The organism is Paenisporosarcina quisquiliarum (genome assembly GCF_027563315.1).
Classification (GTDB): Bacteria; Bacillota; Bacilli; order Bacillales_A; family Planococcaceae; genus Paenisporosarcina; species Paenisporosarcina quisquiliarum.
Genome location: NZ_JAMKBJ010000003.1, coordinates 230,686 through 288,356 on the forward strand (window position 1 = coordinate 230,686; position 57,671 = coordinate 288,356).

Here is a 57,671-nt window from a genome sequence, read left to right on the forward strand (position 1 = left end):
CGGCACTGGCAGATGCAAAAGTCATCCAGCTATTTCTGCCTAGACTTTTAAAACTTTCTCGGAAATGACGTCCTAATGTTCTAGCTTTCATAACCGTAGTCACCTCCGACTTCATCACGTACGACGAGTCCGCCTTCGACTGCAATTACTCTGTGCTTAATGGTATTAACAATTTCTTTATTGTGCGTGGCCATAATAATGGTTGTCCCACGTCTATTTATTTCTTCAAATAAATTCATGATGTCCCATGACGTTTCGGGATCTAAGTTTCCGGTAGGCTCGTCCGCAATCATCACTTTCGGGATGTTGACAATCGAACGGGCAATAGATACTCGTTGTTGTTCTCCACCAGATAATTCTGTTGGGAACATGCGGGCTTTGTGTTTCAGTCCCACCAAATCCAGTACTTCCATCACACGCTTGCGAATCACTTTAGGCGATTCTTCAATTACTTCTAAAGCAAACGCAACATTCTCAAAAACATTCAATCTCGGCAGTAATTTAAAATCTTGAAAGACTACGCCGATTTGTCTTCTTAAATAAGGCACTTTTTTTGACTTCAATTTCGCCAAATTAATGCCATTAACTACTATATCTCCACTCGTTGGACGCTCTTCTCGATACATCATTTTAATAAATGTTGATTTACCAGCCCCACTTGGACCGACAACATATACAAATTCACCTTGTTTGATTTCTACATTAATTCCGTTTGCAGCAACTATGCCGTTTGGATATTTCTTGTAGACGTTTTTCATTGAAATCATATGTTTGTAACCACCTATGCTTTTTCCTAGCTGTCTGAAATATTTTTTCCGACATGCTCATTATAACAAGTATGTCGACAAATTTTTATTACAGTACTATTACAAAAATTTTGAAAGAAGCCTTAAGAAACCTTATCATTAGTTCTTTTTCCCTAAAATCCAACAAGTTGTATGTACCTATTCATGTATAAAATTCGTTATTGAGTTCCCGAAATCCTTCTTTTCCTTCGACACTTTTTTGACAAAAATAAAAGACCAATGACAAAAACAGTCATTGGTCTACTTTATTACATCTTATTTTTTGTTCGCCAACCATTCGGCTACAACTTCCGCTTCTGCACCTTCAATAATGTTAGCAGGCATTTGACCTTGGCCGTTTTGAATGACTTGTAAGATTTCATCTTTAGAAAGACGTGATCCCACATCCTTGAGGCTTGGGAAGTTACCTTGTCCTTCTAAATTACCGCCGTGACAACTTGTACAATTTCCTTGTACAATTTTTTCAGCATCTTGAGTCTCAGTGACTTCTCCACCTTTTTCTTCGTTCGTTTCAGTTGCTTCTTCATCTCCACCGCCACCGCAAGCCGCAAGCATCAGTGCAGATCCAAAAATAGCTGCAAGAAGTTTTTTGTTCATTTTGTTCCCTCCCGGAAATCAAATTATACATTCTTTACAAGTATACCTACATTATGGTCGTTTAAAACCCTCACCGAGTACTTCGTAGGCGTCTGAAACTATGACAAATGCTGATGGGTCAACCGTTTTAACGACTTGCTTCAATTTTGTAAATTCCGTCTGATAAACAACTACAAGTAAAATTGGTCGTTCTTGTTCGGTATACCCACCAACTGCCGGAAGCTTGGTCACACCACGATTAACCTCGGTATATATAGCATCCCGTATTTCTTCTTGTTTATTCGTAATAATGTAAACCATTTTCGATTGGCTGAAACCAAGTTGAATAATATCAATGGTCTTCGTTGTCACAAATAAACCAATCAGTGCATACAAGCCTTTTTCAATATCGAAAACTAGTGCTGCTGAAAGAACAATTAGTCCATCAATCAGCATTACGCTCGTTCCTAATGTAAGACCTGTGTACTTCGCTATAATTTGAGCGGCTAAATCTGTTCCGCCTGTAGATGCTCGACCTCGAAAGACAATACCCAAACCAACACCTACAGAGATTCCACCAAATAGTGCGCCAAGCAATGGATTCAATGTAGCTGGCTCCCAGTCTGCCGTTAATAAAACAAACATAGGCAACGTTAGTGTTCCGACAAGTGAACGGGCGCCAAACTGTTTGCCAAGGAAGATTACGCCTGCAATAAATAAAGGAATATTAAATGCATATTGGACAAAGCCGGGATTCCAGTGAAACAATCCTTTTAATATGGTACTGATCCCACTGACACCGCCCGATGCTACTTCGTTCGGTAATAAGAAAACGTTAAATCCGACAGCGATAATCGCAGCACCAATGATGATATACATATATTCCAAAACGGAAGCCAAAATAGGATGTGGCTCTTCCCGTGTTTTTCGATTCATAAAATTTCCTTCTTTCTATTATGTCCATTTTTCCCTAATGAAGTATAGCAGACGCAATAAAGAGTGTGAACTTCATCATGATGAAGTGATCCGCTGTGATAATTTTCTTTCGGTGTCACAATTTTATCCTGAATTTGGGCTCTGGCCATGTCCACGCAACACACTTGCGGCATTATAGACGTTAAGTGTAATCACTTTAGATCTAATTTCGAGTTTGGGAGTAACTTTTCGAAAATGGGAGCAACTTTCACTGGTTTTGGAGCAACTTTTCAAAATTGGGAGCAACTTTCGTCATTTAGGGGCAACTAACCATTTCCTCCTAAATGCCGCCTTACATGCTATCCTGCATGAATGTAGCAAAACAACAAAAAAAACGAACATCTTTGTAGGATGTCCGTTTTTTCTTAATTCATTTTTGAACGCAAGTAGGAATTGATGAACAAATCGATATCTCCGTCCATGACACCTTGCACGTTGCCACTTTCTGCACTTGTGCGGTGATCTTTTACCATTGAATAAGGATGGAAAACATATGAACGAATTTGAGAACCCCAACCAATTTCTTTTTGCTCTCCACGAATCTCGAGCATTTGAGCTTCTTGTTCCTCAATTTTTAATTGATACAATTTCGCTTTTAACATGGTCATCGCTTTTTCACGGTTTTTGATTTGAGAGCGTTCTTGTTGACACGTCACGACAGCACCTGTCGGCAAGTGAGTAATACGGACAGCGGAATCGGTGGTATTAATATGCTGACCACCTGCACCACTGGCACGATACGTATCAATTTTCAAATCTTCCGTCCGGATTTCGATTTCGATTTCATCATTGAATTCAGGCATAACCTCACACGACACGAAAGAAGTATGGCGACGGCCAGAAGAATCGAAAGGTGAAATTCGCACCAAACGGTGAACTCCTTTTTCAGCTTTCAAATAGCCGTAAGCATTATGACCTTTAAATCCAAGTGTAACCGATTTGATTCCGGCTTCGTCCCCAGGTAAATAATCGAGTGTTTCCACTTTGAAGCCACGCTTTTCACCCCAACGTGTATACATACGAAGGAGCATGGAACCCCAATCCTGAGACTCCGTTCCACCCGCTCCAGGATGAAGTTCCAAAATGGCATTGTTTTTGTCATAAGGTTCGCTCAGTAGCAATTGGAGTTCAAAATCACCCAGTTTGGCAGTGAATTCTTTCATTTCGCTACTGAGTTCTTCCTGCAATTCCTCGTCTGGTTCTTCGCGTAACAATTCCAAAGTCATTTCGAGATTTTCCTGTGTATCAAGCAGTTCATTATATTCATTTACAATTTCTTTCAAAGCATTCGCTTCACTGATTACCACTTGAGCTGCTTGTTGATCATTCCAAAAGTCGGGCATCGACATATTTTCATCCAACTCAGCAATTCGTGCCTCTTTGTTTTCTAAGTCAAAGAGACCCCCTAAAGTCGGATAATTTTGAAGCTGTTCTGTCTAGTTCATTGCGTACATCTGATAATTCCATCATGTATAAATTCCTCCGTTATCTTTCAACAGCGCCATGGCAATTCTTGAATTTCTTGCCACTGCCGCATGGGCACATTTCGTTTCTACCTACTGAAGATTGCGCTCGAACTGGCTTTTTCTTCACAGCTCCGCCTTCTTCTTTCGGGTTTACAGCTTGACCCTTCGCTACTTCTTCACGTTGCAAGTTATTGCGTATTTCTGCTTTCATGGCATATTTCGCAACATCTTCCTGAACAGATTCAACCATTGCTTCAAACATCGCAAATCCTTCATTTTGATACTCGCGAAGTGGATCGATTTGTCCATAAGCACGCAAATGAATTCCTTGACGCAACTGATCCATAGCATCAATATGATCAATCCATTTCGAATCAATTGAACGCAACAGGACAACTTTTTCAAATTCACGCATACGTTCAGGAGTCATTTCCTCTTCTTTTTCATCGTAGCGTTTGTAAACTTCCTGTTTAATAAATTCAACGATTTCGTCAGCTGATTTTCCTTCCAACTGAGTTCTTGTTACTGCACCTTCAGTTAATAAATTCGCTTGAATTGTATCTGCAAGACCTTTATAGTTCCACTCGGCTTGCTTATCTGAAGCAGTATGAACGGCAACTGTGCGTTCAATTACTTCGTCAATCATTGTTTCAACCAAGCCACGCATATTGTCGGTTTCCAACACTTCCAAACGTTCTTTATAAATAATTTCACGTTGTTGACGTAAAACATCATCATATTGAAGCAAACGTTTACGAGCATCGAAGTTATTACCTTCAACACGTTTCTGAGCTGATTCTACGGCACGTGTAACCATTTTAGACTGGATTGGTTGTGAATCATCCATACCCAGACGAGACATCATCGCACGCATATTGTCAGAACCGAAACGACGCATTAAATCATCTTCCATTGATAAATAGAATTGTGTCACACCAGGATCGCCTTGACGTCCTGAACGTCCACGTAGCTGATTGTCAATACGACGGGATTCATGTCTTTCTGTACCGATAACAGCTAATCCTCCAACTTCGATGACTCCGTCACCAAGTTTGATGTCTGTTCCACGACCAGCCATGTTTGTTGCGATTGTTACTGCCCCTTTATGACCTGCAGTGGAAATAATCTCGGCTTCACGTTCATGGTTTTTCGCATTCAGGACATTATGGCGGATTCCATGTTTAGTCAACAAGTTAGAAATGATTTCGGAAGTTTCGATTGCTACAGTCCCGACAAGCACTGGCTGACCAGCTTTATGTCTTTCGGCAATATCTTCCGCTACGGCTTTATATTTACCTTCCATGGAAGCATAAATCAAGTCCGCTCGGTCATCACGTGCTATTACACGGTTTGTCGGAATCACAATGACGTTCATATTGTAAATGTTGCGGAACTCTTCCTCTTCCGTTTTGGCAGTTCCCGTCATGCCTGAAAGTTTTTCATACATACGGAAATAGTTCTGGAATGTAATAGTTGCCATGGTCATCGATTCATTTTGAATCTCCAAACCTTCTTTAGCTTCAATCGCTTGATGAAGTCCATCCGAATAACGGCGGCCTTTCATCAGACGACCTGTAAAGGAGTCTACGATAACAACGTTTCCATCTTGAACAACATAATCAACATCATTGTGCATACTTGCATGTGCTTTCAATGACTGGTTAATTGCATGATTTAAACGTACATGTGTCAAATCGAATAAGTTGTCAATTCCAAACGCTTTTTCAACCTTTTCAATCCCTGCCTCAGTTAATACGACACCTTTAGTTGACTCGTCATATGAGTAGTCTTCTTCTTTGCGTAGTGCACGAACAAGAGCATTCGATTGTTGGTAAAGCTGAGCGGATTTAGCTGCTTGTCCTGAAATAATCAGTGGCGTACGTGCTTCATCAATCAAAATGGAATCGACTTCATCAATTACAGCGTAATAGAGCGGTCGCTGAACATGTTCTTCTTTGTACAACACCATATTGTCACGTAAGTAGTCGAATCCAAGTTCATTGTTTGTCGAATACGTGATATCCGCTGCGTATGCTTCACGTTTCTCATCCTTACTTAAACTGTTTAAATTTAATCCAACAGTTAAACCTAAGAAATTATACAATTGACCCATTTCGGCCGCATCACGGCTTGCCAAATATTCATTGACCGTAACAACATGCACACCTTTTCCAGTGATGGCATTCAAATAAACAGGCATGGTAGACGTCAACGTCTTCCCTTCACCAGTTTTCATTTCTGAAATATTGCCTTCATGAAGTGCAGCGGCACCCATAATTTGTACGCGGAAAGGGTACATGCCAAGAACACGCTTGGCTGCTTCACGAACTACTGCGAATGCCTCCGCTTGAATGTCAGACAGATCGGCACCACTTGCCAAACGTCCTTTAAACTCATCTGTTTTAGCACGTAACTGGTCATCAGTTAGTGCGTCCATGTCATTTGCAAATGCCTCTACTTGATCGGCAACTTTTTCTAATCGTTTTAAATCGCGCTTATTTAAGTCAAATACTTTATTTAATACTCCAAGCATTTAAATTCACTTCCCATATAGTCTCAAGGTTTATTTTACCACTGCTACTATAGGGGTGCAAATGACGGCTCCATCTCTACAATGTTTGGGGCTCTTTTAAAAACTCATGCAATTGCGTCCAGTTTAATGGTTTACTTCCATAAAACCCTTGAATAACATCCGCATTCATAGACTTTAATAATAACAGCTGCTTTTGTGTTTCCACGCCTTCCGCGACAATGTTGAACCCTAAATTATGGGACAAATCTATGACGGACTTGATAATCGCCTGTACCCTTGTATCATTCTCCATTTTTTGAACAAATGATCGATCAATTTTCACTCGGTTAATCGGTAATATTCGAAGATAATTCAATGAAGAGTATCCTGTTCCAAAATCATCGAGCGCAATGCTAATGCCCATACCGCGAATTTCTTTAAGCGTTTCGAGAACTTCTTCCCCACCCTCGATAAAAATCGACTCAGTTATCTCAATTTCAATTAAACCTGGATTTACTTGATATTTCTTTAACAGTGTTTTCAGGCGATGAACGAAATAGGCTTCACGTAGTTGCAGGGCACTGACATTGATTGCTACAGCTGATATATGGACATATTCCTGATGAATACTTTTTATTTCGCGAATAGCGGTTTCAAGTACCCAATCCCCAATCTCCTTAATGTAGCCTGATTCTTCTGCCACTGGAATAAACTCAGCTGGAGAAATCATTCCCCATTCTGGATGCCTCCAACGAAGAAGTGCTTCCAAACTTTCAGTCCTTCCAGTTTTCAAGTTGAACTGTGGTTGATAGACTAGGTTAAAATGATTGTGCTTAATGGCTTCACGTAAGCCTTGCTCCATCATATGTTGTTTTTCGAATGCTTCTTTCATTTCATAATTGAAGAAGAGAATTCTGTTTCTGCCCGCTGCCTTTGCTTTATAAAGTGCCGTATCCGCATTGATTAACAATTGCTCACACGACTTTGCATCCGTCGGATAAAGTGAAACCCCGATCGAAGGAGTCACAAAAAACGGATGATCGTTTAAATAAAACACTTTCGAGAAGCACTCATGCAAAGCAGTAAGGGTTGCTCGGACCGCCGGGAATTTTTCTCTTTTAGCACGTATGAGAACAATGAATTCATCTCCTCCAAAGCGACCGAAGCTACTGTTTTCCGGCAACAACTCTTTAATTCTTTGCGTAACCTGTACTAAAAGTTCATCTCCGTATGCATGCCCTTTTGAGTCGTTAATCTGTTTAAAGTGATCGAGGTCAATGAATGCGACGGTTATCATTTGATTGGACTCTTTTGATTCCTCAATCCAACTCGAAAGTTCGCGTTCAATCGAGAAACGGTTTGGTAAGTTTGTCAGTGAATCAAACCTTGCCTGATAATCAATTTCCTTTACTTGTGCATTCAGTAATTCTCCCATTTGTTCAATTGATTGAGCAATTTCACCAATTTCATCCTGTCTTTTAATCCCCATTTTAGTCACCAAGTTACCTTGTTCCATCTGACGAACATGCTTTACGATGTTCGGTATATCTTTTAACATGTAACGAAGCAACCAGGATAAAGAAATTAAGATCATGATTGCGGCGATAATCCATGACAAACCAATCGACTTACCAAAGTCTGCAAAGGGTTGGGTAACGGTTTTTTCTGGTGCATAACTGAACATTCGCAAACCGGTATTATCAAGTTCTCGCATTTCAACATAGTAATTCCCTTCAGTTGTCTTCACTAACTCCATTTCATCTAGAGTAAGATCAAAGTTTTCAAAGTCATTCCATAGGCTGTCAGCGTCATATAATATTTGCCCGGACTCTGTTAAAAGAATATATTTGTTGTACTTTGTTTCATAAGGACCAATCAGTGCAGGTATAGAATCCAAATGTAAATCTAAACCAAAATACCCCAACCGCTTGTCTTCCGATTCGACTGGATAAATGACACTTACAGTTAATTTCTTCGTAGAGTAATCGATATAAAGGTCTGAATATGATAAGCCTTCTGCTGCATTCGCTTTTGCAGTCCACGGCCTTTTTGGAATGTCATATGCTTCATCAGTTACGTACCCATGATCTGCAATTAAAAAATTCTCTTCAAGAAACGCCATCCAAACTAAACCTACATCTTCATTATCTTCCTGCACTCTTGTCATGAACTGATTTACTTGTTGATATATTGGCGATTTCTTAACTGTTTCACGTTCAACTGACGATTCCAAAAGTTCCCTGACATCTTCAAGTTCGCCAAGTTGTTTCGTAATTTCACTTTTGCTATTTAAAAACGTGTAGATTTCTTGAACAACCAATTCGTTTTCAAGTGATAATTCTTCTTCCATTTTTAATTCATATAAATTTTTTGAATAATTGTATGAATAGGAGGCCATCACAAAAAGGATTGGTATCACGATTGCGCTCATGGCAAATACAACTTTCCCACGAAAACCAAGTCTGTTCCATAATCGACTTTTCGTCATCCGATCCCCTCCCCTATTGAAAAACTGCCCTTAAACTTGATAAAGGTACTATTCGCTTTGTTCGAGTAAATTCCTTCTCAATCGACAAATTTATCAACTTTACAATTGGTAATAATACGGTTTCTTAGATTTAAATTTGCACAATCCACTTGTTCCGCATGAGCCATATGTATGTATAATGTACTCAATCTTCATGCATTTGAGGAATGCAGTCGCAAATGTCTTTTTGTCATCAAGTTCTTACAAAAAAAGAAAGCCCCACTTGCTCGGGCTTCCTCATGGATTGAATTTAATTTAGTTTGTTTCGATTAAACCGTATTTACCGTCTTTACGTTTGTAAACAATATTTGTTCCATTTGATTCTGCATCAGTGAAGACGTAGAAGTTATGTCCCAGCATATCCATTTGTAAAACCGCTTCTTCTTGATCCATCGGTTTTAATTCAAATTGCTTCGTACGGACGATTGGTAATTCTTCTTCACTCTCGTCTTGATATGCCGCTTGTTCAGGAGATACCACGTTAGCAAAGTATGCACCAACACCTTCACGTTCACGGAACTTACGATTTACTTTTGTTTTATGTTTACGGATTTGACGCTCAAGTTTATCGACGATTAAATCGACTGCTGCATACATATCATTATGACGCTCTTCAGCTCGGAGCGTTAAATTCTTCATTGGAATGGTTACTTCCACTTTCGTTTGACTGTCATTATAAACCTTTAAATTGACATTTGCGTTCGCTTGGAAGTCTTCGTTGAAATAGCGTTCTACCTTATTGATTTTGCTTTCAACGTGCTCACGAATCGCAGGAGTTACCTCAACGTTTTCACCACGGATATTAAAATTTAACATGTAAACTCCTCCTTTAATTAAGGCTATGTAAACCTTATTCTACTTATCCCCTATTAACTCCTGCTACAAACCAAAAAGTTTTTGGAATTTTGTCGAAAGTAGACATTTTCTTTATTTTTCATACTCGAATCAAAGTGATTGCACGAACTGTCTGAGCACCTGCTTTTTTCAACGCGAATGCAGCGTGATGCAGAGTGGTGCCAGTTGTATACAAATCGTCGATCAATACAATATGTTGCTCTTGAACATTTTCTTGAACGGAAAAAAGTAATTCGGTGGACATTCGATCTTTTCTTGTTTTTCCAACTTGCGATCGATTCTCTGTTTTTGACAGCACATTCTTGAATGGAACATTTGCATCAATGAGGAATTGATCAACTTGTGAAAAAGTTCTTTCATGTAACATTTCAGGATGCAGAGGAATAGGGACAATCAATTCTTGAACTTGGCGTAATGGTCTGAAGTCTTCCACAAAAATTTTTGCCAGTTCGACATCCAATTGAAATTTATACTGCTGAAAAACATGTTTCATCCAATCGTTGTAAGTGTAAAAGGATTTGACCGAGTCCAGTGCACCTTCATATATTGTCCCCGACCATTCATTTTCACTCTTTGTTTTCAATATTTTTTCAAATTTTGATCTGCATTGATTGCAGATTACATCCGCTGGTTTTATGAGAAACAGTTTTTGCCAAGAAGCACTTTCGATAAATGAGGTAGAACATATTAAACAATTCATTATTTGAATCCGCTGTCCTTATTGTGCGCTTCAATTGTCTCTTTTGCCTTGTCCATGGCATACGAAATTCCATGATGAAAAAACACAAGATCACCATTAGGATATTCGATTGACCGTCCGACCCTTCCACCAATTTGAATTAATGCACTGCTCGTGAAAATCAGTTCATCGGCACCCACTACCGCTACTTGTACATCAGGAATAGTAATTCCGCGCTCGAGGATAGTTGTTGTGAGCAGGCCAATTACTTTCCTTTCCCGTAACTTCAAAACCTTTTCTTTTCGATTTGGATCTTCAGCATGAACGGACAAAATTTCGGAATGCAATATCAGAAATAATGGCAAAGCTTGTTCCATAAGCTCTATCGTTGGGAAAAATATGAGAAACGGTTGATTTTGGTGCAGACAATGCATTGTCCATTTTTTAAGCTTTTGGGGAATTGCGCCTATACGGATGTGCTTTTTATAATTCCATAACCCGACAAAACGAGGTACCGGTAATGGAAAACCGTGAAACCTTCCTGATATGACAGATTTATTAACCGTTTGTCTTAAAAGTTCATCAGAAGGAGTTGCAGTGATAGTATGGACAGCGGCTGCTTTCTTTTTCGCTTTGTTCACTGCATTTTGCAGTGTCACATCTAGTGTGTAAGGAAAAGCATCAGCTTCGTCGACAAATATGACATCAAAAGCTTCTTCAAATCTATACAATTGATGTGTTGTTGCGATGATAAGCTGTGCATAATTCGTATATTCTGGAGAACCACCATATAAAGAATGAATGACGGTTTGCGGAAAAACTTGCTGAAAACGTGGGGCTAGTTCCAGTACAACATCTGTCCTTGGGGTAGCCACACAAACCCTTTTTCCCCGCTCGAGCAAGTCAAATACTGCGGGAAATAGAAGTTCGGTTTTTCCCGCTCCGCAGACGGCATGTATTAAATGGCTTTGATTTTGTCGAACGCTTTGCAGAAGTTCTTTTGAAGCAAGATCTTGTTTGGGAGTTAATTTCCCTTCCCATGAAAACAGATGTGACGGTACTTGTTTTATTCCGGGACCGCTCCACGTAATGAGAACGGTACAACTACTCACTCTGCCCATGCGAATGCAATGGCGGCAGTATAGACAAGGGCCTTTACATTTTGCACATTGAAAGGAACTTAATTGCTCAAATCCACATCGACGACAATGGTGCTGTTTAGATTTTAGTATGCGGGAAAGTTGTTTTGACTGAATGCCTTTATGAGGGATAATAAATCCTTTTTGAATATAATCTTCAATGGTGGGTAAAGGAAATGGGGTCTTTTCCTTCAACCAAATTCGACCACTTAAAAATGTTTGTATTTCTTCCATGAGCATTCCTCCAATACGGATTACTCATTCCTACATTTTCATCATAATACCAAATTGTGGAGACCCGCAAATTTAAGACTGACGATAGATTTGTTAACAAAGACCAAAGAATAAAAACCCCGCAAATTCGCGAGGTTTTCAATCATCTTATTCTGCTGCATCTCCAATGAAATATACACTGCTGACACGCCAGTTTCCTTCTTCTTTGGCAAACACGGTAACTTGTCTACCTGTCCGATCAAGTTTTGCACCTGTTGATACCTGTTCAAGGGAAATTGCAAGCGATGCAAAGACCTGTGCTTGGTTTTCATCATATTTGATGACCGTTACATCTTCAGCTGTTCTTTTTACATCGTATTCTTTAAACGTTTTTACAACGGTCGCTTCTTCTTCTTTGTAATCAAACCCTTCAGGTTCCGTAGCAATGATTGACATATATTTTGCAATGTCTTCGTCATTGAATGAAGTCATGTACGTATCGAAAGATGCCAAAATTGCCTTTTTCTCGTCTGCAGGCACATTTTGGGCCTCTTCGATTTCGGAACCCGCCATCTCAAATCCCACATCAGACTGAGCTTGATCTTGTTTCTGATCTTTCACACCATGTTCCAATGCGCTATTTTCGCTTGAAGATTCACCGTCAGAAACTGAACCTGCTCCTTCTCGATTCTCTTCACTTGCACAAGCTGATAGTAATATTGAAAGAAGTGTCAATATCATCATATATTTAAAATTCATTAAAATCGTCCTCCCACTCGGCTATTTTGCCCTGTATTGATTGCCTTTATTATATTATAGCCACATTCTGAATAGAGACGACACGATTCATGTGAAAGTTTCGTGTAGAAATGTGCTGTTATGTGAGTGGAGCTTCATTTTGTGCAACCTGGATGGCCATTCTGTCTACCTGGAAGGGAAAACTGTCTACCTGGAATTTCAAACTGTCTATCTGGAAGGCCAAACTGTCAACCTGGGACGGCGCTGTCTGCCTGGCTTTCTTTTCAAGTAATTCAGTTGCAAGTAGATGGATAAAAATGCTATTTTTACAATATCCGAAACTTTAAAGGGAGTGATATTTTATTATCGAGAATCGTCAAACGCCAAAAACGTTAAAAGTTTACCTTCGCTTACTTAATAGAGTGCCGAATGAACACCCGCTTTATAAGGAAATCGAGTCGAGAATCAATCGAATCCGTGCTGGATACAGCGGTGAGACATATGTTGACAATTTTATAAAGAATATTGAATTTCCATGTTCATTTGCCGTTTTTAAAGACATTAATATTCAAACTTCTGCAAATACAAAAGCCCAATTTGACACTTTGATTATTACACCAAAGTTTGTTTGTATATTGGAAGTAAAAGCATTAAAAGGTCGAATCTCATTCCAAAAGACTCCTGCTCAATTAATCAGAGAAGTCGACGGAGTAAAAACATCTTTGAAATGTCCAGAGGAACAACTGAAACGTCATGAACGAAGATTAGTAAAATGGTTGAATTCGATTCAAATTAACCTCCCCATAAAAAGTGCAATTGTATTCGCCTTTTCTAGCACCATTGTGGACTTGCCTCCAAAGTATTCAAACATAATGATGGGCTGTGATGTCGGGTCATATATAGAAGACCTATTCGAACTCCCTCCCACACTTACAGAAAAAGATTTCAAATCGTTAATCGACTCCCTGGAACAAGCTAAAACGAATTATTCCCCTACCCCACTAGTAAGTACTTTCCCAATTCATGATTCAAAAATTGTTAAAGGATTGCTTTGTCCACAATGCTCCATCAATATTGGCACTCTTTATAAATGTCCTACTTGTAAAATTTCCCGGAAAGTAATCATTGCGAATGCACTCGAGGATTGGTTTTATTTGATGAAAAGCACTATTACTACTAGAGAATGCCTAGATTTTTTGCAACTAAAAGATAAAACATCCGCATCGCATATTTTAAATAGAGCTAATTTAATTCCTAAAAACAATGGTCGTTATAGATTTTATAAATTATTCGATGATGTCAATGAGGATTCCTTTTAAAGACACAATGAAGTGCTTGAAAAGAAATAGGAGTTTGTGCAACCTGGATTACCATTCTGTCTACCTGGCAAGTGAAACTGTCTACCTGGATGCGAATTCTGTCTACCTGAATCTAAACTCCTTCTACTAGACATGCGCCACTTTTCATTTTGTGCAACCTGGAAGGCCGTTCTGTCTACCTGGATTCCAAAACTGTCTACCTCCCAAGCTATTCTGTCTACCGGGATGCTAGTTCTGTCTACCTAGAACCTCATTATCATCTCACCAAAACAAAACCCCCTCACAAATGTGAGGGGGTCATATAAATCAATTAACGTACTTCTACCCAGCCGTTCTTGATTGCTGTAACTACGGCTTGTGTGCGGTCATTTACATTCATTTTTTGAAGAATGCTTGATACGTGATTTTTTACTGTTTTTTCAGAGATGAACAAAGTTTCACCAATCATGCGGTTACTTTGTCCGTCCGTTAACAATTGAAGAACTTCACATTCACGTTTCGTCAGCAAATGGAAAGGACGACGAATTTCGGATTGATGGAATGTTCCTTTGTTTTCACGTTCACTTAAGCGACGGAATTCTGCCACTAAGTTACGTGTAACTTTTGGATGTAAGTAAGATCCTCCTGCAGCCACCACTTTAATGGCTTGTACTATTGCATCTGCATCCATTTCTTTTAACATGTATCCAAGAGCTCCTGTTTTAAGAGCGTGCGTAACGTAAGATTCATCATCGTGAATAGACAACATAATCACTTTCGCTTCCGGATATTTCGCCATCAGCTCGCCAGTTGCCTCTACCCCATTTTTGCGGGGCATGTTGATATCCATTAAAATAACTTCCGGTGCATATTGCTCGAAAAGATTTAAAGCATCGCTTCCGTCATCGCCTTCAGCAACAACATCGAATGAATCTTCAAAATCTAAAATTCGTTTTACACCTTCACGGAATAATTGGTGATCGTCTATAATTACAATTTTCGTCATCATCATTTCCTCCTAAATATAAGCAGAGCTTATCTCTCTTTTTCCTCAATTAAAGGAATTCGAAACATCATTGTTGTTCCTTTACCTGGCGAGGATTTCACAATCATTTCACCTTTTAATAAGTCTACCCGCTCTCGCATCCCCAATAATCCAAATGAACTATCGCGGACAAGGCGCTGGTCAAATCCAATACCGTTATCCTTCACGGTAACTGTCACTTTGTTTTTGAACCATTCAACTTCCACCCATATGGTTTGGCAGTTCCCGTGTTTTGTAGCATTCGTCACGGATTCCTGAATCAAACGAAAGATGGCTACTTCATAATTAGGTAAAAGTCGACGTTGTTCGCCATGGGAATTGAAGTGTATTTTGCACCCCATATTATATTCTTCGATAGTCATTAAGTATTTTTTGAGGGTAGGAACTAAACCTAAATCGTCCAATGCCATTGGTCGCAGGTCGTAAATAATTCGTCTTACTTCCGACAGTGCATTTCGAACCATCAATTTCAGACTAGATATCTCGACTAATGCCTGATCGACACCTTTCTCACGATAAGTTCGTTCGATTAAATCGGAACGGACCAAAACATTTGCCATCATTTGGGCAGGACCATCATGTATTTCACGTGATAGCCTTTTTCTTTCTTCTTCTTGTGCTTCAATAATTTTAAGACTGAAATCTTGCTTTAACTTTGCCGTTTCCAAAGCTTGTCCAACATTTTTCAAATCAGATGTTAAGTAGTTGGTTACTACGTTGGCTTGAGTAACAAGCTGATCGGCATGCAAAATGGCATCGTTTAATTCAGTTAAACGACGTTCCAAATCATCTCTACGTTCCCGTAATTGGCGATCTTCCGTTCGGTTAATTGAAAGTTTAATTTGTAAATCATTTGCTTGTTCGTAAGCCTCGCGCACTTGCTCTTCCGTAAACGTGTTAAAATGCTTGGAGACGTCACCGAGACGTTTTCGTGATAGACGGGTCTCTTCTTCAAGCAAGTCACCTTCTATTAATACATCCGCTAATTTTGAATGGACAATTTCTAATTCTTTTTGCATTTGTAATAAGCTTTGTCGATTTTGTTCGCTTATAATAAAAATATCGTTTTTGGAGCGGTCCATCGTTTCAACCATTTGGCTGAAAATATGATCTAAAGAATTGATATCGACCTTTTTCCCTGACATCGGGTATTCTCCTTTTTCGAGCAACTGTCTAATGAATGTTTCATCATTCATTTCTCTATCTATATAATACGTCATACATGCCTTTATTCCTGCTATGACTGCATTTATTATATCACTATATACACAAAAACATATTAAAATTACATGACAACTAGATGTCAATGAGGAGTGGAAAGATTTGAGAAAAGATTATGTCACTGTCAAAGGATTTGGAGAAACAGAAATAATTATTCAAAAATCCAGATTTCTCACATATGTAAATCGCGCTGAAACAGAACAAGAAGCTCAAGCATTTATAGAGGAGATTAAATCAAAACATAAATCAGCGAATCACAATTGCTCCGCTTACATGATTGGTGAACATGACTCCATCCAAAAAGCAAATGATGACGGAGAACCCAGTGGCACGGCAGGCGTTCCTATGCTGGAAGTGTTAAAAAAACAAGGATTAAAAGATACTGTGGTTGTCGTAACACGGTACTTTGGTGGCATAAAATTAGGTGGTGGCGGATTAATACGCGCTTACGGAAAAGCGACTACCGAAGGAATTCAGGCAGCTTGTATCGTTGAGCGCAGACTTCATCATTTAATGAAAGTATCCGTAGATTACACTTGGTTGGGTAAAGTTGAGAATGAAGTGCGTGGTTCCGCCTATCCTCTTGAACGAATCGAATATGCAGATAATGTGGAAATATTTCTCTATGTGCCTGTATCAACCGAAGAGAAATTTGTTGAATGGATAACAGAAATGACGAATGGGCAAGCTATTATCAAGCGAGAATTAGCAGAATTTATTGAATTTGATATCTAATTCGGTTCATTTATGCTTAAATATAAGAAGAAATATTTAACAGATGTAATGAATTTAAAGAAAATGTAAAAAACTTTTCCTTTTACGGTTTAGTTAAAGCATTGTATAATGAGGAGTACTGTAGCTAGAGATGAAACAATGCGCTAACTTCAGACGTCTTATTGATTAGTAGGGCAATCCCCTACCTAGAGGAGATTAAAAATGAATCGAAAACAATATAAAACGACAAGAAGCGGTGCCTCCAAAAAGTCATTAATCCTAAAAGTCTCAGCTATGCTTATTGCTTCCGTCCTAATCAGCTTAACGGCTTATGGAATTTATCTAGCCAAAAAAGCAGAATCAGCTGCAGATAAATCCTATGAAGCAGTGCAAGACCGAGCAGGTTCGGAATTACGCGAAGAAGCTGTAAAGCCTCTTGAAGATAATGTATCCATTCTTTTCATTGGCGTAGACGATAGTGAAGCACGCAGTCAAGGCGAGGGTAACAGTCGTTCAGATGCATTGATGCTTGCTACACTTAATAATAAAGATAAAACGGTCAAATTAGTCAGTATTCCACGTGACTCCCTGGTATACATTCCAGAAGCGGGATATAAAGATAAAATAACTCATGCTCTTTCTTACGGCGGAACAAAAGCTTCTATTGAAACTGTCGAAGAGTTACTGGAAGTTCCTGTTGATTATTATGTACGAATGAACTTCAATGCATTCATCGATGTTGTGGACGCACTGGATGGAATTTATGCAAATGTACCTTACGACCATTTAGAAAAAGATGAAAATGATATCTACTCCATTCAACTGGAAGAAGGCTATCAGAAACTTGACGGTCGAACTGCACTTGCATTAGCCCGTACCCGTAAACTAGATAATGATATTGAACGTGGTAAACGCCAACAGGAAATTTTGGCATCGATTATGGATCGAGCATCTTCAGCAGCTTCCTTTACTAAGTATGGGGATGTAATTGATGCAGTCGGTGACAACATGAAAACTGATATGACATTCGATGAAATGAAGTCGTTCTTTGCTTATATTAAAAATGGCGCTCCGGATGTTGACACATTAACTCTTGAAGGCGCAGATGACATGTCCACTGGTGTTTATTACTGGTTATTGAATGAAGAATCATTGTCTGAGACTAAAGATGTTCTTCAAAGCCATTTAGGTTTAAACCCAGATGCATCTAGTTATTCTGATGGCGGTACTGAAACAGATACTAATGAATTAGCAAAGGATAACGATTACGATAATGAATAATTCTTCACTCCCAACACTGTTACATTGTGTTGGGTTTTTTATTGCTAAAAAGTATGTAAGACTTTCATTTCTTCTTTTTCTGAATAGGAATTGAAGTACCTCCACTCAAAGCAAAGAGTTAATTCATTTAAGCCATAATTCCCCTCCTATTCCCTAACCACTCAAAAAAAAACCTCATGCGATTTATCGCATGAGGTTTACATCATTTACCGATCATTCGGACAAAGTTGATTAATGGTTTATAGTTCTTGCCAGCTAGGCCGACTGCTTCGACGAACAATTCAATGGCTACTAACATAACGGCGATCAAAAGGATTGCCCCCCACAGAGTCGCCTGTGAGAAAATCAATGCTGCAAGTCCGAACATTGAAGCCAGTGCATAAATAATTAGTACAGTTTGACGATGAGTAAATCCTACATTCAATAAACAGTGATGTAAATGGGATTTATCAGGTGCCGAGAGCGGCTGTTTTAATCGCACGCGTCGCACAATGGCGAAAAATGTATCAGAAATCGGAACGCCCAACATAATAATTGGGATAATTAACGAGATCACGGTAATATTTTTGAAACCAAGTAATGCGAGTACACCAATCATATATCCAAGGAACAATGCACCGGTATCACCCATGAAAATTTTTGCCGGGTGGAAGTTGTAGAACAAGAATCCAGCTGAACTTGCTGCAAGCAATGCAGCCATTGCAAACACGAACATATCGCCCATCATGAATGCCATTCCTGCAAGAGTGATTAAAGCAATTGTAGATACTCCCGCAGCCAATCCATCAAGACCATCGATCAAGTTGATTGCGTTGGTAATACCGACAATCCATAAAATCGTCAATGGAATACTGAAATAACCAAAATCCAGTTCCCCACCAAAAGGCAAGTTGATGAATTCAATTTCCAGACCGCCATAAATGACAATTCCTGCTGCAATAAACTGACCAAGTAACTTAGCTTTTGCTGTAATTTCAAACATATCATCAAGTACGCCTGTGATGATGATCATAAAAGCACCTAAAATAATATAAAGTGCAGTTGAATCTTCAGGGCGTAATACAAAGTATCCAATTAAAAATGAACCAAATATGGCTAATCCACCTAAACGTGGCATAATTCGTGCGTGAACTTTTCTATAATTAGGTCGGTCGACGGCGCCCACCTTAAATGCGATTGCCTTCACCACTGGTGTTAGTAGTATCGAAGCGACAAATGCCAGAACCAAAGATAGGTATAGCATGTCTTTCCTCCTCAAGTCATTACATATTCGTTTGTACATATAAATCCATAGATATTATAGCATGAAACCGATGAGGGTAAACACTATTCCTGAAAATGAATGTTTCTTCCTATGAATATAACCTTTTTTTTGACAAATAAAACTCTTTCATCCTATAAGACGTTATAAAGTCCTTATATGTTTCATAGTCTTTCACGCAATTTTTTGTTAAAATAAGCAAGTGTATAGAAATAAAAGGAGCGTAAAACTTATGATTTCCCTTTTCAAACGGTCAACAGAAACTAGCGAACGCCAATTAAAGAAGTATCGTAAATTAGTAGATCAAATAAATAACCTGGAAAACACGTATTCTCAAAAATCAGATGACGAATTAAGAGAAGCTACACAAGCTTTTAAAAAACGCATTGAAAATGGCGAAAAAATACAAGCTATTATTCCAGATGCCTTTGCTGTTGTTCGTGAAGCTTCGAAACGCGTCCTACAAATGCGTCACTTTGATGTGCAGTTAATTGGAGGACTAGTATTGACTGAAGGCAATATTGCCGAAATGCCAACTGGAGAAGGAAAAACACTTGTTGCATCCCTTCCTTCTTACGTACGGGCACTTGAAGGGAAAGGCGTTCACGTCATTACAGTAAATGAATATTTAGCGAATCGTGACTATGATCAAATTGGAAAGATTCATCGCTTTTTAGGATTGACAGTAGGCATCAATCTGCCACTAATGCCTCCTGCAATGAAACAGGAAGCGTACAATGCGGACATTACGTACGGAGTGGGAACTGAGTTTGGTTTTGACTATTTACGTGATAATATGGCTCCTGACCTTTCCCAAAAAGTCCAACGCCCATACCATTTTGCCATCATAGATGAAGTGGATAGTGTATTGGTTGACGAAGCCAAGACACCGTTAATCGTTGCTGGTAAGATGTCAGCTGATGCCGATTTACATATGATCGCAGCTCGCTTGGCGAAACGGTTTGTTATGGACCGCGATTATGATTTTGATGATGAGACGAAAGCTACATCATTGACTGAAACAGGAATCGAAAAAGTCGAAGCAGCTTTTGGCATTGATAATCTTTATGATTTGGAGCATCAGACTTTATTCCATTATGTTATTCAAGCAGTTCGTGCTCATGTGATGTTCGAACGTGATGTTGATTATATCGTCAAAGAAGACAAAATCTTCTTAGTCGATATGTTTACAGGACGCATCATGGAAGGCCGCACATTGTCCGATGGTTTACATCAAGCAATTGAGGCTAAGGAAGGCGTAACGATTACTGAAGAAAATAAGGCACAAGCCCAAATCACCATTCAAAACTATTTCCGCATGTATCCTCTTCTTTGTGGAATGACGGGTACGGCTAAAACACAGGAAAAAGAATTCCGTGAAGTATATGGTATGGAAGTCTTGCAAATTCCTACAAACCGACCTCGAATTCGCAAAGATCAACCGGATAACGTCTATGAAACGATTGAACAAAAATATTCAGCAGTTGCGAAGGAAGTAAAAGCACGACATACTACTGGACAACCTGTTCTAGTTGGAACTACTTCTATTTTACAATCAGAAGAAGTAGCGAAATATTTAAAACGAGAAGAATTGGAATTCCAGTTGTTGAATGCAAAAAGTGTTGAACAAGAAGTTTTCTTAATTTCACAAGCCGGCCAGTTGAATCAAATTACCGTAGCTACAAACATGGCGGGACGAGGCACTGATATCGAACTTGGTGATGGTGTGGCAGATGTTGGCGGACTATTCGTGCTAGGAACGGAAAAACATGAAAATCGTCGAATTGATAATCAATTACGCGGTCGTTCGGGACGACAAGGTGATCCAGGCGAGTCTCAGTTCTTTATTTCTTTAGAGGACGATATGTTCAAAAGATTTGCAAAAGATGATTTAGAGAAATTCAATAAAAAAGTCAAAACTGATGACTTAGGTCTTGTGCTTGGTAAAGACGTTCACGAATTGACGGAACGTACGCAACGTATTGTCGAAGGCTCTCATTTCTCGATGCGTGAGTACAACCTTAAATTAGATGATGTCATCAATGAACAGCGAAAAGTCATTTATACATTGCGTGATAAAGTACTTGGTCGAAATGACCTAATTGGTCAATTACACAAAATGTTGGATGAAACAGTCGAATTTGTCGTTGGGGAAAGTTGCTCAGAAGATGAACTTTCTGAACACTGGGATTTCGATCAGATTGAACAAACGATGAATCAACTACTTTTAGAACCAATTTCGTTAAATCGCTCTGTTACAAAAGTGAAGGACATTATTAAACAACTTCAGCCTGCAGTGAGTGATTTGAAAGATTACATGTCCACTTTCTCAGATCAACCCGAAGTGATGCATACGATTCCGCAAGTTATGCTAGCCTACTTGGATTCAACATGGGTACGTCACTTAGAGGCAATGACTCGCTTAAAAGAAGGAATCGGATTACGTGCTTATCAACAAGAAGACCCAATGCGCATTTATCAAAACGAAGGTCTAGAGCTTTTTGAAATGCATTACCAGGAGCTACGTCGTTCAATCGCAACGGAGATTATTAACTTCATGAAAATTATTTCAACTAGAGAGGAGACAATTTAATGGGAATATTTTCGATTTTCAAAAAGACCGATAAAACAGGTGCTGATAGTACGGTTGAATCTAATGCTCTACTAAATGTTGATGAAACCAGCGACCAGTCCGAGGAAGTATCCACGGCATTGTCCCTTCATCCCGCTTGGGACGTTCCAAAAGAACAACAATATGTTTTCAGCTTCCTATCAAATGAGCTTGAACCATTAAAACCTAATCAAATTTCCTTATCGGGCATTGATATTGAACGAGATGACCATACACAAGCATGGTTAGTTAAAGCTTTTTTAAGAACATCATTGGCAACTCCGATTACTTTGAATACAGCTGAACTCGTGCTAATTGATCAAAACGAAAAAGTGGTGGCAGTTAAAGAATTCAATCTTGCTGAACTTGGCGAATTACCTGCAACCAGTGCTCGACCGTGGGTATTTGTATTTGAACAGCCTACGTTAAAAGGAGATCTTCCTGAAGAAGGTTGGCGCTTGGCTTTTAATGTTCAATCCTTAGTACCACACAAGATAGAATTGGATCCAGCATGGGAAGAAGCTTTAAGTAACGAACAAAAAGATGGCTTAAAGAAAATCGTCGAATCTCTTCCAAAACTGCATGATCGTGAAGTAAACTTCAGTGGATTCCAGGCAAAAGTTCAGCCGGATGGCACACTCGCTGTCTCTCTATTTATTAGAAATGGTCACTCTCAGCAAATCACATTAGAGCAACTTCCACTTGAAGTTCTCGATGCAAATGGCAAAATTGTTGCACAAGGCGCATTTACAATTGATCAACTAAAGGTAAATGCTAATACATCAAAACCTTGGACTTTCCTGTTCCCTAAAGAAATGGTAATTAACAAAGATCCCGATATGTCTAAATGGACAGTCAGAGTTCCTCAGAGCGCATAAATTTATAAGTAATGAAGAGTTGCTAATAAACAGAAAAAGCATGTGAGCGTCCGCTCACATGCTTTTTACTTTATTACTCAACTTTTGCATGAAGTGAGAAGTCCTCTAAAATTTGGAAGGTATTGGTGCAGGCGTGGTTTTGTCGAGAAGAAGTACATGCTAAAAGATGCTTTTACAACGTGAATCTCGATTTTCCCTACGTGGAGCTCAATTTTTCCTACGTCAACGCCATTTTTTCCTACGTGAACACCAATCTCTCCTACGTGAACTTCATTTTTTTGATTTCCCGGGGCGACGGACGAAATTTCACCGCAGGATTGCCCTAGAGAAAGACCCTGGCGAAGTGACAACCTCACTTCGTCAGGGTCTTTGCTTTCAGGTCGCAGTAAATCAGTAAATTAAATTCCAAAGCTCACCGAAACTACTTGTGGGAGTGTATTTCAATGCTGCAAAGTTGAATTTATTATTGTACTTTAAATTCTGTAATAGAATCTTTAACCATTCGTACACCTTTGCCATTAGGCACAAAATGTGTAACGACCAAGCGATAAGACTTCCCTTTTACATATCCACCTGTAGGAGCACTTACGACAACTTTCGTCGAATCAATACCCATGCGTACAGCTACATTTTGGCGAGTACCGAATTCATCCTCGACATAAACGTGCTTCGTGTTGAAATAGTTGGAATTCATTTGTTGATTGAACGTTACCGTAAATTGTTTATTTATATCAACGACTCTCGCTGTAGAAGAAGGGATAAAGGATTTTGCAAGATCTGGTTGATTGGAATAAACAGCTTGAACCTGATCAATCCAAATTGCGCCTTTGCCTTTCTTCGATGCAGATGTTTCCGCAATATAAATTTTGTTTAATTTGACAGGACTTTGGACATTAGATGGAATTGTTGCTTCGACATATTTCCAACCAACCCAATTCAGTCCTCCTTCTGGTGTTAAATCCATCGTTGTTTCACGACCATTTACATCTGTGATGGCAGCACGTAACCAATGGTTAGCACCGTCACCATACACCCATGCGCCAATTTTCTTTGGAGCGGCAGGAATGGATAATCCGTTTGTCCAAGTCATATACGAAGCGGAAGTGCCGTCGACATAACTTGAAAAGTCATAAGACAATTTAATGGATCCAGATCCTTCTTTAGACTGCAATGTTTTTTCCAAACCAATAGTTGCTGATGAACGAATCGTCTCCGATTTTAATCCTGTGAGTGATTCTAATCCACTGACTTGTAATGGTTTATTAGAAACTGTAACAGGAATTGACACACGTGCAGCACCGAATGTGCCCGTAATTGAACCTGTTGCTTCCGTATTTCCAGAATTGAACGTCGTACCATTAAGCGTTCCTACGCCTCCTGTTGTCGTCCATGAAACAGCAGCAGGATTGAAAATTACTTTTTGATTTTTACTGATGCCATTCACTTGAAAACTAGCTGATTCTCCAAGTCCGACACGAACTTCTGAAGGAGATGCGACTAATTGATCGATAGTATCTGTAACTGTGATTGGGATTGAAACAGTTGCCGTATCATATTTTGCAATGATCGTTCCAGTTCCTGCTTTCAATCCGACGAAACGATTGTTTTCAATTTTTCCGATTCCATCTGAAACTTCCTGAAGTTCCAGTTTAGTAGAATCTACTATTAAAGGATTATAGAATTGATCTAACACATAATTTACTTTAAAACCTAGAGAAGCACCGACAGCAACAATTCCCTCTTGATCTTGAGAAACGTTGACATGAGTAGCTTGTCCATATGGAGCTGTACTAATTGCTTCCAATATCGCTGAAACTGATCGTTCAGAGCCGTCTGAAGGGCGATTAATCAGAGATGGGTACACATTTCCGTAACGACGTGTAACCATCGCTGTGGAACCCCCACCATCCAAATTGAGAGCATTATAAGCACCGATTGAAACAAGGTACTTTGAAAATTCAAGTAGTGTCATCCCTTGGCTGTAACCAGACTGACGACCATCAACCGTAACAAAATAGGCACGACTGCCGGTTGCATCGGTCGCTACAGCTGTTCGTGAAGTTCTTTCAGTTGCACGACTGGCAGCGACATCAATTGTCAAAGCCGACTTGCCTTCTTGAACCAGTAAAGGTCCTGATGCCAACATGAATTGAGAACCTTTCCAAGCAGCATCTACATCTATAGTTAATGAAACATCATCTCCTATTTTCATAGAAGAAATTTTAGAAGTCTCTGTTCCTTGAGCTGAAAGAACGAATCCATCTTTCGGGATTGTTGAAGAAGTATACTGACCATATGGACGTATGGCAGAAACTTTACCTGTTACTTTTTCTCCAAATGTAAGCTCTGAATCTACTTTTTTAGGTACTCCGGTTACAACCACTTCAATTCCGTATTGGTTTTGGCGAGTTTTGTCTTCACGAAAACCTTCCGTGTATAAAATGAGTTCGTTATTTGCTCTTTCCCGGTTCATATCTGTCGTCGTAAATGACAACCCATTATGTTCAATCGTACGTTCTAACGAATAACGTCCTACTTTCGCTTTGTTTTCAGCCGTTACACCAAATGCAGCTGGCACATACATATAATCGTTAAAATTAGTTGAAACTCTTCCTAAATTGACGATTTGATCATTTTTTGCCAGTAAATAAGCAGGATAACGATTTGCGTAGGTGAAAAAAGATGCGTTAATTGCACCAACTACATTATGGCTCGGATATGTATGTTCTTTTGATAAATTTGTTACTGTCTTAAGTGTATTGATTGGATTGGAAACCCCGTATTCGATTTTTGTATACGGATTAGTGACATCGATGGAGAGTTTGTTTACTTTTTGTGGGTAACCTCCCACAGTTGTCGAGATTGTTTCGTGGTGTATACCAGGAGATAACGTGGCGGCAGAAACAGGTAAACTAGAGAATACGAGAATGAAGGCTAATAGAATAGCAGGCATTCTTTTAAATTTTAAGTACATGATGCAGCTCCTTTTATGTTAGATTCTACTAATTATTATACGGAAATTCAGTAAAATAGGAATAGTCTATATGTAATTGTTTTCCATAAACGAAAAAGAATCCACAGGAGACCAGTCCCGTGGATTCTTTTTCGCGCATCAACCAAGTTTTTAACTTTATTAAATACAAAACAGGAATTATAATACGTTTTTATTGTATCATAATTCAGAATTAGTACAAGATGGTAATTTTCCATTTTACAATTTAATCAACTGAAATTACTTCTGGGGGTGTTAGTGACCCAGCCGTTTCTGCTCGGTAGATGAATAAGGCAAATTCACCTCGAGTAATATTAGCTTTTGAACCAAATTCAGTAGCTGTCTTCCCTTGCGTAATATTGTTTTCAAGCAAAGCAGCTACATAAGGTTTCACTGTCGAAAGAACATCAGTGAACGGAATATCCATGGAAGTTGCCGTTAAATCATATGTAAGTGCAATAACCTTCGCCATTTGTTCACGTGACATTGATTGATAACTACCGAAAGTCTTGGTAGATAATCCATTCATAATGCCATTCGCTGCAAGAGCGTTGACGGCCCATTGACGATTTTCAGGAACATCCGTAAAACCTGCTTGTGGATAATTGCCTTCAGGAGTAAATCCATTGACATGGGCAATCATTACAGCAGCATCAATACGTTTAATTTCGTTTGAAATACCAAACTGTGTTTCGCTTATCCCTTGTGCATACCCTTTACTGACAATGTGATCGACAGCTGGTTTATATGTATCATTTACATCCGAGAAGGCCGCAAACACCGAGTTTATTGGTAGCAAGGCGACAATCGCCAATGACAGAAGCAACAAAGATTTTTTTAACATTTTACTGCTCACCTCTTTTTGAGTCTCTCCTAAGTGTAACAAGACATGGAAATGAATACCACCATGTAAATAGTGCCAGGTGTAATCATCTAACTCGGGACAATAGATATTCTCGAGGATACGACCTGACACTAGTAAGAAATGAATTATGGCACTAGCTTATTAATGTATGGCACTTTTTGTAGAATCCAAACAATAATAAATGACGCAAAGAATATTGAAATCCAAACGAGCGGCACTGCAATTACTGGATGAACCCAATATTCATCAAATCCTATACGACGTCCATATAACTGGATAATTGGATGTAGCAAATAGATTCCCATACTAGCAGCACTGATTTTTTGGATAAAAGAATTCGGCTTGAAGATATTCGGAAACTGCTGAAATAGTACAAATAGGAAAACAGCAATCGCCACGGTGTTTGGCGCTATATACATATAGAAGAAACCATCCAGGCGGCCGTCATTTTGCAGGGTTAACACATAGGTACCATAAGCAGTAACTGCATATCCGATAGCCGCTAACAGACCGAGTAATGGCAGCCATTTGCGTTTGATAGGATATAGGATTAAATAAGCACCTAAAATAAAGTAACCAATGTATGTACCAAATAGCCCTGCCGATAATGCCAATCCAAAATCCAGGAATTTTGGAACGAATGGAAACAGGCTTGAAATGACGAACCATGTTCCTATAAAGTACTGAAGCATTTGTTTAGAAGATGAACTTACAATTTGTCTTAAAAACGGGGTCATTAAATATAAACCCAAAATAACGTATAAGAACCATAAATGGAAAAATACCGAGTCAGTTAACACCATTTTAATCATCTGTTTCCACGTATGTTCTTCAAACCACATGAATTTGCGATAGACTATAAAAATAATACTCCACGCTAGTAACGGAATCGCAACTTTACTAACCCGCTTCTTAAAGAAAGGGATTAGCGGTTCTTGTTGTTTGCGGGTTAACAATAGTGCACCACTAATCATGAAAAATATAGGGACACTGTTTCGTAATGCAGAATCCACTAGATTAGCAAACCACCAAATCTGGTGACCAATCTCCATACTTGAAACCAACTGTGCCACTACATGTATTCCTACGACTGAAAAGATAGCGAAAACTCTCATCCAGTCCATATAATCATAACGCTCTGCTGACATACTCTCATATCCTTTCTACATCAAAACATACTGAATATCCTTCATTTATAAACTACTTTGTTCAGTCGATTCTATTTTGAAGTCTCACATCATATTATTCCATATAAAAACGCCTTATCGCAAATTGAATTTGCGACAAAGCGTATGAGAATGTAGTTTATTATTTAGATGAAGCTACTTGGGATACTTTTGCAACACGCTTAGCGCCTATGTACTTCGAACCCCAGTAATATGGATCGTTGATTTTTGCGACAGAAACACCTTTGCTTGATGAAGAATGAACGAACTTACCATTTCCAATATAGATGCCGGCATGTGAAACACCTTTACCTGAAGTATTGAAAAATACCAAGTCACCAGCTTTAAGATTCTTTTTTGAAACTGTAGTACCAGATGCATACATTCCTGCAGATGTTCTAGGTAGTGATACCCCAACTTGTTTGTAAACATAACCGATGAAACCTGAGCAATCAAATCCTTTTGAAGTCGTGCCGCCATAAACATATTTTGTTCCCATTACGCTACTTGCTACTGATACAACTTTTGTAGAACTAATTCCACTAGAAGCATCTGCAGAATCTGCAAAAGGTGCAACTACTAAGAATAAAGCAATAGTACTCATCAAAATAACTTTAAGCAACTGAGACTGAAATTTCATTGATTAGAATCCCCCGGTTTTAGCTCATGGCTAAAATTTTCTGAAAATTTATCTAAAGTCATCTTACCATGATTTAAACCTATTTTATTTTACAGTTGTGTAACAAAGTCGTTACATTATGAGTCGATTTTCATATAATCTTGTAATAATAGAATATTTAGACTACTTAACATGGAAAAAAGCAGTGATCTTAAAGATCACTGCTTTTTTACATATTATTTTAGTAGGTACTTCCCAAAACCATCAGTTCCTTCTCCTAAATAGCTAATATTACCGCCTGTAGGAATTACTTCAACTGCTTTTTTAGAAGATTCAAACGTTACTTTAGCTGAAGTAGGCAATGTAGTAAACTTCCAGTTGCCGTCTGCTGAAGGATCGATTGTTTTCTTTTCGAGAATGTAGTCGATGACCGCTTGGCGGTTTTCAACTGTATACATTTCTACTTCTTTAGCATTTCGTACGCCTGGGAATGTTCCGTTTGCACGATAGTTGTTTGTAGCAACAATGAATTCTTGCTTTGGATCAATTGCTTTTCCATCGTACTGCAAGTTCTTGATACGTGAAGCATTGGCATTGATTTCTTTGCCATCAGCATCGTATTTCGCAGGTTGTGTTACATCGATTTCATAAGTAACTCCGTCAATCACATCAAAATTATACGAACGGAAATTAGTATTGATTAGAGATTGTTCGTCTGTTTTTGTTGCGTCGATTTGATTAAATTGACCTGCAGACATTTCAAGCCATTCTTTTACGTCAGCACCTGTTAGTTTCAAAGTAGAGACAGTGTTGTCGTATAGATATAAATCTGCAACGTTTTTGATTGCCAATTCACCTTTTGGAACATATGTGTAATACTCAGGGTCGCTACGTGTACCGGCTTTAAATGGTGCTCCAGCAGAGAGGATTGGCAGGTTTGCATCAGCTGTTCCTGCTAATTCTTTTTCAACAAACCATTTTTGAGCATTTGTAACGATTTGGATAGATGGATCGTCTTGTACTTGTGAGAAGAAACTATGGATGATAGCCGTTGTAGTCCCAACAGCTTTGCGTACATATTTGATTGTTCCTTCATGTGCTGCTTTAACAGCCTCTACAACTGAAGCATCTACATCACTATCATCTTTTGCAATGGCACGTACTTCAGCCTTAGAAGAAGAAACAGTCCATTCTTTGCCTTTCTTAGCTAGCGTCAAATCAATTACACCCAAGTGACTACCGAACTTACCGGACATAACAACAGGTTTCCCATTAATCGTCCCTTGTTGCACATCCACGCCTGTTAAGGAAGGATCTACTTTACCTGGGAAGACTTGATGAGCATGACCTGTAATGATTGCATCGACACCTTCGACCTTAGTCATCAAATAGGATACATCTTCTTCGCCTTTTTCATGAACCATGTCACCCATACCAGAGTGGGAAAGAACGACAATTACATCGGCACCGTCTTTTTCCATTTTAGGAATAAGTGCTTCCACAGCATCCACCGAATCCTCTACAGTGACTTTACCTTCTAAATGAGACTTGTCCCATTTCAGAATTGCTGGAGGAACAATGCCCGTTACCCCTACTTTAATTGTCGTTTCTTTTCCTTTTGAATCTTTCACTTTCTTGTCTACAATCACGTAAGGCGTGTACATGTTCTTCCCTGTCTTCGCATCTTTCACGTTTGCATTTACATATGGGAAGCCAGCATCGTCCATTACTTCATTCAAATAAGGAAGTCCGTAGTTAAACTCATGGTTTCCAAGAGTGGCAACGTCATAATCCAGTAAATTAAGAGCTGCGATTGAAGGATGAACTTCCCCATCTTTTAATGGTTCTACTGATGCTTTGAATGAGCCTAGTGGCGTTCCTTGAATCAAATCTCCATTGTCGAATAATAGAGTATTGCCGTTTTCTTTACGTGCATTTTTAATTAAAGTAGCAGTCTTTGCAAGACCTAAGTTATTTGATGGTGTATCTTTATAATAATCATAGTTCACAAGATTCGTGTGTATATCTGAAGTTCCAAGTATTCGAAGTGCTACAGTCGTATTCGCTTTAGAAGCTTTGTATTCTTTAAGGAAACGTTGTACGATAGCACGCATTTCGCCTTTACTCATATGGTGACCAGGTTTTACAGTTTTGTCGGCATATCCAAGTAAGAAGCCCATTCCCACTCCTTTTGAAAGATCCGCACGTAAGCTGCCACTGATTTTGTTGCCATCCTTAAATTCTTTTAAGTTACTGATAGGAAAACTTTTTTCCGATCCAATCCCACGAACAGCAATAACAAATGCTTGTTCACGGTTTAGTTTTCCGTTTGGATCAAATTTAGTTGCAGATTTCCCATTGATTAATTTTAACTCCACTGCTTTTTCAATATAAGGTTTCAATTCTTCAGGAACATCGTCGAATTTAATCGTTTTCCCCGTACCGAGTTCGACGCCCATTGCCGTTATTAGGGCCTTCACATATTCTCCTCGTGTAGCTTCTTTTTCTGCAGCAGATGTTTCATGACCTAACCCCAAGCCACTCACTGCTAAAGACATTGCTAATGCTGAAGCAGATAATTTTTTCCACATTGTCATGCATTTCTCTCCCTTAATTCGAAATAGTGAAACAAATTCATCATATCAAATTTAGTCTGTCGAAATATTAAGTCTATGTAACTATTTTCTTAAGATTTAGTAATATTTTCATATTTATAAAGCTGAGTATGTATCCTTCAAAATCTAACCTCATTAGAAAAGAACCTATCTTTGACACAGATAGGTTCTTTCATTTACTAATTCTATTTAGTTAACTGGATAGTAATCAGTCAGTTCACCGGTATTGACATTAAAGATATACTGATCTTTCCCATTTACTAAAAACAAATCCAATCCAAATCTCGGTTCTTTACCTGTATGTTGTATTGAATTGACTTCATTCTGATAGTAAAGCGGAATAGCAAAACTTAAGTAGTCAATAGCTTGCTCAATAGTCAGTTTTAGTGGATTTTCTTTAAATGAACGTACTATATATGATTTAATTTTCCAAGAGTCCCCGCTTCGTACTATTTCGATTGTTGCACGGTGACCTGAATTAATACCATTTGAAGGAACAGTTGCATCCACTTTTAGTATAGAGTCTGTTTTCGCAACGACTTTGTACGGTAAGCCAAATTGGAAGTCTGGCACTACATTTGCGCTATCGCAGTTATAACAAGATGTTTCATATCCCTTTAAAGCTTGTGATAAGTATGGCTCCATCACTAGCTCTGACAAATCTCCCTTAATATCCACAGCTTTTTGATTTGGAAAATATTTTTCAAGACCTTGAATCATCAAAATCCGCGTTTTACGAGTCGCTTCATTGACTGAATTCATTACTTCGAAGTCATTGTAAGTGGATCCATTAACTTTTTTATACGCTCTGTGCATGAAAGCGGACATTTCACCCCGCGTCAACTTTTTGTCAGGTGCAAATGAGGTTGCGGTTACACCTTTCGTTACTCCGTTGCGGTAGACCGCATCCACGTAAGGTGCCCATCGTTCATTGACATCGGTAAAAGGGACTGTAACATTCGTGTTAACTGAATAATTGAAAGCTCCTGATAAGATTCTTGTCATTTGCGATCGAGTCAATTCAACTTCAGGTCTAAATGTACCGTCTTCAAAGCCATTGACATAACCAAGTGAAGCAATAGTAGACACTGCTTCATAGTAAGGACTGTCTGGTTTCACATCAGGAAAGCTCTTGTTTGTATCCGGCTCCATGCCAAGTAACATATACAACATGAATGCTGCTTCCCCACGTGTGACGATGCCAGCAGAGTCAATTAACACTTTTCCCTCATTCGTGTATTCAGCTTCTAATACTTCTTTCATATTCATGGAATAGACAGCTTCATAAAAAGTATTGTTCATGGATAAGTCACTATAGATAGATTGTTTAACGCTGGCATCGGCTTCCATAACAATCGAACTTGCGAGCACTACACCTATTACCAAAGATGCGAATACTTTTTTCATCATATCCCTCTTTCCATTAAGGATTATTTTCGTTTCCATGCTTCATTGGCAGCATGTAACCCAACTTTATGATTCTGTTTCCAAATGCGATCCCAATAAGAAATCGGAACAGGTGCTTCTCCAGCATATGGTGCAATTTCTACGGTCACGCCTGGCATTTTCGTCACTTTAATAAACCAGTCAGCGGAAGAACCTGTTCCTTTTCGATAATATGGAGGAACAATTGAATAACCTGTAATTGATTTAAGTTGATTTACGTATTGAACATCCCTGCTCAGTTGTGCACCAGCTTGGAAATTAAACCAATACAATACTTGACCTGATGAGTGATAGGATACATTTGACATAAAATTATGTTTCTCAACAAAATGCTTCAAAGCCACTGCTTCTGGTTCAGAAAACGCACGTGGTCCCCGGTACCCCATCCAGTTAGGCTTCGTAATATTATTGTTAATGTAACTCCATCCCGCATCAAAGTTTTTGTTTAAGTCGACTCCACGTACATTCGCTTTCCAACGCGCGAAATTACTTGAACCGTTAATTTTTCGAGCAAGAGCACCATTTTTGACTGCGCCCTGCCCTCCTTGAACAAGCGTAACCCCATCAGGATTCATCATCGGAACAAACCAAATGCTCGTTTGATCCAAAACAGTTTTAACATTATATCCAGCAAAGCTTGTTTTATTATTGTAATGAATCGAGTAATTATCAATCATTTCGAGTAGAACGTTTGTAGTCATGTGTTCACGAGCATGCATGGAGGCATCGAATAAAATCTCTTTTTTTCCATTACCTACTCTTAATGCGTAAATTGCACGGCCTTCCACACTTTTACCAATCAGTTCAAGCTTAGTAAACTCCGGGTACATACCAGCAACTACTTGCATCCAATATGACATCTCACGGTGTGAAATATTTTTCTTTGGTTGAACAAGGTTTGAATGCGTTACATTTTTTAAAGGAAGATATGCAATTGAACCTAGAAATTCAATTACGCCTTTATCTTTACTGAAGTTATGTAATGTCAGCATATTACCGCGACTCAAATAGCCGATGGTTTGTCCTGTACTATTCGTTACTGCAGTTTCTTGCTCCACTCGAACAGAGGCAGGAAACATCGGTTTTGCTGCAGGTTTGATGATTGCACTGGTACTAGAAGGCCAAGTGCCTTTTAAGGGAATTTGATATGTCTTTCCTTTTGCGACAAATTGATGGTATCCAGTTACCTCTTTTTCACGATTAAAAATGTAACCTGAAGCAACAGCACCTACTTGTACTCGATTTCCATTGCGAATTTCATATAATGGCACCTTCGTGTCTATTACTTGAATCGACATAGCTGGCTTTGAGAACGATATGTTGTCATCATTCCCCGGGAAATATCCAATTTTCCCTGCGACTAATACCTTGAAAAATCCGTTTTCATAGCCAATTGTAGTGAAAGATAATGCGGAATTCCCACGAACTAACACATTACTTGTCGAGGATTTTTGCCCGAAAATAGTAAAACTACTTTTTGAAGTAATTTGTCTTTCGGTGCCAGATTCAACATCAGGTAAAACTTTGTTTGCCGGTGCCAAAAATCGACTTTCGATGAAAAAGATTTTTCCGCCGATAGACACTTGCACGATGGATGAATTTTGTGTCAATTGATATTGAACTGTGTTACTTGCGCCTTCCAAATTTCCGACAGCATTTGTCATCTCTATGGTTGAATATAGTGGCACTTGGTCACTTGTTAACTGGCCATGTAGAATCGGATCATTTGCCGAACTTTGCTGTGGAATTGACAAGCTTATCCCAATAAGGAATAAGAAGAGTAATAATGATTTTTTCATCTGTTTGATCCTCCAGTAAGTAATATATAAAGTATATTTCATATTGTTATGGATTTGTGAGATTTATCCTTAAATGAATATAATTACTTAAAATAATTTCATTATTTAATTTCAATAATCTAGTACCTAAACTTAAAGTTACAAAAACTACAAAAAAACCTTCCAATCTCTCGATTGGAAGGTTTTAAATTAATATTATTTTGTTAAAGTAAGTGCAGACTTTTGAACATTACCATTAACATCTTTGATATCAGCAGCTGTAGGATCAACTTTAACTGTTGTTAACTTAGTAACTGCAGTAGCATCTGCAACTGTAAGCACTAATTTGCCATTAGTTACTTCAGAACCTGTAATAGCAATATAAGCACCTTTGCTGTCGAATAATTGGATTTCGTCAGTAATAGAGCTATTACCTGCTACAAGTGCTACAGCTTCTGAGTAAGTAACTGTTAATTTAGTTAAATCAGTAGCAACAAATGATTTTGCTTCAGGAGAAGCATTGTCCTTAACAGCTACTAAAGCTGTATAAGGGTTGTTAACTTTATTATCTAAAGTTTGAACACCAGTTACACGGAAGATAGCTTTATCATCATTGTTAACTACAAAGCCTTCTGGCAATGTGATGTTAACAATTGTTTGATATGATGCATCACCAACGTTACCTGCAAACTTAACTTCTGCATTTGTCGGTAAAGATGTACCATTTAATTGGTAAGAAGCTGGATTTAAAGCAGAACCTGTACCAGTAGCTTTAACTTTAGCACCAAAATCAACTGTTATAACATTTGAATTTGCAACTGTAGTTGTTCCAGCAATCGTAAATGCAGTTTCAACTGGAGCAGTTGTACTAGATTTATCAACTGTGAATGAATATACAGTGTTTTTGTTTTGAGCTAAAGAAAGATCTTTAACAAAACCTTCAGCAAATTCAAAGCTATATTTATCAGCTTTTAGGTTAGCATCAAATGTGAAATCAACTTTAGTCGCATCTTCAGCGTTAATTGCTGCAGAAGCTACAGAAGGATAAGAAAGAATCTCACCTTTTGAATTTACAACTTTAACTTTAGAAGCATCAAGAGTTTGAACTTTTTCACTAAATGTAACAGTAAATCCTGTTACTTTACCATCTTTAGTAGTAGATGTTACTTTTGATACAGATGGTGCAACTGCATCTTTAGTAAGTACCACTGATTTAGTGATTTCTGAAGTGTTTTTGTTTCCTAAAGAATCTTCTAATGCTTCTTTAGCTACTGTCAATGTTACTGCATCTGTATTACCATTTTTAAATAGGTAAGCAGCGTTAAAAGTAACAAAGTATTCTTTATTGTTTTTCGGGTTAACGACTGCACTTGTAACAATATTTGTAGCGAATGCTCCAACTTTACCTGTTACAACAAGATTGTTATTTTTCAAAGCTTTATCAACTGTTACTGTCGCTGTGTTTTCTCCAGTTGCTACTACACTTGTAACTGAAGGAGCAATATTATCAACAGTCAAAGCAAGTTTAACAACTTGAACATCTTTAATGTTATTAACTACGTCAGTAGCATTTACAACTGTAACATCATAAGATTTAGTAGCATCTAAATCAACGTCAACTGTTGCTGTGTTACCAGAATAAGTTGCTGGGTAGTTGAGGCCACCAATTTTAACTGTATCGATTGATTCGATATTTTCATCGAATGTTAGTGTGATTTTTTTGATGTTATTTTTAGTATCTGCTACTGTAGCTGTTGCAGATTCTAAAACTGGAGCTGACTTATCATCAACAGTAATTTTTTGATTTACAGGCGAAACAAATTTACCATTTACATCTTTAATTAGTTCATAAGGAACTTTTACTGTGTAATCTCCTTTAAAGAACGTTGTAGCATCTAATGTAAGAGTTTTACCATCAGCACTTAGTGATTGAGTGATTGTACCTGGATTAGCTGCTTTATCTCCGCTAACAACTGTGATTAAATCAACTTTGTTTGAGTTTTGTAATGTCTTTGCATCAATAGCATTGTTGAAAGTCACAGTAATTGTTTTAGCATTTTCAGCTTTAACATCAACTACAGACGTTACAGTTGGAGTGTTTTTCGTTTCAGCACGGTATACGAACAATGCAAATTGTCCACGTGTTACTAGATCACCAGTACCGAATTGAGTTGTACCAGCATAACCTTGTGCTACGCCAGCTTCGTTTAAAGCGTCAACATATTGTTTAAAAGTTTCAGATACATCAGTGAATGGGAATGCATTTGAAGCATCAGCTACGAATTTGTATGCGTTAGCGATGATTTTAGCCATTTCCCCACGAGTTGTGAAATCGTTAGCGCCGAATTGTCCAGCAGCTTTACCAGAAACGATGTTCTTTTCAACTAGGAAGTTAACAGCCCATTGACGATCAGCAGGTACGTCAGTGAAACCAGCATTTGCATAAGTTCCAGTTGGTGAACCACCTAGAGCTTTAGCAATCATTACTGCTGCGTCTTGACGTTTGATGTTATCATCAGTACCGAATTTACCGTTAGGGTAACCTTGAGAGATTCCTTTGTCAGCAAGGTATGTTACTGCCTCTTGGTAGCGCTCTGCTACGTCCGAGAATGCAGCAGAAGCTGCTGGTGCGATTGCAGATGCAACAAGTGTTGCTGTCGCTGCTGTTGCAACGAACTTTTTGTACGACTTTGGTTGATAAGCCATGTTAAGTATTCCTCCTGTTTTGTGTATAGTCTGTGTTTTAATAACGGACAAGCCGTTACAAAATATTTCACAGTTTAAATTGTACCAACATTTGCAATTTTACGCCAGTTTTTTCTATTTACCTAGTAAAATCTTCCGCGCAAGAAGAAAAGGCTTATAGATATGGAAGTAAAAGGACAAAGTTTTACAATTAAACTCCTATTTATTCTAACAGATTACATTTACATTTCAACTATTTTATAAAGATTACGTCTAATTAACTGGTGTTTTTAGGAAATTTCTGATTCTTCTAGTCTTATAGCCTATTTTTATAGGTCTATTAGCTTCTCTCTGACATTTAACATCGCTAAAATAGCAGCAATATAGATAGAAACTGCTGGTGCAGTCAGTACATGTCCTGCTGTATATGCAATTCCCACTGCCAATAAGAAGGCGACCCCGTATAAAATGTACAGATACGTAAAGTGTGTTTTAATATTTCGTACAAAATGTAGTAAGAACTTCCCTGTATACCAGAAGAATGGGGCCATTAAGTAAAAGAATCCGATCCATCCGAATGAATAGAATAAATCATGGAAGTCCATTTCGATCATTTTCAAGTCTTTTCCTAGTTCCGGTTCTTCATAGTTTCCTGCGAAGCCCATACCGAACAACTTTTGTGTGATTGGAGATGAATTGAAATCTGCATTGAATTCTTTCTCATACTTTTCGCGTGAGCTGAAAATCAAGTTTTGAATTTGTTCATCTGTTATTTCGGGTTCTTCTTCAATAATTTCTTCCCCGTTTTCATCAAATTGGGGTTCTTCATTCTCAGAATCTCCAAAAGGACTAATATTCAATATGTCAAAATGAGCGTACATATTGCCGAATACAGGTGTAAATGGTGTTGCAGCTGCAAGTAGTACAATCAGTCCAAATGAAATGATTAAACTCGATTTTACTTGTTGTGTTTTTAGCTTCATGAACACATACATGATGATGCTTCCAATTAGGACTGATAAAAGGACAACTAGTATTCCGCCGTACCCAACTTTTGTTCCTAAAGCCAGCATGCCCAGTGAAAGCATGACAAATGGAATCCAGAACCATGGTTTTTTAGCATTCGTTGTGCGTTTGATTGCATACAAGGCTAGAATCGGTAGGATGATTGCCATAATTGCACCGATTTCATTCCCTGCATAGAACCAACCGGAATACCCTACTTTAGAATGAGCATAGTTTGATAAACTTGTACCTGTGACTTGAGCAACGATAAATACTGCACCAATGATAAAACCGGCTAGCCACATATATTTCGTCGTATGTTTTTCAATATCCCAATCACGTGCTTGTAATTGTTTATATACAATCATGAACCCAAGGAACACGATATGGAAATAAACAACTTTATTGAAGAACTTCAATTCTTGGAACAGATAATAAGGGTCTTTAATTCCCATATTCAAGAAGATGTTAATACCAATGATTACACCTAAGCCAACTAGGTATAATATGTAGCCGCGTGCCAATTTATTCGAACGCGCCATCCATAATAAAAATAAACCCATTGTTCCCATATAAGCAAAACGGAGCATAACTCCGATTGTAATATTTGAGCCCAATAAAAGCTTTGAGCCAGCTGTTAATACATCAATGACAGGTTGGAGTACGAGAAAAGCAATAAAATATATCAAAAATTTTGTTTGATTCATAGCAAGTTAAAATCCTCTTTCATTAATTTTTTAGATTCAATTCATTGAATATAGTGGAAAGCTTCGATTGAATCGCTGTTTGTTCATATTGTAAGGCGGTTTCATAAGCCGCTTGTGAAATCTTTTCATATTCTTCATCTGACAGATCATCAAATTTGACCAATAAATCTTTTAATTGAACAGCATCGCCCGGGGTAAATAACCATCCATTGCGACCATCTTGCACATAATCCAGAATTCCACCAATCGCACTCGCAATAATAGGAGTTTGGCATGCCATCGCTTCAAGACCGACTAGCCCCAGGCTCTCCCCTTTTCGAGTTGTCGGAAATATGAATGCTTCAATCACGGTGTAAATATTCGCTAAATCAGACTGTTTCATCAGTGGATAGTGAACAATAACATCTTCAATATCCAATGATTTCGCTAACTGTTTAAATGCTTCATCTTCTTTCCCAGAGCCTACGGCGATAAAACGAGTTCGACTTCTTTCCTCTGGCTTTTCGTTGACATAAAAAGAAATGGCTCGTAAATAATGATCCCACCCTTTTCCAACATCCAGTCGGCCGACATAGCCGATATAACGGAAAGCTGGATCAAGTTTTAATTTAGATAAAATCTCCAGACGTTTATTTTTTTTCGGATGGAATACTTCCGCATTGACCCCACCTGATGGAAATACACGAATAGCTGTTTTGATGCCATATTTTTGTTGCACTAATTTTTCGTAGTAATGAGAAGGTGTAATAATGAGTGATGATTGTTGAAGCAGCTTTTTAACTGCCGGTTGGTATTTTTCCTGCGAAGCTACTTCAGGTACCACGTCGCTACCATGAACATTGGTCACGATGCGAACAGAAGGCTTCAGCTTTTTCAACCATAATAGAGGCATAGCATTATGAGAAGCATAGTGCACATAAATAGCATCGTAATTTCCAGTCAAACCTTTTGTCAGGATTTTGCTGTAATAAATCGCGTATCCTAACATTTTAGAAATTTTTGATGTTTTCTTTTGCAAAACAGCTTTATCAACTTGAAAACCTTCATTTTGCAAAATCTTTTCGGTGTTTTGTACGAAGACACCGTAACTTGGGAAGTTTGAGGATGGGTACATATTGGCTACCAATAAAATTTTCATCACTCATCCCCCTTTCCAATTAGTTCTAGACGCAAGTACATCGCGATTGCTCGCGATGTCTTATTCGTATTGTTCAATTTTCTTTTTCATGTAGGCAATCAAATCATCTTTTAAATCTGGACGCTGAAGAGCAAATTCCAATGTCGTTTCAACAAATCCAAGTTTTTCGCCTACATCATAACGATTTCCTTCAAAAGCAAAGCCATATACGCCTTGTTCCCCGTTCAACTTTTCAATGGCATCCGTTAACTGGATTTCTCCACCTGCTCCTACTTCCATCTCATCTAAATATTTAAAGATTTCAGGAGTAAACACATAACGGCCAATAATCGCCATATTGGAAGGAGCCGTACCTTGCTTCGGCTTTTCTACGAATTTACGAACTTTGTAACGTGAACCTATTTGTTCGGAAGGATCAATGACGCCATAACGGTGAGTTTCTGATTCAGGTACTTCCATAACTCCAATGACCGAAGAGGCCGTCTCCTCATAATTCTCAATTAATTGTTTCAAACAAGGTGTTTCGGCTTGGACAATATCATCACCCAATAAAACTGCAAAAGGCTCATCGCCAATGAACTTACGGGCAGTCCAAACAGCATGTCCCAATCCAAGGGGGGCTTTCTGGCGGATATAATGAATTTCAACTTTTCCGGATTGTTGAACTTCTTCCAATAAGTCGAATTTTTCTTTTGCATATAATGTATTTTCAAGAAGAGGCGCAGAATCGAAATGATCTTCAATCGCCCGCTTGTCTTTCCCTGTAACGATGATAATGTCTTCAATACCAGAAGCAATGGCTTCCTCGACGATATATTGAATGGTTGGTTTATCAACAATTGGAAGCATTTCTTTTGGCATTGCTTTCGTAGCAGGTAAAAAACGTGTACCTAAACCTGCAGCTGGAATAATTGCTTTACGAACTTTTTTCATCAACAATGCCTCCCTTAATTCTTGGAATCACCTAGAAGATATACATCAAATCCAGCAGCTTCCCATTTCGCACGGTCAATACAGTTTTTCGTATCGATAATGATGTGGTTCGTCATATGGTTTTTGATTTCTTCAGGGTTCAAGTCTCTAAAAGCTTGGTGATCAGTTAATACCAAAATGGCTGAAGCATGTTGAAGTGCTACAAACTGATCTTGCGTTTGTTCAGGCAAATTGTTGTGCTTAATATGTGGGTCGTATGCTGACAAACTCATTTGACGTTCGCGAAGCTGTTCTACTACATCTACTGATGGACTTTCACGCATATCGTCAATGTTGCCTTTAAACGCTAATCCCAGTACGGCGATCTTTGGATCTTTAACGCCTTTTGCATTTAAAATATCTGCTGTTAATTGAGCAGTATAAGATGGCATGCCATCATTTGTTTGTCGTGCTAAGTGAATAATTTTTGCCTGTTGCGGATCAAGCTCCACCAAGAACCAAGGATCAACAGCGATACAGTGTCCACCCACACCAGGACCCGGCATATGGATATTCACTCGAGGATGGAAGTTGGCAAGTTTGATTGCTTCCCAAATATTTACGCCGATATTTTGTGCAATTTTCGCCAGTTCATTTGCGAAAGCGATATTAACATCGCGATATGTGTTTTCCATGACCTTTACAAGTTCAGCTGTCGTTGCATCCGTTTCATGCATCGTACCTTTTACGAACGATTGGTAAAGTGCTGTCGTTTGCTTAGCAGACTCTTCGTTCACACCACCGATAATACGGTCGTTAGAAACGAGTTCTTCAAACACACGGCCAGGAATCACGCGTTCTGGTGAATGGGAAACTAACAATTCTAATCCGATTTCCAAATTCGCCTTAATCAATTCAGGCATCATGACATCTTCCACTGTACGTGGAGGTACTGTTGATTCCAAAATGACCAAGTTTCCTTTTTCAAGGAAAGGTACAGTGGAGGCAGTAGCCATTCTTACATACTCCAAATCAGCCGTTTTATCCGCCTTGATTGGAGATGGAACAGCGATAATAAAGACATCAGCTTTAATTGGTTCTGTAGAGACAGTCAATGAACCAGAATCAATTGCTTTATCTAAACGTTCCTGTAGACCGTTTTCTTCGATATGTAATTGTTTCCTTTGAATCATTTTCACAGTTTCTTCGTTAACGTCTACACCGTGAACTTGGTGTCCGTGATTTGCAAACATAACTGCAGTTGGTAATCCGATATAACCCAGTCCAACTACGCAAATTGTTTTTTTCATTAGTATTCTCCTTCTGATGGAACTAAAATTAGTTTCTTCTATTAATAGTGTGTGTTTTTAAATTGAACTTTCAAGTACCGCTATTATAGGAATAGAAATACTCCGATATCAATGTTATTTCTTGCCTATTAATACGCGCCATAAAAAGATCGGCAAGTTCATTTGGCGTTTAATGCGTGATGGATTACTAGCCAAACGGTATAACCATTCTAACCCAAACTTACGGAAAAATGCGGGCGCTCTTTTGACCATTCCTGAAAACACATCAAAACTCCCACCAACTCCTTGAAAAACAAGAACGTTTGGCAGGTTAGCTAAGTTCCTTTTTATCCATAATTCCTGTTTTGGACTGCCTAGTGCAACGAACAGCATTTTCGCACCACTCTCATGAATGCGTTGAACTAAAGCCGATTCGTCTTTTTCATAGCCATTTGTATAACCTGCTACTTTTAATTGTGGTCGATCTTTTTGAATTTCCGAAATCGCTTTTGTTACGACTTCTTCTTTTGCTCCGTAAAAATAAACAGGATGGCCTTCTAATGCGGCAAAGTCCAAAAGTTTCCCCATCATGTCTACCCCGGTTACCCGGGAAGTAATCCTGCCACCTTTTAATTTTGATGCCAATAACACACCAACACCATCAGGGATCTGGAAAGTCGATTCGTTGATTAGTGATTTCACCTGCGAATCCCGATTTGCCGTAATGACTTTTTCCGGGTTTACAGCGATAATTGTTGACTGCTCATTGCGAGCCATTTTCTGTTGTAATTCACTGATAATTCCTTCATATGTTAATGGCGATACATCCACGCCTAAGTAGGTCTCTTTCACTATTTACAGCCTCATTTCGTTCACATTCAATTGATATAGTATAGCAGATTCTTTGTTTAGTTGCATAGCATCCGTGACAAGTGATAAAATTTGGACATAAGACGCTTTCACTTCGTTGTGAAAGCTTTTGTTATGGAAATTAAACGATCAATTTCTGTTATTATTATGTCTAGCTACAAGCGCCAGTGGAACTTAAAGTGGCGCTTTCCGCTTTTCGTTAGAGGAGGACTTCATTTGAAAATTGTATTATCCGGCTTCTATGGTCTTGGTAACACAGGGGACGAAGCAATATTAAAAGCGATCGTAGATAATCTGCGTTCTGAGTTAAACAATCCTGACATCACGGTGTTTTCCCTATCACCTGAATTAACCGCTAAGGAACACGGTGTGAAATCCGTTTATCGTGGATGGAGACATCAAAATAAGGAAAAAGTTAAAGCTTTGCGTGATGCAGACTTACTGATTTCTGGTGGTGGCGGCTTGCTTCAAGACACGTACCCAACGAAGTTTTTATTCGGTCCGCTTCCTTATTATTTACTAATTGTGTTCCTGGCTAAACTTTGCGGAGCAAAAGTCATGTTCTTTTCACAAGGAATCGGACCCGTAACATCAACATGGGGTAAGATTTTAATGAAAACCTTTGCTAATCTAGCTGATTTTGTTACCGTACGTGACCAATACTCTAAAGATTATCTGCATTCTCTAGGTGTTAAACGCCCTGAAACAGTTGTTACAGCTGACATTGTTTTTGCATTCCGCGCAGATGAAGAAAACTCGGCATATAATTCACTTCCTTTAAAAGGAGATGAAAAAATCGTTGCCGTGACTGTACGTCCATGGTTCGAACATCCAGACTACATCGAAAAGATGGCTCATTTATTAGATGAATTGATTGAACAACGTGGAGTTACACCGGTCTTTGTTCCAATGGAAGGAAAATATGATGTACCAGCTTCAAATGATGTTTTGTCACATATGAAACATGCAGACAAAACGTTCATGCTTGGATCAGACTTTTCGCCAAATCAATTCTTAAACTTTATCCGCCACGCGGACTTAACTGTCGGCTTACGTTTACACGCCTTAATTTTCTCAGCACTTAGCAATGTCCCTCATTTAGGATTCAGTTACGACAAAAAAGTGGAAAGTTTCTTAAAACGTTCTGGTATGTGGGATTACTCATTCCGTTTGGGTGAAATTGATCAAACGAAACTTCTTGAGAATGCACTATATTTGCTCGATAACAAAGAAGCTGCACAAAAAACGATGGAACCTAATGTGGATCAGCTTCGTCGAGAAGCAATGCGCAACTTAGATTTATTAAAAGAAAAATTCGGAAACTAAAGGAGATTGTCATTCATGAAAATTTTATTAGTCACGTCGTATGACTATCCTCATTTAGGTGGCCTTTCGACACATATGACAACTTTACAATCTGGGCTCGAAGCTCGTGGACATCAAGTGGATACTTTATCTTTCTCTGACGTCCCAAAATGGAAACGCGATTTTATCGCTCGTGGTCCATCATTCATCTTAAATAAGATTTCTTTAGGTGCTGGTTATGTATGGACGTTAGAGCGTCGACAAGCCTTTCTTGAAAAAATGTTACGTGAAGAAAAATATAAAGCGTATGATGTCGTAAATGCACAGGACGTATTTGCCACTCGCGCATCTCTTGCTGCTGGGCTTCCCACCGTTACAACTGTACATGGCTATTTGACTTACGAAGGTATTTCCAAAGGCTCGGTTGCAGAAGGATCAAAACATGCGGACAAGCTGATGGCGGTTGAACGTGTAGGATATACGGCCACTCGTGAAGTCATCACGGTTGATACGCGCATTAAAGATTATGTGAAACGTGAAACTGGCGTTGATGGAACGATGATTAAAAATTTCATTGATGTGGATTCATTTAAACCAGAAATTGAGCGTCGTCGTGAATTTCGTGAAAAATACGGCTTAAATCAAGATGAACTAATCTTCTTTGTTCCACGTCGTTTAACTCGTAAAAATGGCGTTATTTATCCAGTCTTGTCATTCCCTCCTGTCTTGGAGAAATTCCCGAACGCTCGTGTACTTTTTGCAGGGACAGGTGAAATGTTCGATGAAATTAAAGCAAAAGCTGTAGAACTAGGTGTTGCTGATAACGTAACATTACTTGGCGCCGTAGCTCATAAAGACATGATTGAGTACTTTGCTTTAAGTGATGTTGTATTAGTTCCTTCTATATATAGTGCTGGTGTAGAAGAGGCGACCTCCATTTCCGCTCTTGAAGCGATGGGTTCAGGTGTTCCTTTAATAGCTTGCGCTGTAGGTGGCTTAAAAGAAATTGTAGACCATGAAAAAGATGGTTTACTTGTGGAAGAACGCAACATTGAAGATCTTTCAAATGCAATGATCCACCTTCTTGAAAATCGCGAAGAAGGATCACAGCTGGCTGATGCTGCACGCAAAAAAATTGTGGATGAGTATTCACATTACGCTGCTGCCGAAAAATATGAAAGCATCTATAAACGTGCAATCTCTAAATAATTTAAGGCTCCTTGCTCCTATAGCAAGGAGTTTTTCTAAATAGGTAGGTGTAAGATGAGTAATTTAAAAAAAGCAGCCTTATGGACAACAGGCCTGGCACTTTTATTAAAGTTATCAGGGTTTATACGTGAAGCGATTGTGGCGAAGGAATTCGGGGCATCGAACGAAACTGATGGATACTTCTTGGCTTTTAGCTTTATTACTTTAGTGGTTGCTATGATCTCTACAGGTTTTAATAATGTCTTTCTCCCAATGTATATTAAACGTAAAAAATCAGGATTAGATACTGGGGAACAAAATGCAAACGCCTTATTGAATTGGACGATGGTTATCTTTGGTTTGATTAGTATCCTGGGCTGGTTTACTGCCAAGCAGTTCGTTCCAATCATTTACCCAAACATGAAAGAAGGCATTGAACCATATGCCGTAGAAATGACGCAGATTTTTTTCGCGTTTATGATGTTAATCGCTCTGACTGGTCTACTAGATTCCTACCTTCAGTCACGTCGAATATTTGTACCTTCACAATTAGCTAAACTCTTGGCCACACTGATGGCGGCCATTTTCGCCATTTTCTTCAGCGATATTTGGGGCATATATTCTCTTGTTTACGGGTTTGTTTTTGGTACAATCCTAGGCGTGGTTATTCAACTATACTTCCTTGGACGGTCTGATTATAAATGGCGAATGGATTTTGCCATGGAGCCGGATTTCAAAAAAGCATTTATTATTTTGATTATCCCTTCACTACTAAACTCAGTCGTTGGTCAGATTAATCTTTTCGTCAACAAAGCATTTGCCTCTGGTGAAGGGGTTGCGAACGGTGCTGTTACTTATTTAAATAACTCATCGTTGCTTGTCAGCATTCCAAATGCCATTTACGCGACTACTTTAGCGGCTATCATTTTCACATTAATGAGTGAGCAAACGGAAGATTTGAAGAAATTCAAAGATACCTTTTTCCGTGGAATGGAAATTTCTCTTGTTACCTTGTTACCAATAGCCATTGGTTTATTGGTTGTTGGAGACGCGGCCGTATCATTCATCTATGAGCGTGGGAAGTTTTCTGCTGACGATACCGATAAAACGTATATTGCCTTGTTATGGTATCTCCCAATCATTGTTTTCCAAGGTATGCAATTGATTTTGTCTAAATCGATGTATGCCCGTGGAAAAACAGCTGTTGTATTCCGTATCAGCGTTACGACCATTTTGTTAAACTTCTTGTTGAACTGGTGGTTAGTTGATGATTACGGATACCCTGCTCTGGCTTTCGCAGCGTCAGTCGTTAGTATCTACTACTTTGCCATTTCTATGATTGTCGTTTACAGAGATTTAGGAATGTCTGAGTTTGCTCGTTTTGCTCGTATGAGTGTAAGAGTAGTCATACCAGCTGTCCTAATGGGGCTTGTGGTTTGGGGAGCCAAACTGCTATTAGGAACTGAGGATTGGTACTCACTGATTCAACTAGCAGTTCTCGTACCAATCGGCATTATTGTTTACGCTCTTTCTCTTAAAGTCACGTACCCTACTGGATTTAATCGCATGTTAAGTATGGCGAAGAGATCTAAATAATATGTAGTAACAAAAAGCCGCCTCGTATAAATACGAGACGGCTTTTTCTATACCCTATTTAATCTTTCTAACCAGCGTAAAGTTTGCATCTTTTTCACGAATCCAACCGAAGTCAGCTGGTGGATTTTGATCTGACAGTACTTTAAACCACGTATAGCCATCCGTACCTATCGTTTCTTCTAAAATGACCAATGGATAACCAAAACTAATATTGACACCTAAATCTTTCGCTTTGTAAGTAAATAATAGATTATCTGATCTAACTTCAGGTGTAGATCTTACATTGATGACACCATTATGAGCAGTCATTGCTAATTGTTTCGCATTGACTCCACTATCCTTGTAACCCAGTAAAGCATCCCCGCGCCACATATATTGTGCGATTTTTGCCCCCCAGTTTGGATCAGATGCATAATGAACATTCATACCAGATGTTTTATTACCCGGTGCCAAACCTTTCGCATAAAGTCCTGTAGGTGGACCATAGTTTAAATTCACATAACGTGTAACAAATGCCACAACACTATCCTCTGGTTTGGTATACGTTTCTCCATCTTGTGGTGTCGAATCAAATACTTTTATACCAAATAGATTGTTTTTTGTTTGTGCATTCACACTCATTCCGGAATCACTTTCATGCATTGCCGCACTCAAGATAAACAGTGCGTTTACATTATAAATACTTTCAACTTCTTTCAAGAAAGCACCCAGCCCAATCAGTTTCGAAGTGGTTAAGGCAGTTGGGTATTTCGTTGATACAGTTTGTAAACGGTCAGAAATATATAGATCCAATTCCTCTGCAGTATAGTTCGTTTTTGTTCTTGCAGATAAATATTGGAAATATGGATAATGCTGCCCTGCAAATGTACCATTTTCATGATAGAAATTGACGCCATCCTGAGAGAAATATTTTTGCAGGTTCATCATAAATGTTGGTGCAGGTCCAATTTGGTATCCACCAAAACCAAATGATTTATTGGCGTGGTTATAAGTGAAATGGATTAACACACCTGTAGATGACGGCATATAGTAATCTTTATTTGTAATAAGTTCTTGTGGGATATACTCAATCTCACTTTGCTTAGCAAAACCGATTGTCCCACCAGCTTGAACTTTTACATATCGATCATTGGACTCCAGTAACTTTAATTCTCTGCCATATTGAATATATGAAACTTGTCTTGAGAATGTACTATCCGAATAGATCACTGTAGCTGAACCTGGTGTGTAATGTTTAGCGTAAGCAAGTCCTTCTTTAATTTGAATCATTTCATTACCTTTGTAGATTGCTTTTGCAGAAGGATTGTTTCTGAAGGCTGAATTGGCAGCAACATATGTTGTATATTCAGATAACCCCTTTACTAGTTGACCATCCTTTAAGGTTGCATTGTAATATTTTGTAGTGTCAATTGGTGGTTCTGGCTCAGGAATAGGTGTTGGTATTGGCGTTGGTTCAGGAACCGGAACTGGATTGACCACAGGGGGTACATAGTTCTCTTTCGCTGTCAGGAAGCGAATGATAAATGCCGCAGCTTGTGCTCTAGTAGCATTTGATTTTGGTTCAAATCGCATAGTGCCATTGTCATTAGGCATACCATTTACAATGCCATAATTAATTGCATGAAAAATGGCTAGTTTTGTACCTGATGTCATTAAACCAGCGTCTGAAAAAAGAATTTCTTTTTTAACTAACTCCATTTTGCTGTAAACTAATGCATTTTCAATGGTCATAGCAACTTGCTCTCGGGTAATGAGGGCATCTGGATTAAAAAACTCTGTAGATACGCCTTGCATGATACCAGCGCCTGCTACAGCATTTACAGAAGCAGCTAAAGTCATATTAGGTGTAACATCTTTAAAATTAGATTGAGCTTCAGGTAAACTTAAAGCCCTTTGTATAAAGGCAGCAAATTGAGCGCGTGTAACATGCTCTTCCTGACCATATTTCCCATCACCATAGCCCAGTAGTATTCCGCGTTTTACCGCTTCTCTCATTTCAGTTTCAAGTGTACCAGTTATATCGTCATGGTTATCGGCTTGAGCTGTTTGGGTCTTCAATAACATCGTAAATGCCAAAGTGAACACGACCACAAGAAGAGAACCCTTCTTTATATGTTTCATTCTCATTTCCTCCAATTATTGTGACTATTTCCATTTTAATAGAATAATTGGTTTAATTAAAGTTTTTTTGGGTAATAGTAGAATAGATAAAGATTTTTACCTATATATTGAAACAAAATCAAATTCTATTCGTCTAATCTAGTACTAAGGACTTTTTTAAAATTAATAGGTTTAAAAAGAGAATTTCTGGGAATATTACTAATAAAGAAAAGCCATTTGTCTAAAAGACAAATGACTTAAATTTAACTATTATTTTGATTCTACTGCGCTGTACACCGCTGCTGAGAATTCAGCCCGAGATGCTTCAGCATTCACTTGGTAGTACGATGTTTGGAAAACTGTTGTTTGATCAATTGCTTTTAAAGCAACAATTGGATCATGAGCCCAATACGTTTTTGGAACATCATTATAAATAGAGGCCGTGCGCACTTGATTTTCTGTTGCAGCAGAGATTTTGAATGCACGGTCTAAAATTACGGCTAATTGTGATTTTGTTAAAGAATCATTTAGTCCGAATCTTCCTGAAGTATAACCACTTAAAATACCAGCCTCGTTCATTGCAGCTATGTCTTTCGCAAAGGTATGGTTAGTTGGAACATCTGAAAAACGTGATTGATTTTTTGGTGTTAATTTTAAAACTCTATTTACCATTGCTGCAGCTTGTCCACGAGTGACTTCTGCATTAGGACGGAATTGTTGGTTTTCAAAACCATTAATCACGCCATCAATATTTAATTCTTTAATTGCTACATATGCTGGATGCGAAGAACTGACATCCGTGAACTTACCATCTGTTACTGTTTTTGTTGTCGCAGATGCAACAGATGCACTAGCAACTCGTTTGGCACCCATGTAATATTTGCCCCAGTAATAAGGATCGTTAATACTTGCAATTTTTATTCCTTTAGAAGTTGTTGCAGAGATAAACTGGCTATTGCCAATATAAATTCCTACGTGTGAAGTATATCCTAAGTTATCAAAGAAGACTAAGTCTCCCGGTTGAAGATTTGCTTTTGATACGGATGTACCTTGTGTGAATTGTGTAGCAGCTGTTCGGTTTAAAGAAACACCTGCAACGTTATTGTAAACATAAGATGTATAACCAGAGCAATCAAAACCTGATGGAGTGCTTCCACCATATTGATACGGTACGCCCTGGAATGTTTTAGCGTAGTTCACGATTTCATTTCCTGTTGCAGCACTGGTTTGAGTCGTCATAAATGGCGCCACTGAGATCAGTAACACAGCGATAATCATCTGAGTAATACGTTTCTTCATTTTCCACCTCATGTAATTTTTGGAACCTAGATATAATATCTGGTTCATTTCTATAGTTTTTACAACTTGTTTTAAATAATATCAGATATTTCGTGATAGTTAGTTTACGATTAGGTTACAATTGTGTAACAATCGACAGAAAATTAAAAAACTCGAAGCGATTTTCGCTTCGAGTTTTTTGTTATTTAAATATTTTCGGATTTTGTGCTCTAGCCAAAAATACACTATAAGCAGATCTTGTCATCTTAGCATGAGGTTGGAATTGTGTTGTCGAAACGCCACGTGCGATCCCTTGTTGCACTAGAGCTTGAATAGCTTCATAACTCGCCATCCCAGTATTCATATCAGTAAATGATAATAGTTTATTCGGATCACTAGGGAACAAAAACGCATTTTGTATAAGAATAGCCATCTCCGCACGAGTTACTGCCTGACTTGGTTTAAATGAACCATCTGGAAAACCTGAAAGGATCCCTGTTTCGTAAGCTGATTGAATATAGCCGGAAGCAAAATTGCCGGACCCAACATCTTTGAAAGAAGTTACTCGTTCTTCCCCGTTTAAATTCATTGCCCGCCCTAGTAGAGCGACTGCTTCAGCACGAGTAATTTCATTGGAAGGTTTAAATGACCCATCTTTATATCCGTTCATTTGTTCTTTAAAGTATAAATAACTGACATGACTAGAAAACCATTGTGACTTATTCAAATCAGTGAATGCTGGATTTTTTAAAGTTACATTTACCTTTTCTGTCATGGCATCCCCATTTTTCATTACATACGTGAAATTAAATGAATAAGTACCTGCCGGACGATACAGCTCCCATTTGGCACTTGCCACTTCTTTAAGCGGTTCACCGTTTTCAGTTAGCTTCCAACTGCTTACAGCATCTTTGTTTTGCAATGTGAGCATGATTTGGCCATTTGATACAGTTGAGTCCAGAAACGGTATTTCTGTAATAGTCGGCTCATAAGTAGCCACTCCGTAACCAAAAACTTCATCTCTCCCAATTGCACCTAAATCAGTCGCAGTTACTTGAAGCAATTGACGCAACTTCACATTTGACATATTCGGGAAACGTTCTTTGTATAAAGCCAATACTCCCGTGACATGTGGCGCTGCCATAGATGTTCCTGATTGAGAAAAATACCCGTTCTGTGTGCCATCTTCCAAATCTAAGTTACGAGGATACGTACTTAGAATGGCTACGCCTGGTGCTGAAACTTCTACTGAAGGTCCTCTAGTCGATCGATTCCATCCCGTATTTGAAGAGGTGATGGCAGAAACACCAATCACGCTGTCATATTTTGCAGGATAACGGACAGTATCTGTTAATTTAGAATCCCCATCATTTCCAGAAGCCGCAACAATAACCATCCCACTTGCATAGGCTTTGTCTAGTACTTCCTTAAAGAATCGATCATCAAAATCAGTCTCGACACTTAGATTTAGAATGTCAATGTCATTTGCCATTGCCCATTCTACACCTTTAATTAATTCAAAGGTTTCGCCTGCTCCATTTTGATGTAATGATTTAATCGCATACAATTCAACATTAGGTGCAATACCTTGAATTCCTGAATTATTTTTCAGAGCTGCAATTGTTCCAGCGACATGTGTGCCATGTCCATTATCATCATCGTAGGCTACTCCTGATCCACAGTTTGAAGACAGACTGCAAAATCCTCCACGAACATGTAAATCCGAATGCTCTGTATCAATACCAGTATCCAGAATTCCCACCTTCACCCCTTTGCCTGTATATGGTGTAACTTGTGAAGGTAAGGCTTTCAGTTGTTTATATGAAGGAGATATTGTATCTGATGAAATTTCATACGTATATTCAGGTAAGATCTCGAATATGGATGATTCCGATTGTAATTCCCTTAACTGTGAAGTTGACACTTCAATTTCTGCAACAGGAATGGTATCGAATGAATGTAAAATTTTATATTTCTTTAGTAATTCTTTATTTTTCTGATCAATTTTCACAACAACATGATGCGTTGATTCAGCCATAACTTCGTATGTATTCAAACTACTAAGTAGCAGAACAGACGAAATTGCAATGCTTACTATATATTTCATGGTACACCACCCTTTCCCCTATAACTTATTATACTTTTAAATTTCTCATATGAAAAACGCTGACCTAAAATTTCTTTAGATCAGCGTTTTTTCTTAATGAAGTTTAGGAGAAGGTTTACCATTTACAGTGTTATATAGCGGTAAAACATCTTTTCTGCCTTCATAGTGATAATAATAATCAAGTGTTGCCATGAAAATAGCTTTGGCCATTTGATCTCGACGAGTCGATGATGCAATATACGCATTATCAGTCTTATTATCAATAAATCCAATCTCTGCTAAAGCTGCAGGCATTGTATTTTCACGTAAGACATAATAGTTTCCTGCTTTTGCACGACGGTCTGTCAAATCCCATGCTTCGAGCATACGATTTTGAATATACTTAGCTAACGCTTTAGATTCGTTTACATGAGGATTGGTTGCAGCCGTTTGATAATAGAACGTCTCTGTTCCATTTGCTGAACCATTCAATGCATTGGCATGCATACTAATGAAAATATCACCATTATTTTGGGATGCAAATTTCGTACGAGCACCTAATTCTAGAAATACATCTGTAGTTCTTGTTAATTTTGCTTGAATTGGTGTTTTATCAAAATATGTTTTAATAGATTTCGAAATATTTAATACTACGTTCTTTTCTTGATAGCCGTACCCTTGTGCACCTGGATCGTGTGCACCATGACCTGGATCGATGATCACAACTATGTCACTTAACGTATTAGTCGGTGGTGGCGTTACAACCGGGGGCGGAGGTGTTGGGTTATTTGGATCTGGAACATCTATTTGGATATATGCACTATGTACAAATCCTTCTTTTCCATTTACACGTATGAAAGACCAATCTCCAACTGTATATCCATATTCAATTACTTGCCCAGTGTTTACTTTTACTAAAGACGGGTATTGTGTATTAGGACCAGTTCGGACATTTAAACTATCAACATTAACATACATCAGGCGATTAAACGTTTGTTCATCAGAAGTACGGAATTGTGCATGAATCCCACGTGCTAAGAATACAGAGAAGTCTGCTCGAATAATTGTATCAGTGGCACCAAAAGAACCGTCAACATAACCTTGTGCAATACCTTTTTCCATTAAACGAGAAGAAGCTATTGATACGGTATTTGCACCGTAACCAAATGAACGGCTAATTAAAATGGCCATTTCTCCACGCGTCAATGTCTGGTTAGGTTTGAACTGACCATTTGGATATCCTGAGATGATACCCTTATTTACCATTTGTTGAATATAACCAGATGCAAAATAGTTTGAAGAGACATCAGAAAACGAAGTTGCCTTTTTCTCTCCATTTAAACCAAGTGCACGCCCTAGCATAGCAGCAGCTTGTCCACGCGTTACTTGTTGGTTCGGCGAGAAGGATGTCGAAGAAATTCCGTTCGCAATTCCTCCCTCTACTAAATAATAGATTTCCTCTTGAGCTCGGTGAGATGATCCTACATCACTAAATAATGTATTTGCCGAAGTTTGTGACGTGGGAAATCCTAATCCAATGAATAATGCAGCAAAGACAGCATACAACCATAATTTTTTCAAATCGCAAAATTCTCCTTTTTCTTGTTGTATCGGAATCGTAACATAAAATTTGCCAGTTGCCTATGTTTCTATTGGTCTATATTTTTGCAATATTCGACTTTTCCACACTAGCTTGGCAAATTTTAATAGGAGAATGTAAATAGAAAAAAGACCTCACAATGTGAGGTCTTTTTTAATTTAGTTAATGAATTTGACAGATTGTAAGAAGTTATAAAGAATTTTTGCCATTTGGCCACGTTCTGTATCTTGTGAAGCACCAAACGTTCCATTACTGTAACCATTGATGTATCCAGCTTGATAAACTTTTTGAACATGTGGACGGGCCGTGTTACCAATGTAACGGTAATCTTTAAAGTTTGTAATCTTTTTAGTCGTATCTAATTTCACGCCATCACTGCCGATGAAATCAAGAGCACGGCTGATCATGATTGCTGCTTCATCACGAGAAATTTCATCATATGGACGGAACTTGCCTTTCGCATCTCCCTTAACAATTCCAGCTTCAACTACAGCCGCAATTTCTCCATTTAAATTAAAAGCTTGTGCTGAAGAAACATCTGTAAATTTAACTGTTGAAGATATTGGAATTAGTCCAAGACCACGAGATAGGATTGCAGCGAACTCTCCACGAGTAATTTCACGATCCGGAGAGAATGTTGTTGCAGTAGTTCCTTTAACAACCATACGGGAAGCCAATTTCTCAACATATTCTTCAGACCAGTTTTTACCGTTGTTTACATCAGTAAATGTTTTGAAGTTCTCAATAAGAGTATATACCGAGTTACTGTTACGGAAAAGATTAGCAGATTTCATGTTACCTTCTACAAATGTAGGAACTGCTACAACGGTTCCGTTAGCATTCACAACCACACCAACTGTTGTTAGTGGATTTAAGTTAGTAGAAGTACTAATTGAACGTTGAACCGGCTTGCTGAAGTTTTTCAATTCAATTGTATCGCCATCTGGTGCTACTAATGAAAGTTTGAAATCAATTGCAGCTGATAAAGTCTTGAATCCTGCTTTTCCTGCCAATGGGTTTGCTACCTCATCAACTGTTACAACTAATTTTAATTCCGCAGAAGCAACACCTAAAGAAGCAGCAGCTGCTAGCAAATCGATTTGAGAAACAGGAACTTCATATGAAGCATTTCCAGAAACGATCACAACAACCGCTTCACCGTTTTTGTTTTTAAGAGCAGTTAAAATAGTTGCAGGGATATTAACAACTTCAACTCCAGCATCTAATTTAACAACTAGCTCTTCAACCGATGAAGCTTTATTAATCGCATCGATTACAGCTTGTGGATTTGTTTCAATTGTAGAGCTACCAGTTGAAACCTCTTCACCAATAACATTTACTGGAGGTATTGGTGTTGGACCAGGGATAACAGGTGGATTTACAGGCGCTGTAACCTGCTTTAATGCTTCAACAAGTATCGGTAATGCATTCTTTAAAGCTGCATTTAAATCACCAGTATTTGCTGTTTTTAAAGTATCCATTACTGTAGTTTCATTCTTTAATATACTCTTTAAAGCGATATAAACTTTATCATTAGGAAATGAAGCTAAAGCTAGTCCATATGCACCGATATATACTTCAGTATTTGCACCTGCATTCAGGGATTTAATAATGTCATAGTAAGCAAGGTGAACATTCTTTGCAAATGTCCCTAACTCCTCTTCATCAATGTTCGATCCGAACAACAACTCTACATTGGATTTATTATTATCTTTAAAACTTTGGAACTTTTCTTCAAAGTTATCATCTACATTTGTAGGTGAGAATGTATTAAATAAACTAGTCACTAATGCTACAGCAGCAGTTTCTTTTGGTGAATCTGATGCAATAGAATCATCTAACATAGATTTTACAAGAGCACCTTCATTATTAGTTAAAACTTCCAATAATTCTGTATGAGCAATTGTTAATACATTTCGGTTAGCAGTTAACGCTGGTGTATTGTAAAGTTCTTTAATGAAATTTGCATAAGCTACATCTTCATTTGCGGCACTCGCTTTCTCAGCATTAATTCCTATTGCCAACACAGGAGTGAATGCTATAGCTCCAGCCATTATTGCTTTTAATGCTTTATTATCATTTGAAAATTTCGTCATTTAATCACCTCTTGGTTAATTTTACTTATTACAATAGTCATTATAATTCATATTTTTTCCAATCACAACCGAATTTACCAAATTTATTGATGGTTATACAATTTTCAAAATTATTTACTAGCAACTTGTCGAATTATGGTAATCTTAAGAAAGTGTTTAATAATAGGGGGATTCTAGGTGAAAAAACATTTAAAGAAAAGTTTAGCTATTTTTGCAGTCATATTTTTAATCATTGGAGGATATTTAATATATATATTTCAATTTAAAGAATACGATGTTGCTGATTCTGAGGTAACGGAGATTACACGAGAAACTTTTAAAATCGAGTTACCCGATGGATCCTCAATTGTATTAGATGAAGAGGGTAACATTGTTGAATCTGATGATACAAATACGATTCCAGCCGGCTCTACTAACAATGGAACTTCATCTGGGAGCGGAATAACAAATGATGACTCTACTACCGGCACTAATACAGGTACTGCTGGAAATAATGGAACATCTACTAAAAACAGTGGGAAAACATCTACGAATGAAGGTTCCACTGGTTCCGGTTCTAGCGGTTCTACTGGCTCAACTGATAGCAACTCTTCTGGTGGTAGTGCAAATGGCTCGAATAAGGGTGATTCTTCAAGCGAAGGAGCCAGCACTGGTAACAACTCTGATGGTGGTGTAACAGTTGCTTCTATTAAACAAAAGTATGAACCCGTGATGTCCAGTCTACAATCCCAAGCGAATAGTCGTATTGATGCTTTAGTCGGTCGTGCTTATTCAGAGTATCAAGGAAAAAAAGCAAATGGTGAATCAGTTAACTACGCTTATTTCTACAACAAGTATACGTCCGCTGCTTCTGAATTAGAAAGTCGTACTGATAAAGTATTTTACTCAGTAATATCTGTTATTGAAAAAGAACTTGTAGCAAATGGTTATGGAAAGACACATGCTCAAAGTCTAATTAATGAATATGAAGCTGAAAAAGAAGCTCGTCGAAATGCTTTACTTGATAAGGCAATGAATAGATAATATTTCATCCTGACCGAAACTCTGGTCAGGATTTTTTTGTGAGAAACTTACTTGACTTTACTATTATATGAGTGATGATAGTACCAAACATTCAGAACTAAGTTGAGTTGATATCCCCTATCTGTTATCTCTCGGTTACACAAAAACCCCGACATCAAAAGATGCCGGGGTTTATTAAATTACAATTTTATTTAATTAGTTAGCAGCTGGTACAGCAATGTCTACGATGCGTCCTTCTACTTTTGGATCAACTTTGTCTAATGACTTGATGTAATCGATGAAGCTTGTGTAATCCACGATACCTGGCTCAGAGACACGGCCTTCATTGTAAGCTGTTTTGAACATTTCGTAACCATCTCCACCTTTAGCAGTGAATGTGTTAGTTGCTACGAAATAGTTTTTCGCATCTTCAAGAGCTACGTATTCAGCTCCTACTTTAACTTCCACTTTCGTTACACGTTTTCCAGCTTCTTTTGAGCTATCATACTCAAATTTCATACCAGCAACGTGTAAGAAT

42 protein-coding genes (2 of these 42 only partly in view) are annotated in these 57,671 nt (G+C 38.4%); 9 read left to right on the plus strand and 33 right to left on the minus strand.

Going from position 1 to position 57,671, the window contains the following annotated elements:
• The 11 genes from ftsX to M9R32_RS05425 form a co-directional block, all read right to left on the minus strand.
• On the minus strand, positions 1 to 91 hold the start of the coding sequence (gene ftsX, locus M9R32_RS05375) for a permease-like cell division protein FtsX (protein WP_269925708.1). 794 nt of this gene lie to the left of the window's left edge; the window shows 91 of its 885 coding nt (coding positions 1-91); the start codon lies at positions 89 to 91; its stop codon lies off the left edge, out of view.
• Positions 81 to 767: a cell division ATP-binding protein FtsE gene (gene ftsE / locus M9R32_RS05380; protein ID WP_269925709.1), complete on the minus strand. Its 687-nt coding sequence runs from the start codon at positions 765 to 767 to the stop codon at positions 81 to 83. The genes ftsX and ftsE overlap by 11 nt, the downstream gene beginning before the upstream one ends.
• A 294-nt stretch (positions 768 to 1,061) precedes the next feature.
• Complete coding sequence (cccB, locus tag M9R32_RS05385; RefSeq protein ID WP_269925710.1) at positions 1,062 to 1,403, minus strand: cytochrome c551; 342 nt, start codon at positions 1,401 to 1,403, stop codon at positions 1,062 to 1,064.
• 51 nt (positions 1,404 to 1,454) lie between these two features.
• Positions 1,455 to 2,318 (minus strand): YitT family protein, encoded by an 864-nt coding sequence (locus M9R32_RS05390; RefSeq protein WP_269925711.1) that lies wholly within the window; start codon positions 2,316 to 2,318, stop codon positions 1,455 to 1,457.
• A gap of 404 nt (positions 2,319 to 2,722) precedes the next feature.
• Positions 2,723 to 3,824 (minus strand): peptide chain release factor 2 gene (gene prfB, locus M9R32_RS05395; RefSeq protein ID WP_269925786.1). Its coding sequence is split into 2 segments (ribosomal slippage): positions 2,723 to 3,751 and positions 3,753 to 3,824, totalling 1,101 coding nucleotides; the frame shifts between segments, so codons are not numbered across the junction.
• Positions 3,825 to 3,842: 18 nt separating this feature from the next.
• Positions 3,843 to 6,356, minus strand: a complete 2,514-nt coding sequence (gene secA / locus M9R32_RS05400) for a preprotein translocase subunit SecA (RefSeq protein WP_269925712.1) — start codon at positions 6,354 to 6,356, stop codon at positions 3,843 to 3,845.
• A 76-nt stretch (positions 6,357 to 6,432) separates the two neighbouring features.
• Positions 6,433 to 8,823 carry an EAL domain-containing protein gene (locus tag M9R32_RS05405; RefSeq protein WP_269925713.1) on the minus strand — a complete coding sequence of 797 codons (2,391 nt, stop codon included), beginning with the start codon at positions 8,821 to 8,823 and terminating at the stop codon, positions 6,433 to 6,435.
• Between the two features lie 294 nt (positions 8,824 to 9,117).
• Positions 9,118 to 9,678 carry a ribosome hibernation-promoting factor, HPF/YfiA family gene (gene hpf / locus M9R32_RS05410; RefSeq protein WP_269925714.1) on the minus strand — a complete coding sequence of 187 codons (561 nt, stop codon included), beginning with the start codon at positions 9,676 to 9,678 and terminating at the stop codon, positions 9,118 to 9,120.
• Between the two features lie 118 nt (positions 9,679 to 9,796).
• Entirely contained in the window at positions 9,797 to 10,417 is a 621-nt protein-coding gene (locus M9R32_RS05415; RefSeq protein WP_269925715.1) for a ComF family protein, read from the minus strand.
• The gene (locus tag M9R32_RS05420) at positions 10,417 to 11,769 is read right to left on the minus strand and encodes an ATP-dependent helicase ComFA (RefSeq protein WP_269925716.1); all 1,353 of its coding nucleotides are present in this window, start codon (positions 11,767 to 11,769) and stop codon (positions 10,417 to 10,419) included. Before M9R32_RS05420 ends, M9R32_RS05415 begins: the two co-directional genes overlap by 1 nt.
• A gap of 147 nt (positions 11,770 to 11,916) precedes the next feature.
• On the minus strand, positions 11,917 to 12,507 hold the full coding sequence (locus tag M9R32_RS05425) for a nuclear transport factor 2 family protein (protein WP_269925717.1): 591 nt from the start codon (positions 12,505 to 12,507) through the stop codon (positions 11,917 to 11,919).
• A gap of 401 nt (positions 12,508 to 12,908) precedes the next feature.
• On the opposite strand from M9R32_RS05425, the gene M9R32_RS05430 reads away from it, so the two are divergent.
• On the plus strand, positions 12,909 to 13,805 hold the full coding sequence (locus M9R32_RS05430) for a nuclease-related domain-containing protein (protein ID WP_269925718.1): 897 nt from the start codon (positions 12,909 to 12,911) through the stop codon (positions 13,803 to 13,805).
• Between the two features lie 310 nt (positions 13,806 to 14,115).
• Here M9R32_RS05430 and M9R32_RS05435 read toward each other — a convergent pair whose 3' ends face one another.
• Complete coding sequence (locus M9R32_RS05435; protein WP_269925719.1) at positions 14,116 to 14,790, minus strand: response regulator; 675 nt, start codon at positions 14,788 to 14,790, stop codon at positions 14,116 to 14,118.
• Positions 14,791 to 14,819: 29 nt separating this feature from the next.
• On the minus strand, positions 14,820 to 15,974 hold the full coding sequence (locus tag M9R32_RS05440) for a sensor histidine kinase (RefSeq protein ID WP_269925787.1): 1,155 nt from the start codon (positions 15,972 to 15,974) through the stop codon (positions 14,820 to 14,822).
• Between the two features lie 178 nt (positions 15,975 to 16,152).
• Between M9R32_RS05440 and M9R32_RS05445 the strand changes: the two genes are divergently transcribed.
• Together M9R32_RS05445 and M9R32_RS05450 are read left to right on the plus strand one after the other, a co-directional pair.
• Positions 16,153 to 16,785, plus strand: a complete 633-nt coding sequence (locus tag M9R32_RS05445; protein WP_269925720.1) for a YigZ family protein — start codon at positions 16,153 to 16,155, stop codon at positions 16,783 to 16,785.
• A gap of 201 nt (positions 16,786 to 16,986) precedes the next feature.
• Positions 16,987 to 18,045: an LCP family protein gene (locus M9R32_RS05450; protein ID WP_269925721.1), complete on the plus strand. Its 1,059-nt coding sequence runs from the start codon at positions 16,987 to 16,989 to the stop codon at positions 18,043 to 18,045.
• Between the two features lie 202 nt (positions 18,046 to 18,247).
• On the opposite strand, the gene M9R32_RS05455 is transcribed toward M9R32_RS05450, so the two are convergent.
• Complete coding sequence (locus M9R32_RS05455; RefSeq protein ID WP_269925722.1) at positions 18,248 to 19,288, minus strand: glycosyltransferase family 4 protein; 1,041 nt, start codon at positions 19,286 to 19,288, stop codon at positions 18,248 to 18,250.
• 250 nt (positions 19,289 to 19,538) lie between these two features.
• On the opposite strand from M9R32_RS05455, the gene secA2 reads away from it, so the two are divergent.
• Positions 19,539 to 21,899, plus strand: a complete 2,361-nt coding sequence (gene secA2 / locus M9R32_RS05460) for an accessory Sec system translocase SecA2 (RefSeq protein ID WP_269925723.1) — start codon at positions 19,539 to 19,541, stop codon at positions 21,897 to 21,899.
• Entirely contained in the window at positions 21,899 to 22,795 is an 897-nt protein-coding gene (locus M9R32_RS05465) for an accessory Sec system S-layer assembly protein (protein WP_269925724.1), read from the plus strand. The genes secA2 and M9R32_RS05465 overlap by 1 nt, the downstream gene beginning before the upstream one ends.
• Before the next feature lie 463 nt (positions 22,796 to 23,258).
• Here M9R32_RS05465 and M9R32_RS05470 read toward each other — a convergent pair whose 3' ends face one another.
• From M9R32_RS05470 to M9R32_RS05530, 13 genes are all read right to left on the minus strand, one after another.
• Positions 23,259 to 25,769 (minus strand): phosphodiester glycosidase family protein, encoded by a 2,511-nt coding sequence (locus M9R32_RS05470; RefSeq protein ID WP_269925725.1) that lies wholly within the window; start codon positions 25,767 to 25,769, stop codon positions 23,259 to 23,261.
• A gap of 244 nt (positions 25,770 to 26,013) precedes the next feature.
• Positions 26,014 to 26,631: an S-layer homology domain-containing protein gene (locus M9R32_RS05475; RefSeq protein WP_269925726.1), complete on the minus strand. Its 618-nt coding sequence runs from the start codon at positions 26,629 to 26,631 to the stop codon at positions 26,014 to 26,016.
• 146 nt (positions 26,632 to 26,777) lie between these two features.
• Positions 26,778 to 27,800 (minus strand): acyltransferase, encoded by a 1,023-nt coding sequence (locus M9R32_RS05480; RefSeq protein WP_269925727.1) that lies wholly within the window; start codon positions 27,798 to 27,800, stop codon positions 26,778 to 26,780.
• 160 nt (positions 27,801 to 27,960) lie between these two features.
• Positions 27,961 to 28,458: a C40 family peptidase gene (locus M9R32_RS05485; RefSeq protein WP_269925728.1), complete on the minus strand. Its 498-nt coding sequence runs from the start codon at positions 28,456 to 28,458 to the stop codon at positions 27,961 to 27,963.
• Positions 28,459 to 28,673: 215 nt separating this feature from the next.
• The gene (locus tag M9R32_RS05490) at positions 28,674 to 31,028 is read right to left on the minus strand and encodes a bifunctional 2',3'-cyclic-nucleotide 2'-phosphodiesterase/3'-nucleotidase (protein ID WP_269925788.1); all 2,355 of its coding nucleotides are present in this window, start codon (positions 31,026 to 31,028) and stop codon (positions 28,674 to 28,676) included.
• A 213-nt stretch (positions 31,029 to 31,241) separates the two neighbouring features.
• On the minus strand, positions 31,242 to 32,459 hold the full coding sequence (locus M9R32_RS05495) for an S-layer homology domain-containing protein (protein ID WP_269925729.1): 1,218 nt from the start codon (positions 32,457 to 32,459) through the stop codon (positions 31,242 to 31,244).
• Between the two features lie 23 nt (positions 32,460 to 32,482).
• Complete coding sequence (locus tag M9R32_RS05500; RefSeq protein WP_269925730.1) at positions 32,483 to 34,297, minus strand: M14 family zinc carboxypeptidase; 1,815 nt, start codon at positions 34,295 to 34,297, stop codon at positions 32,483 to 32,485.
• Between the two features lie 195 nt (positions 34,298 to 34,492).
• On the minus strand, positions 34,493 to 36,982 hold the full coding sequence (locus M9R32_RS05505) for an S-layer homology domain-containing protein (protein WP_269925731.1): 2,490 nt from the start codon (positions 36,980 to 36,982) through the stop codon (positions 34,493 to 34,495).
• A gap of 308 nt (positions 36,983 to 37,290) precedes the next feature.
• Positions 37,291 to 38,673, minus strand: a complete 1,383-nt coding sequence (locus M9R32_RS05510) for an O-antigen ligase family protein (RefSeq protein ID WP_269925732.1) — start codon at positions 38,671 to 38,673, stop codon at positions 37,291 to 37,293.
• Positions 38,674 to 38,695: 22 nt separating this feature from the next.
• Positions 38,696 to 39,811: a glycosyltransferase family 4 protein gene (locus M9R32_RS05515; protein WP_269925733.1), complete on the minus strand. Its 1,116-nt coding sequence runs from the start codon at positions 39,809 to 39,811 to the stop codon at positions 38,696 to 38,698.
• Positions 39,812 to 39,871: 60 nt separating this feature from the next.
• Positions 39,872 to 40,744, minus strand: coding sequence for a UTP--glucose-1-phosphate uridylyltransferase GalU (gene galU / locus M9R32_RS05520; RefSeq protein WP_269925734.1), 873 nt, complete (start codon positions 40,742 to 40,744; stop codon positions 39,872 to 39,874).
• Positions 40,745 to 40,758: 14 nt separating this feature from the next.
• The gene (locus M9R32_RS05525) at positions 40,759 to 42,033 is read right to left on the minus strand and encodes a nucleotide sugar dehydrogenase (protein WP_269925735.1); all 1,275 of its coding nucleotides are present in this window, start codon (positions 42,031 to 42,033) and stop codon (positions 40,759 to 40,761) included.
• A gap of 114 nt (positions 42,034 to 42,147) precedes the next feature.
• Positions 42,148 to 42,867, minus strand: coding sequence for a WecB/TagA/CpsF family glycosyltransferase (locus M9R32_RS05530; RefSeq protein WP_269925789.1), 720 nt, complete (start codon positions 42,865 to 42,867; stop codon positions 42,148 to 42,150).
• A 231-nt stretch (positions 42,868 to 43,098) separates the two neighbouring features.
• Here M9R32_RS05530 and csaB point away from each other — a divergent pair, with 231 nt between their 5' ends.
• The 3 genes from csaB to murJ are packed head-to-tail and all read left to right on the plus strand — an operon-like array spanning position 43,099 to position 46,971.
• Positions 43,099 to 44,208 carry a polysaccharide pyruvyl transferase CsaB gene (csaB, locus tag M9R32_RS05535; RefSeq protein WP_269925736.1) on the plus strand — a complete coding sequence of 370 codons (1,110 nt, stop codon included), beginning with the start codon at positions 43,099 to 43,101 and terminating at the stop codon, positions 44,206 to 44,208.
• 15 nt (positions 44,209 to 44,223) lie between these two features.
• Positions 44,224 to 45,396 (plus strand): glycosyltransferase family 4 protein, encoded by a 1,173-nt coding sequence (locus M9R32_RS05540; protein ID WP_269925737.1) that lies wholly within the window; start codon positions 44,224 to 44,226, stop codon positions 45,394 to 45,396.
• Between the two features lie 54 nt (positions 45,397 to 45,450).
• A complete protein-coding gene (gene murJ / locus M9R32_RS05545; protein WP_269925738.1) occupies positions 45,451 to 46,971 on the plus strand; it encodes a murein biosynthesis integral membrane protein MurJ in 1,521 nt (506 codons plus the stop codon).
• Positions 46,972 to 47,025: 54 nt separating this feature from the next.
• Here the strand turns inward: murJ and M9R32_RS05550 are convergent, their stop codons facing one another.
• From M9R32_RS05550 to M9R32_RS05570, 5 genes are all read right to left on the minus strand, one after another.
• Complete coding sequence (locus M9R32_RS05550; protein WP_269925739.1) at positions 47,026 to 49,092, minus strand: S-layer homology domain-containing protein; 2,067 nt, start codon at positions 49,090 to 49,092, stop codon at positions 47,026 to 47,028.
• 249 nt (positions 49,093 to 49,341) lie between these two features.
• The gene (locus tag M9R32_RS05555; protein ID WP_269925740.1) at positions 49,342 to 50,370 is read right to left on the minus strand and encodes a C40 family peptidase; all 1,029 of its coding nucleotides are present in this window, start codon (positions 50,368 to 50,370) and stop codon (positions 49,342 to 49,344) included.
• A 181-nt stretch (positions 50,371 to 50,551) separates the two neighbouring features.
• The gene (locus M9R32_RS05560) at positions 50,552 to 52,456 is read right to left on the minus strand and encodes a S8 family peptidase (protein WP_269925741.1); all 1,905 of its coding nucleotides are present in this window, start codon (positions 52,454 to 52,456) and stop codon (positions 50,552 to 50,554) included.
• Positions 52,457 to 52,549: 93 nt separating this feature from the next.
• Positions 52,550 to 54,016, minus strand: a complete 1,467-nt coding sequence (locus M9R32_RS05565; protein WP_269925742.1) for an N-acetylmuramoyl-L-alanine amidase — start codon at positions 54,014 to 54,016, stop codon at positions 52,550 to 52,552.
• Positions 54,017 to 54,193: 177 nt separating this feature from the next.
• Positions 54,194 to 56,131 carry an S-layer homology domain-containing protein gene (locus tag M9R32_RS05570; RefSeq protein ID WP_269925743.1) on the minus strand — a complete coding sequence of 646 codons (1,938 nt, stop codon included), beginning with the start codon at positions 56,129 to 56,131 and terminating at the stop codon, positions 54,194 to 54,196.
• A gap of 177 nt (positions 56,132 to 56,308) precedes the next feature.
• On the opposite strand from M9R32_RS05570, the gene M9R32_RS05575 reads away from it, so the two are divergent.
• On the plus strand, positions 56,309 to 57,154 hold the full coding sequence (locus M9R32_RS05575) for a hypothetical protein (protein WP_269925744.1): 846 nt from the start codon (positions 56,309 to 56,311) through the stop codon (positions 57,152 to 57,154).
• Positions 57,155 to 57,349: 195 nt separating this feature from the next.
• Here M9R32_RS05575 and M9R32_RS05580 read toward each other — a convergent pair whose 3' ends face one another.
• Positions 57,350 to 57,671: the 3' end of a 5'-nucleotidase C-terminal domain-containing protein gene (locus tag M9R32_RS05580; RefSeq protein WP_269925745.1), read on the minus strand. The gene runs 1,853 nt beyond the window's last position; 322 of the gene's 2,175 nt are visible here — the last part of the coding sequence; its start codon lies beyond the right edge, outside the window — the gene reads right to left on this strand; the stop codon is at positions 57,350 to 57,352.

Excerpts from the sequence above, each read along its gene's own strand:
- secA2 (WP_269925723.1), top strand. The coding sequence starts at position 19,539 with ATGATTTCCCTTTTCAAACGGTCAACAGAAACTAGCGAACGCCAATTA.
- hpf (WP_269925714.1), bottom strand. The coding sequence starts at position 9,678 with ATGTTAAATTTTAATATCCGTGGTGAAAACGTTGAGGTAACTCCTGCG.
- M9R32_RS05515 (WP_269925733.1), bottom strand. The coding sequence starts at position 39,811 with ATGAAAATTTTATTGGTAGCCAATATGTACCCATCCTCAAACTTCCCA.
- galU (WP_269925734.1), bottom strand. The coding sequence starts at position 40,744 with ATGAAAAAAGTTCGTAAAGCAATTATTCCAGCTGCAGGTTTAGGTACA.
- M9R32_RS05500 (WP_269925730.1), bottom strand. The coding sequence starts at position 34,297 with ATGAAAAAATCATTATTACTCTTCTTATTCCTTATTGGGATAAGCTTG.
- M9R32_RS05505 (WP_269925731.1), bottom strand. The coding sequence starts at position 36,982 with ATGGCTTATCAACCAAAGTCGTACAAAAAGTTCGTTGCAACAGCAGCG.
- M9R32_RS05550 (WP_269925739.1), bottom strand. The coding sequence starts at position 49,092 with ATGAAACATATAAAGAAGGGTTCTCTTCTTGTGGTCGTGTTCACTTTG.
- M9R32_RS05525 (WP_269925735.1), bottom strand. The coding sequence starts at position 42,033 with ATGAAAAAAACAATTTGCGTAGTTGGACTGGGTTATATCGGATTACCA.
- cccB (WP_269925710.1), bottom strand. The coding sequence starts at position 1,403 with ATGAACAAAAAACTTCTTGCAGCTATTTTTGGATCTGCACTGATGCTT.
- M9R32_RS05425 (WP_269925717.1), bottom strand. The coding sequence starts at position 12,507 with ATGAATTTTAAATATATGATGATATTGACACTTCTTTCAATATTACTA.
- M9R32_RS05510 (WP_269925732.1), bottom strand. The coding sequence starts at position 38,673 with ATGAATCAAACAAAATTTTTGATATATTTTATTGCTTTTCTCGTACTC.
- M9R32_RS05570 (WP_269925743.1), bottom strand. The coding sequence starts at position 56,131 with ATGACGAAATTTTCAAATGATAATAAAGCATTAAAAGCAATAATGGCT.
- M9R32_RS05415 (WP_269925715.1), bottom strand. The coding sequence starts at position 10,417 with ATGAATTGTTTAATATGTTCTACCTCATTTATCGAAAGTGCTTCTTGG.
- M9R32_RS05480 (WP_269925727.1), bottom strand. The coding sequence starts at position 27,800 with ATGTCAGCAGAGCGTTATGATTATATGGACTGGATGAGAGTTTTCGCT.
- M9R32_RS05555 (WP_269925740.1), bottom strand. The coding sequence starts at position 50,370 with ATGAAGAAACGTATTACTCAGATGATTATCGCTGTGTTACTGATCTCA.
- M9R32_RS05485 (WP_269925728.1), bottom strand. The coding sequence starts at position 28,458 with ATGAAATTTCAGTCTCAGTTGCTTAAAGTTATTTTGATGAGTACTATT.
- ftsE (WP_269925709.1), bottom strand. The coding sequence starts at position 767 with ATGATTTCAATGAAAAACGTCTACAAGAAATATCCAAACGGCATAGTT.
- M9R32_RS05475 (WP_269925726.1), bottom strand. The coding sequence starts at position 26,631 with ATGTTAAAAAAATCTTTGTTGCTTCTGTCATTGGCGATTGTCGCCTTG.
- M9R32_RS05470 (WP_269925725.1), bottom strand. The coding sequence starts at position 25,769 with ATGTACTTAAAATTTAAAAGAATGCCTGCTATTCTATTAGCCTTCATT.
- M9R32_RS05495 (WP_269925729.1), bottom strand. The coding sequence starts at position 32,459 with ATGAAAAAAGTATTCGCATCTTTGGTAATAGGTGTAGTGCTCGCAAGT.
- secA (WP_269925712.1), bottom strand. The coding sequence starts at position 6,356 with ATGCTTGGAGTATTAAATAAAGTATTTGACTTAAATAAGCGCGATTTA.
- M9R32_RS05435 (WP_269925719.1), bottom strand. The coding sequence starts at position 14,790 with ATGACGAAAATTGTAATTATAGACGATCACCAATTATTCCGTGAAGGT.
- M9R32_RS05455 (WP_269925722.1), bottom strand. The coding sequence starts at position 19,288 with ATGCTATACCTATCTTTGGTTCTGGCATTTGTCGCTTCGATACTACTA.
- M9R32_RS05465 (WP_269925724.1), top strand. The coding sequence starts at position 21,899 with ATGGGAATATTTTCGATTTTCAAAAAGACCGATAAAACAGGTGCTGAT.
- M9R32_RS05440 (WP_269925787.1), bottom strand. The coding sequence starts at position 15,974 with ATGTCAGGGAAAAAGGTCGATATCAATTCTTTAGATCATATTTTCAGC.
- M9R32_RS05390 (WP_269925711.1), bottom strand. The coding sequence starts at position 2,318 with ATGAATCGAAAAACACGGGAAGAGCCACATCCTATTTTGGCTTCCGTT.
- M9R32_RS05405 (WP_269925713.1), bottom strand. The coding sequence starts at position 8,823 with ATGACGAAAAGTCGATTATGGAACAGACTTGGTTTTCGTGGGAAAGTT.
- M9R32_RS05560 (WP_269925741.1), bottom strand. The coding sequence starts at position 52,456 with ATGAAATATATAGTAAGCATTGCAATTTCGTCTGTTCTGCTACTTAGT.
- murJ (WP_269925738.1), top strand. The coding sequence starts at position 45,451 with ATGAGTAATTTAAAAAAAGCAGCCTTATGGACAACAGGCCTGGCACTT.
- M9R32_RS05490 (WP_269925788.1), bottom strand. The coding sequence starts at position 31,028 with ATGTGGAAAAAATTATCTGCTTCAGCATTAGCAATGTCTTTAGCAGTG.
- M9R32_RS05450 (WP_269925721.1), top strand. The coding sequence starts at position 16,987 with ATGAATCGAAAACAATATAAAACGACAAGAAGCGGTGCCTCCAAAAAG.
- M9R32_RS05540 (WP_269925737.1), top strand. The coding sequence starts at position 44,224 with ATGAAAATTTTATTAGTCACGTCGTATGACTATCCTCATTTAGGTGGC.
- M9R32_RS05420 (WP_269925716.1), bottom strand. The coding sequence starts at position 11,769 with ATGGAAGAAATACAAACATTTTTAAGTGGTCGAATTTGGTTGAAGGAA.